The organism is Metaclostridioides mangenotii, assembly GCF_018917235.1.
GTDB lineage: Bacteria > Bacillota > Clostridia > Peptostreptococcales > Peptostreptococcaceae > Metaclostridioides.
In genome coordinates, this window is the sequence record NZ_JAHLOF010000001.1 from 576,717 (window position 1) to 634,387 (window position 57,671).

The window sequence follows — 57,671 nt, forward strand, 5'->3', positions numbered from 1 at the left end:
TAAAAGTGCATTAACTAGTGTATTCTCATAATTTCCAGCACCCGGATGTACCACCATACCTTGATCTTTATTTACGATTAATAAATCATTATCTTCGTAAACTATATTAAGCGGTATATTTTGAGCGACTATTTCTATTTTTGCTGATTTTGGAATTTCTATTTCAATAGTATCACCAATTTTAACTATATATCTAGGTTTTTCTGTCTTTCCATTTACTTTAACCTTTTCGTTTTTTACTATTTTTTGAATTGCACTTCTTGAGAATTTTGGAAATTTATTAGAGATATAAACATCCAATCTCTCTCCATCAAAATCTTCAACAATAAAGCTTTTAAATTCTTCCATCACTTCACCTTCTCTTTGCTTTCAAAAAACAATATATAAATACACACCAAAATAGTTCCAACAACTACAAATACATCAGCTATATTAAATACATACTGCCATATTATTCTAAAATCTAGAAAATCTACAACAAATCCAAGTCTCAATCTATCTATAAGGTTCCCTATAGCTCCCGATATCAAAAGCATTATACCTATTTTACCAACTATATGAATCTTTTTAGTGCATAAGTAGTATATCCCAAAAATTGAGGCTATTGAAGCGATTACCACAAATATCATTTGATTATTTTGCAACATACCAAACGCTGCGCCTCTATTTTCAACATACGTCAGATGAAAAATATTGTTTATTATTGGTATTGTAGCTACATTTTGTAAATGTTTTAATACTAACAACTTCGAAATCTGATCTATACCTAAAAGTACTATTATAATTAACGCATATATCAATACTTCTTCCTCCTACATATTAATTGTCCAAATAACATTATACTATACAAAAAACCATATCGATATGAATTTGTACATGTACATTATTATACTTCATATCATCTAGACTGTCATTAATGAGTATTAAATTTTTATGGTATACTTAAAGTGATAACTTCAATAGAAGTTTCAGAAACTTTTATTTATATAATTATAGAGTAAGGGTGATGTTATGAATAAATGTAAGGAATTAGATATTAAAGCTTGGAGAGATTTTGTAAATTTAGGTAAAATTGATGATACTATTAAAAAAAGTATTAAAGATTCTTGGTTAAGATGTAAAGAATATAACGTTGATTACATGAATGGCGGTGGAATCGAGGAATATAAAGTTCCTGTGGATATTAAAATAAAAGAGAATATTGATTTAGTATCTGCTGCACAACCAATAATGGAAAGTTTATACAAAGCTATATCCGGTTCAGGTTTTGCTCTATTTCTTACTGATAATAAAGGATATATATTAGAAGTAATAGGAGACGATGATATTTTAAAAAAAGCTGAAGTATTAAATTTTACTAAAGGCGCTTTATGGTCGGAAATGGCAGTTGGTACTAATGCAATTGGTACATGCCTGTATTTAAACGAACCTATTCAAACTATTGGTGCTGAGCACTATGGGGTTAAACAGCATTCATGGACATGTTCATCTGCACCAATTCATGATAATGATGGAAATATCTTAGGATGTATTAATATGTCTGGTATATATAAAGATGCTCATTTACATACTCTTGGAATTGTAATTGCAGCTGCAAAATCTATAGAAAAACAATTAGAGCTTGTTATGTCTTATAATTTATTAAATATAACATTTGATTCTATAGTAGAAGGTATGATCGTTATAGATGATAAATTCAAAATTAAAAGAGTTAATAATAGAGCGGAAAGTATACTAAGTATAGACCAAGAAAAAATTTTAAAATTAGATATTAAAAAAGTTTTAAAAAATTTGAACTTTGATTATATTATTGAAAATAGCAAAGAACATTTCAATAGTATAGAGTGTGATTTTCATCTAAAAACAAAGATAATTAGATGTATCTTAAATGTAGTACCTATGAATGTAAACAGTAAGTTTATGGGTTTAGTTATAACTTTTAGAGAAAGTAAATCTGTACATAAGTTTGTAAGTAAGGTAGTCGGTTATAATGCTACTTACAATTTTAAAGATATCATTACCGATAACTATAAAATGAAAGCTATGATAACTTTTGCTAAAAAAGCCTCCTCCAGTGATTGTAATATATTAATTGAAGGAGCTAGTGGAACTGGTAAAGAGTTAATTGCTCAATCAATACATAACTATAGCGATAGATGTAATGGTCCTTTTGTAGCTATAAACTGCGCATCTATTCCAAGAGAATTAATGGAGAGTGAACTTTTTGGTTACAATAAAGGAGCTTTCACTGGAGCTGCTAAAGAAGGTCATCCTGGTAAGTTTGAACTTGCAGATGGTGGAACTATTTTCTTAGATGAACTAGGTGAGCTACCATTAGATATGCAGTCTAAATTATTAAGAGTATTAGACAATAATACTATTGTTAGAGTCGGCGGGAATTATGAAAAAAAATTAGATGTTAGAATAATAGGAGCAACAAATAAAAATTTAAGAGAAGAAATTTCTAATAAAACTTTTAGAGAAGACTTGTATTATAGGTTAAATGTAATGAATATAAAAACGATCCCACTAAAAGATAGAAAAGAAGATATAGAACTTTTAGCAAAATATTTTATAAATAATCTCAATATAAAAAATAAACATGGCTACAAGATTATAAAGAACGATTATATAAATCAATTAAAAAAATACGATTGGCCTGGAAATGTAAGAGAGCTTAGAAATGCTATTGAGAGAGACTATTATTCTAGTGAGAGCGATATAATCTCTTTACTGTCTTTAGATAACGTACCAATTGAAAAAGAAATCATAAAGGATCAAATACATGATACTGAGAAAATAATACCTCTTAATATATTAGAGAAAGAAAATATAATAAAAGCTATTAATTGCTGTGGTGGAAATATTTTAAAATCTGCGGAATTATTAGGTATAAGTAGAGCTACGATTTATAGAAAATTAAAAAAATACAACATTTTTGAAATAAATTCAGAAGAAGTTGATTAATTTTTATGTATCAAAATGAGAATATATTTAATATAATCTCAAAATGAATCACATAATTATGTATTAAAATGAGATTTATCGTTAATTTATAAATTTATCACTTTCTATAAAACTTATTTTTTTATTATATTTTAATAAAATAACTTATAAAATCTGCTAATTTTAGATGTTTGTAATTGACTATCTATAAAAAAATTAAATTAATTAATAAGTAAATTCTAGAAATATGATATTTGGTACAAGATTTGCTCTAATTATATGTTAGAAATTTAACTATATATTTAATCATTATAATTAGGAGGTAATTTTTACTATGAAGGCAGCGCTATGGTACAATAAAAATGATATTAGGGTTGAAGAAATCGATGAACCTAAAGTTACAAAAGGAAATGTAAAAATCAAAGTCAAGTGGTGTGGAATTTGTGGTTCAGACTTACATGAATTTTTAGGTGGTCCAATTTTTATACCAGTTGGTCAACCACATCCTTTAAGTAAAAATGAAGCACCAGTAGTTCTTGGACATGAGTTTTCAGGAGAAGTCGTCGAAATCGGAGATGGTGTAAAAAACTTTAAAGCTGGAGACAGAGTTGTTGTAGAACCTATGGTAGTTTGCGGTGAATGTCCTGCTTGTAAAGAAGGTAAATATAACTTATGCTCTACTCTAGGATTCCATGGGCTATGTGGAAGTGGTGGTGGACTGGCTGAGTACACTGTATTTCCAGAAGAATATGTACATAAGTTACCAGACAGCATGACTTATGAGCAAGGAGCATTAATAGAACCAATGGCTGTAGCTTTGCACTCTATAAGAATTGCTAATTTTAATGTAGGAGATACTGCTATTGTACTTGGTTCAGGTCCAATTGGTCTTGCAACTATTGAATGTTTAAAATCTGCCGGAGCAAAATTAGTAGTAGTTTTACAGAGAAAATCAATAAGACAAGAATATGCAAAAAGAGCTGGTGCAGATGTTGTTCTCGATCCTAATGTTGTTGATATTGCTGAAGAAGTCAAAAAACTTACTGGTGGAGTTGGTGTAGATTTTGCATTTGAAACTACAGGTGCTAAAATCGGTTTTGATACAGGCCTTAATAGTTTGAAATATAATGGAACTATGGTAATAACAAGCATTTGGGAAGGCGATGTAACTTTTAATCCAAATGAGTTAGTATTTACAGAAAAGAAAATAGTTGGAACCTTAGCGTACAGACATGAATTTCCTGCAACGATGGCATTAATGAATGATGGAAGAATTAAAGCAGATGGATATATAACTAAAAAAGTATATCTTGATGATATAGTAGACGAAGGATTTGGAACATTGACAGGTCCTGATAAGAAAAAACAAGTTAAGATACTTGTGACACCAGATAAATCATTACTAAATAAATAATTAATTAGAAATCTATATAAATATATAAAAAAAAAAATTAATCACATCAAAATAACTCAAATTAAAGAGGAATTCCTTATGGAATATCCTCTTATTTTTTTCCAATCCTAAAGAGTACTCTAAATCTAAAGCTATGATATATTTCTCACCGTTTTCCTTACAGAATAATTTTTCACTTTCATACGTTAGTATTAACTAACAGGTTCAAAGGGTCAGGTTTTAACCTTCTTAACTAGTACAGTCCCCCTAGTAATTTTTTTCTATTATTAATTCAATTGTATCATACGAAAAGTCTTTATTCTTCTAAATCGTTAGTTTTATTTAAATCAGTTAAATTCTTCAAGTATTCAGAATAATAATGTTGTTTTTTGTTTATTAAATTTTTATCTAAATCTCTTCTATCATCCGGAAAATTGTCCAGTTCTTTTGCACATTTATTACATAAACTTGTCTCTGGAATAATATCTAATCTTTCTTTTTCAATACTGCTCCTACACTCTTCACAAGTAGCATATGTCCCACTTGCTATACGGTCTAGCGCTTTATCTATCTGATACAACCTTCCCTCTTCGTGGGTTATTAGACTATTTTGCATATCTTGCATAAATATATCTGTACCTAAATCACCTATATGGTTATCGTAACTTGATAATTCACCAGACGAATACTTCTCACTTGTATGTTTAGTCGTATTCCCAAATAATGTGTTGTCTCCCATCTTACCTATTAAATTATTTAATTTCTCTTTTTCTTTTATTAATTCCACTCTATATTTATTGAAATCCATAACACACCTCTAAAAGATTATTTTGTTCAGTCTGTACAATTAAACCTACTAATATAGAGTAGTATGTGGAGAAAACAACTTAAAAATACAATAACTTTTTTACAATTAAAATGAATTACAAACAAAAATCAAGATTTATTATCAAAATAAACTAATATTATAGTGATGTGAAACCTACTTTTTTGTAAACTTTTCTTAAGGTTTTAACTGCTTTTCTTTGAGCTTTCTCAGCCCCCATAGTGTATATTTCTTTAAGGTAGTCTTTATTATCTAAAAGGTATATATACTTTTCTCTTATTGGTCTCAACGATTCAACCACAACTTCAGCTACATCATTTTTAAAGTCTCCATATCCTTTACCTTCATACATGGCTACAATTTCATCAGATGACTTTCCGGCTAAATTTGAATATATATCTATAAGATTTTTAATTCCTGGTTGTTCATTACTGTAGTTTACCAGACCTACAGAATCAGTTACGCTTTTTTTAATTTTTCTTCTTATAGTATCCGCGTCATCAGCTAAAAGTATATATGCATTTTCATCTACATCTGACTTACTCATCTTTTTAGTAGGTTCTTGTAGGCTCATTACTCTAGCTCCTTCTTTAGGTGTATATCCTTCAGGAACAACAAAAGTAGGTGAGTATCTATTGTTAAATCTATTGGCCAGATCACGTGCTAACTCAAGGTGTTGCTTTTGATCCTCTCCTACTGGTACCAAATCTGACTGGTAAAGTAGTATATCCGCCGCCATAAGTACCGGGTAAGTAAACAAACCAGCATTTAAATTAGCTTCATTTTTTTGAGATTTATCTTTAAATTGAGTCATTCTGTTAAGCTCACCCATATAAGTCATTGTATTTAAAACCCACATAAGTTCCAAATGCTCTTTTACATGTGATTGTATAAATATTGTATTCTTCTCAGGATCAAGTCCACAAGCTATATATTGAGCAAGAAGCTCCATAGTATTTGCTCTCAACGTCTTAGCTTCTTGAGGTACTGTAATAGCATGAAGGTCAACAACACTGTAGTAACAATCATACTCATCTTGAAGTAGAGTCCAGTTTTTTATAGCTCCTAAATAATTTCCTAATGTCATCTTTCCAGATGGTTGAGCCCCACTAAATATTACTTTCTTTTCACTCATATTTTCGCCTCCTAATTCTATTATTAAATTATATTGATTTTAACATGTTTAATACTATATCTTTTGAGTTATGTGCTGCTTCTATTACGAATTCGTCATATGTTACATTTGCACTATCATCAGCCTTATCAGACATTGCTCTTATTATTACAAATGGTGTGTTGTTTAAATAACATACATGTGCTATTGCTCCACCTTCCATCTCTCCGCAATAAGCTCCAAAATCTTTTACTATTGAATCTTTTAACTCTCTAGATGCTATAAATATATCCCCTGTTGCAATTCTTCCTTTGAAGACATTATGTTTAGTACTGTTTATAGATGAATTATAAGCTGCCTCAATTAATCTTTCATCAGCTTTAAATACAGAAGTCTCCATACGAGGTATAACCCCCTTTGGATAGTCATACGCTATAGCATCAAAATCGTGTTCTACTGCATCAGTTGATATTACAATGTCATTCACATCTAGCTGTTCATTTAGAGCTCCAGCCACTCCTGTGTTAACAACAGCATCTACTCCAAACTCACTAATAAGTATCTGTGCACATAACGCCGCATTTACTTTACCTATTCCACATTTAACTAATACAACATCTCTTTCTTCTATAACTCCTTGATTGAATTCTAAACTAGCTTTATTTATTGTTTTTTTGACTTCCATAAGTTCCAAAAGTATGCTAACTTCTTCATCCATTGCTCCAATAATTCCTATAGTATTCATATAAATATATCTCCTTTTTTCTTTTATCTTTTGCTTATATTAAAATATTTAAAATTAAAAAATCCGCCCTAAATAAATAGGACGGATATATATCCGTGGTACCACCTAAATTGCATATAACATATATGCCTCTCTAGTTCTGATTTAACGCTCAGCTACGATTTAAGCTAATTTTATACTTACTAATGCAATATAAGTTCACTTAATACCTCTAAGGTCCATTCATTAAATAATTCTTGCGAGCTCTCATCGTTCTCTGCTTTCTGGATTGATACTATATTTAACTACTACTCCTCTTCTCAGGAATTATATATTAATTTTTGATTATATATTTTTATGATATGCTTTCGAGTTTAAATTGTCAACTATATATTAGTTAATATGTAATACTTCCAATATATCCATAAGTTCTTTTACATCGACTTGTCCTGGAGCACTTATAAACTTTGCTGATCCAAATGTCATACAAGACCCAAATACCTCACCAGATAACCTACTTATCACACCTAAACTCCCCATCGACATGGTTATTATAGGTCTTTTAGCAAATTTTTTATTCATAGTATTTGTAGCTGCTAAAAGCGTTAAAACATCGTCTGAGCTATTTGGCATAACAGAAATTTTGGGTAAGTCGGCTCCTAAATTTTGCATTTTACAAAGCCTTGAAATTATTTCTTCTTCAGATGGCGTTTTTTCAAAATCATGGTTAGATATAATTACCTTTACTCCACTTCTATGTGCACTTTTTATTAATTTTTTTAACGAAGCTTCTTCATTAAATAGCTCTATATCAATTATATCCACTTCACCTATTTTTATTATTTCTTCGTATAATTTGAAGTAGAACTCATCTTCTATACATTGTTCACCACCTTCTTTTTCACTTCTAAAGGTAAACAATAACGGTATCTCATCTATTTCTTTCTTTATCACAAATAACGCTTTAATAGCTTCCTCTATATTTGTTACTTCCTCAAAGAAATCGACTCTCCATTCAATAAGATCTGCTTCAAGATTCTTTAGCAATTTTGCCTCTTCTTTTAATGATGGTAAATTTCTTCCGACTATTGGGACACAAACTTTAGGCTTTCCAGCTCCAAAGACTATATTTTTTACTGTCACAGTATTCATATTCTTAATTCCTCCGCTAATCATCTATGTATTATCAACGATAAAAACAATAACTACGATATAATTTGTATAGTTTTATATACTTTATTTTACTATGTTAGTATATATTTTTCACTATTTACTTTAACTTATACTTAAATTATGTATATATTATTTCACTTCTCTAAAATCAAGATTGCTCAATCTTCCATCTCTCTTCTTCCTCTATCCAAAATGAAGTCCTTTTACACTAATATATCATAGTGATTATATTAATATAAATAATTAATTAAGCTGAAATTATATCAGATTATTCGTAATATTACAATTATATTTTATTATAATATTTTTTATAAATATATACTTTTTTCATAATATTAGTGCTAAAATTAAAGTGTGGTTAATTATACTTAGGAGGAATAAATATATGAAAACTCAAAGATTAAACGCAGTTTTAGAACAAATGAAAAAAGACAATCTAACACAAATGCTAGTGAGTGACCCAACATCAATATACTATTTAACAGGTGAATTAGTTCATCCAGGTGAAAGATTACTATCACTTTACTTAAACGTGAATGGAAATCATAAATTATATATAAATGAACTGTTCCCAATACCTCAAGATTTAGGTATAGAAATCGTTTACTTTACTGACAATCAAAATCCTATAGAAATAATTACTAAAGAAGTAGAAAAGAATGCTCCTATGGGTGTTGATAAAAACTGGCCAGCTAGATTCTTATTAAACTTAATGGAATTAGGTGGAGGAAGTAAATTTATAAACACTTCTTACATAATAGACACACTTAGAATGTTCAAAGATGAAGAAGAAAAAGAAGCAATGAGACTTGCATCTAAATTAAACGATCAAAGTATGGCTAAGCTTAAAGAAGCTGTAACAGGTGACCGTACAGAAAAACAATTAGTTGGTATACTATCAAAAATATATGAAGATCTTGGAGCTGATGGATTCTCATTTGATCCAATAATAGGATTTGGTGCAAACGCAGCAAACCCACATGGAGTGCCAGGAAATGATCTTCCTAAACCTGGAGATACTGTAATATTAGATATAGGTTGTGTTAAAGACAACTATTGTGCTGATATGACTAGAACAGTATTCTATAAAGAAATACCAGAAAAAGGTAGAGAGATATTTGAAATAGTTCTTGAAGCTAACAAAAGAGCTGAAGCTATAATCAAACCAGGAGTAAGATTCTGTGATATAGATGCAGCTGCTCGTGACTACATAACAGAAAAAGGTTATGGGGAGTACTTTACTCACAGAACTGGTCACTCTATAGGACTAGAATGTCATGATAAAGGTGACGTTTCTGCTATAAACACTGATGAGGTTAAACCAGGAATGATATTCTCAATAGAACCTGGAATATATCTATCTGGAGATCTTGGTGTTAGAATAGAAGATCTAGTATTAGTTACAGAAGACGGATGTGAAATACTAAATAGTCATCCAAAAGAAATCTGTGTAGTTGGTTAATTAAAGCTAATATATGAGTAACAAATTAAAGTGATGTAAAATAATAAAGTCAGGAAACTTAAGTTTCCTGACTTTTTAAATGATAAATATTTTTTATTTTCTAGTAACCTTTATACCAGTCATATGATCATTAAGATTTTGTTTTTCAATTGACTCATCGTCTACTCTGTTTAACTCTAAAGCAAGAGTTTCAGATTTGATATATTCTTTAAAGTTCTCCACTGCTGCTGCTATTTCATCATCAGCGCAATAGTCAACAGTTATATTGTCAAGTACTTCAAAATCGTTAGACTTTCTAAGTTGTTGTACCTTAGATACAAACTCTCTTGCGAATCCTTCATTCTTTAAATCATCAGTCATCTTAGTATCTAATATAACGAATAGATTATTTTCTAAAACTACATTGAAGCCTTCTTTGGCCGTTATATTTGTAAGAACTGCTTCTTTTCCAAATTCAAAAGCTTCGCCGTCTAAGTCCGCAGTTAATTTATCACCATTTTCTAATTTTGTTACAACTTCATGTCCATCTAATCCATTTAACGCTTTAGTGAAAGCTCCTATTTTGCTTCCAAGCACTGGACCAACTTCTTTAAAGTTTGGTTTTAAACTAAAGTTCATAAATTCTCCAAGATCTTTTTCAAATACTACTTCTTTAACGTTAAGCTCTTCTTTTATTAGATCTACTAGATCTCCTATTAAAGTTTCGTATTTTCCGTCAACTAATACTTTTTGAAGTGGCTGACGAACTTTTATTTTTTCCGATTCTCTTGAAGCTCTTCCTAGAGTTACAAGATCTTTTGCTAAATCCATTTTTTCTTCTAATTTAACATCTATTAAACTATCATTCACTCTTGGATAATTTGCTAGATGAACCGATTCCTCTCCAGTCAAGTTTCTGAATAATTCTTCTGACATGAATGGTGCAAATGGAGCTATCATTTTGCATATACCTGTCAACAACTCGTAAGTTGTATTATAAACAGCTTTTTTATCTTCTGTAAGTTCAGTAGCCCAGAATCTTCTTCTAGATCTTCTGATGTACCAGTTAGAAAGATCATCATTTATAAAGTCTAACATCATTCTTAAAACTTTATTTAATTCAAATATATCTAAATCCTTTTCTACTTGTTTTAACAAGTTGTTGAATTTTGATAGTATCCATCTGTCTAATTCAGGTCTATCTTTGTATTCAACGAAGAATTCACTAGGGTCAACTTCATCCATATTTGCATATAAAGTAAAGAAGTTATACACATTCTTCATTGTTCCTATAAACTTGCTTTGGATTTCTTTTAATCCCTCTTTATCAAATTTAGTTGGTGTCCATGGTGGAGATACATAAAGTAGATAGAATCTTACTGCATCTGCCCCATATTCTTCAAACAGTAGCATTGGATCTACAGTGTTTCCTCTAGACTTACTCATTTTTTTACCATCTTTATCCAATACTAGGTCAGGAACTAGAACTCTCTTGTAAGGTGCTTTACCCATTACAAAAGTTGATATAGCTAATAATGAATAGAACCATCCTCTAGTTTGATCTATACCTTCAGATATAAAGTCCGCTGGGAATAATTCTTCAAATCTCTCTTTATTTTCAAATGGATAATGATGTTGTGCAAATGGCATTGAACCACTATCAAACCAACAATCTATAACATCAGATACCCTTGTCATTGATCCCCCACATTTGTCACATTTAAGATGTACATCATCAACATATGGTCTGTGTAGTTCTATAGTTTTAGCATCCACTTCTTCTACAGCTTTTTCAGCAAGTTCTGCTCTTGATCCAACTGACTCTATATGACCACACTCACATCTCCAGATTGGGAAAGGAGTCCCCCAATATCTACTTCTAGATATTGCCCAGTCATTTAGATTTTCTAACCAGTTACCAAATCTCTTTTCTCCAACGAATGCTGGATACCATTCTACTGTATTGTTGTTTTCTATTAATTTATCTTTTAGTTTTGTCATCTCTATATACCAGCTTGGCTTAGCATAGTATAGTAGTGGAGTTTGACATCTCCAGCAGTGAGGGTAGTTATGCTCAACTTTCTCCTTACTATGAAGTTTATTTTCTTTTGCTAACCACTTAATTATTTCAACGTCTAGCCCATCTTCCATTACAAATTTGCCTTCCCATGGAGTTGATGTAAATTTTCCTGTTTCATCAACTGGTTGTAAAACTGGCAAACCATACTTTCTTCCTACATTGTAGTCATCTTCTCCAAAAGCTGGTGCTGTATGAACTATACCAGTACCATCTTCTGTTGTGACGTAATCACCTAATGTTACAAAGAAAGCTTTTTTGTCTGCTTCTACAAAAGGCATTAATTGTTCATACTCGATGTACTCTAAATCTTTACCTTTCATAGTCTCTAATACTTCATAATCTTCACCTAAAACTTTATCTGCTAATGCTTTAGCTACATAGTATATTTCTTCACTCTTTTTAGCTTTTATATAGTCAACGTCAGGATTAACTGTTAAAGCTACATTTGATGGTAATGTCCAAGGAGTAGTAGTCCATGCTAAGAAATACTCATTTTCAGTATCTTTTCTCTTGAATTTTGCTACTAATGTATTATTTTTTATTTCTTTGTATCCTTGAGCAACCTCATGGGATGCAAGACCTGTTCCACATCTTGGGCAGTATGGAAGTATTTTATGCCCTTCGTATATATAACCCTCTTTATTAAATTTATCTAGTATCCACCATACTGTTTCTATATAATCATTTTCAAGTGTGATATATGGATTATCTAAATCAACTTCAAATGCCATTCTATCACTCATTTTTCTCCATTGCTTCTCAAAAGAGAAAACTGACTCTCTACATTTTTGGTTGAATTCAGCTATTCCATATTCCTCAATTTGTTGTTTACTTGTTAATCCTAATTCTTTCTCAACTTGTATCTCAACAGGTAATCCATGAGTATCCCAACCTGCTTTTCTCTTTACTTGGTATCCACTCATTGTTTTGTATCTACACATTGAGTCTTTTAAAGTTCTCGATAAAACGTGGTGTACACCAGGATTTCCGTTAGCAGTTGGAGGCCCCTCATAGAATACGTAACTTGGATCATTTTCACCCTTTTCTAGTGTTCTATCAAGTAAGTTCATGTTTTGCCAGTAATCAAATACATTTTCTTCTGCCTGACTTACAGTTCCGTCAAATAGTTGCTTAAATTTTGCCATATATATCACCCTTTCTGTTATTTTTAATATAATATTTTGAAACTAAAAAAACTCGTCACCTTATAAAAATATAAGGGACGAGTTGTAGTCGCGTTACCACCCTAATTCTAGACAAAATTGCCTAGCACTCTGGCATCTTTAACGGAATTACCCGGCACAGCTTATTAGATTTAATCGTTCAGCCTGCAACTTAGGAGTGATCTTCAACTTTATTAAACTTATTGGCTCTCAGCTAACCCAATTCTCTGTAAAATCGCTTAAAGTTTACTGTCTCCATCTTTGTCTTTGTTTCTATTGATGTGTATACTACGAAATTATATATCATATTTTTGAAATCGTCAATACATTATTTTAAAATATAAAATTTTCTGGCAATTACTACAGAGTAGTAGCTGCTTCATCATCAATATCTGCAGATTTTTCAATATTAATATTAGATTCAGAATCTGTTGATGCAAATTTATCAATATTCTTCAAACTTGTATTTTCATACTTGTACACTGCTGTACCTTCAAATATATTTCCACAATTATCATCTACATCGTAGAATATTTCATCTATACTCCTAGTCTCTTCTTCAAGTAAAGATTTGAATTTATTTCTAAATATCTTAAATTCCTTTACTAGAGAATCATACTCTTTTCTTATTTCAACAACACGATTATTAGCTTGTTCAATAATTTGTCTAGCTTTTAGATCAGCTTCTTCAACAATTATCTTAGCTTTTTTATTTGCTGCACTGCAAGTGTCTTCTGCAGTACTTTGTGCTGTTATCAAAGTTGCTTTTAGCGTTTCTTCGATGTTCTCGTATTTGTTTATTTGATCTTGATACATCGAAAGCTTATCTTTTAAATTTCTATTTTCATTTGTTATCTGTTCATAGTCTTCTTTAACAATGTCTAAAAATTCATCAACGTCTTCTTCTCTATAGCCCCTTAACCCTTTTTTAAACTCTTTGTTTTCTATATCCATTGGAGTTAACATCGATTTTCCTCCCTGCTACAATAATTATTACTTAAACAAGTAACCTCACTTTTAATTTGAGGCGCCCCTTTTTAGTTTGTTCACCTATATCTTCTATCTCTATCCTGCCTTTTCCTCTAACAGAAATTAAATCTCCACTTTTTATTGTTCTCGTTTTAGAGGATATACACTCAAAGTTTACGTTAACTTTGCTAGAATTTATATATTTTTGACTATCCTGTCTCGATATATCATATACCGCACTTATTACGCAGTCTAGTCTCTCAGACTGAACAGTCATACTTTTTTCTTTATATTTTGGCTCGGACATGACAAGCTCATCTCTTGAAATCTCTGTAACTCTTACAGTATTTCTAGAGACTTTTTCTAAATTTATGATCAAAAAATCACAAATTTCCTTGTCGACTACAACTTGACAAAAATCGTCGTGTATAATTATATCTCCAATTTTCTCTCTTTTAATCCCTAAGTTTAAGATTGCGCCTAGATAATCTTTATGCGAAATACTCTTAAATTTAAAGTTACCCTCTACTTGTAAAAACTTAATTCCAGCTTCTACATCATCATGTTCCATATAGTGAGGATATATAGACACTACGCATCTTTCAGCCCCGTCAAATCCACCATCGAAACTATATTTTAGATCGTTAAACGAGTTTAGTATTGAAATAGCATTATTAACTTCATATGGATTTAAAAATTCTGTATATCTTATATCATAGTTTTTCAAGCATCTATTTGCCTTATCGATAACTTTAAACATCTTATTTTTTAAGTCTATATCTTTTATATGATTTGTTAATGTTAGTTTGTCCATAATTTATTAAATAAAAATAGATATTATTATCCTTTCAATAACAATCAATACCAATATCGCAATCATCGGAGAAAAATCTATAGGCCCATTAGTATATTTATACATTAAATTTCTTATTGGATTTTCTATTGGGTATGTCAATGTATCTAAAAAATCGTATATTTTACTTTGCCTTCCGCCAGGAAACCAAGTCATAAGACTTTTAATAACTATAGCCCAAGTCAATATCTCAATAAGTTTCAATAAAACATTTAAGATAGTAAATTGTATACTTCCCATGTTTCAACCACCTTTTATTATTTATTTTGCCAAGGGAAAAATGCTTTACTCTCTAACTCTTTTTTCATGTTAGCGTCTATATCCACGTTATTCGGAGCTAATATAAATATTGATTTAGAAACCTTTTGTATGCTTCCATCTAACACATAAACAGCACCGTTCATAAAGTTGAAAATAGATTTACGCACTTCTGTACTAGCTAGACCTTCTAGGTTTACTATTACAGCTCTTCTTTGTTTTAAATGATCCGCTATTGTAGCTGCATCATCATATACTTTAGGTTCAACAATTACAACCTTCATTTGATTTGCTGTATGTAAATTCACTATTTTACTTCCCTTAGTTGCGCTGAAAGCACTGCTTAAATCCTCTTCCCCAACAACAGGCTCCACACTTTCATCGTATTCTTCTTCTATAAACTCTTCATCTTCCTCTACTATCCAATTTTTGAATTTTGTTATTATTCCATCTCCCACTGTTTAGACCTCCTTAGTTAATATAATTCTTATTTTTTACCTTTTTTATACTAAATTACTTATTTATACTATAATCTCTTTTCCCAAATATCGAAGTCCCTACTCTTACTATAGTTGCCCCTTCTTCAATGGCTATTTTATAATCATGACTCATACCCATAGATAAAACATCCATATTGACATTTGGTATATTTAGATTCTTTATCTCATTTGATAGTTCTTTTAAACCTTTAAATACGTTTCTTACTTCATGTTCATTCTCTGTAAATGGCGCCATTGTCATCATGCCTTCAATTTTAATATTTTTAAAATTAATAGAAACTTCCTTAACAAAATCTACGACATCTTCTCTATATATACCGTGTTTGGACTCTTCTTTAGATATATTTACCTGAACTAGACATTTAATAGTTCTATCTTGCTTTTCAGCCTGCTTTTGAATTTCTTTTGCTAGAGAAATCCTATCCAAAGAATGTATCATATCTACTTTATCGATTATATACTTTACTTTATTTGTCTGTAAAGAACCTATTAGGTGCCAATTTACTTTATCCCCAATAACATCAAACTTTCTGACAAGCTCCTGTGGCTTATTTTCACCAGCTTCTGTAACTCCATTTGCCACTGCTTCTTCTATAGCATCTATTTCTACAGTTTTAGTAACAGCTAATAGAGTAACTTCTTCTTCTAATCGACCTGCTTTTTCGGCAGCCTTCTTTATAGACTTTCTAATTTCAAACAAATTTTCTTTAATAGACTCCATTTTACCACCTACTTTATTCTTATATTTGTGTTTATACTATTAGGTTTTAAAATGATCCTATTGTGCAAATTTACTGTATCAGATTTTTCTTTTTCATTTTTATAATAATCTACATAAACATAATTATCGTCTTCATGAATTATATTCTCTAGATACTTGAATTTTGCACGTTGGTATTCTTCATCTACAACAAACACACCTTGCTTATTATTTTTTATTCTAACTGAAGTCTTAGGTATCCTAAAACAGTCTATATGCTTATATATTATATCAAATTCTCGGTCGCTTGTATTGTAATTTACAACATTTTCGTCATTTATTTTTAATCTAAGCAAGTTTTTTCCCGCACTAAGGTAAATTTTGTATACATTTGCATCAATATTTACTCCATCATACTCAATTACTACGTTTTGACCTTCTTCATATTTTTTTATAGATTTATCATCTATGTACGTAGTAAAAAAAGTTTTTTCACTGTTAACATCTTTCTCTACTATCCCTTTTACACTACTTTTCAAGTCAAATTCCTTAGCTTCAACTGTCAAAAGATTTATATTTATTCCAATAAAAAATACAACAACATAAAAAAATAAATAAACTATCAGTCCTAAAATTAAAACTCTAGATTTGTTGATTTTTTTCAAGGTCACTCCCCCTATAATCTTATCATCATACCTATATATAAAAAACAATATCAATTATATAGATAAGAATTATCATTATCTAAATATAGTCATTCAATAGAAGATTAATATCCTTCTTACTAATTATTTCTGCTTGTTGACATAATATCCTTTGAAAAATAATTTACTAATTCCATCTTTATTAGACTTTTTATAAGTCTATCTCTGATTATGTATTTAATATCTTTTTATTTTGCGTATTTAATCTAAAAAGTTCCTCTACGCTAAGAACATAATATAGCATAGAGGAAACTTTTTATAACTTATACATTAGCTTTGGATTTATTAGAACTCTTAATAAATACCCCAATTAATCCAAATACAATAGCTGGACATACCCAGTTAAATCCTAAATTCGTTAGTGGAAGGTTGTTTATAAATTCAAAATTTCCAGTCATACTGTATATTACATTCAATGCACTCGTAGTTAACGTTGCATACGCTGCGCCTTTAAATGCATTGTCATTTTTTATATATGCCCCTGCAAGAGTCATTAAAACTAAGACAAGAAGCACTGGATAAACTAACTGTAGTATTGGCACTGAAAAATTTATGATAAAATCGACACCTAAGTTTGCTATAACTGTACTAGCAACGCAAATTCCTATAACATACTGTTCGTAAGTCAATTTAGTTATACCTGCAAAATAATTTGAAATAGCAGAAGTAAGTCCTATAGATGTTGTTAAACACGCTAATGCCACAATAACTCCTAGTATAACTTTACCAGTATACCCAAACAATAGATTTGTTATTTCTACTAATAAAGAAGCTTGGGGTACATCTGTTCCAAACATTGTAGAAACCGTTGAGCCTAAAAATGCTAGACCTCCATATACTAGTCCTAAAAATACACAAGCTACTATGCCTGATTTAATCGTCATTCCTATTTTTTCTTTTTCATCCGTATAACCTTTATGAGCCAAAGACAATAACATGATTGTCGCCATAGATGCGGCACCTAAAGCATCCATCGTCTGATACCCCTGTGTAAATCCAACTGCAAACAAGTTGTCTTCTATCAATTGCCCAGGATTTGCTTCTGCAATCGGTGAAATTACTCCCTTCATTATAAGTAAAAATAATATTAATAATAAGGCTGGTGTTAAAAATTTTCCAATTATATCTATAACCCTTGACCCCTTTATTGTAAGTACTAATGTAAGAGCAAAAAATACAACTGAAGCAATAATTCTAGCTATACTTCCATACTCACCTATGATAGGTGTTATCCCCATCTCATATGTAGTTGCTGCCGTTCTAGGTATAACTAATAATGCAAGACACGATAGAGCCGCAATACTAATTATTCTTGCCAAGGTCTTTCCTGATCTAGATAATATATCATCCAAACTACCAGAACACTTCGCAGATGCAATTATAACTAAAAGTGCAATACCAGCATCTGCAAGTACAAAAGCAAATATTGATACTAGCCAGCTCTGTCCAGACACTAAGCCTAAATACGGCGGAAACAGTAAGTTACCTGCCCCAAAAAACATAGAAAAAAGTGCGAATCCAACGATTATAATATCTTTCATCTGTTTGCTCATGATTGTTCCCCCAATCTTTAAAAAGGTTAATATTTAGTTTCTTTAAATTCCCAATAAGACTCTTCTTTCCTTAATACTCTAAGCACTCCATATGCTAGTGATTCAAGTTCATTCTCACCAGGCATAATTTCAACATGAGATAAAAACTTAACTCTTTCTTCAAGTTCAGACGTGAATTTTTTAGAATAAGCTATTCCTCCTGTAATAATTATTGCATCTACATAACCATTAACTACTGTGGCCATTTCTCCAATTCCTTTGGCTATTTGATATATCATAGCATCATATATTAATTTTGCCCTCGCATCACCATCTTCTATCTTCTTTTCTACATCTCTTACATCTGCAGTATTCAAGTGTGAAACAATACCACCTTTACCCCTTATCATTTTAAGTATTTCTGATTGTGAATACTCTCCAGAAAAACACATTTTTGCTAACTTTGTTCCTGGAATTCTACCAGATCGTTGAGGTGAAAATGGCCCTTCATCATCTGACAACATATCAACCATTTTCCCTTTTTTATGTAGATATATTGTAGCTCCACCACCTACATGAGCTACAATTAAGTTTAAGTTTTTATAATCTTTATGTGAATCTTTAGCATACTTAAGTGCCATTGCCCTTGTATTTAATGCATGTCCTGTGCTAGATCGCTCAACATCCTTAATCCCAGTAACTCTAGCTATATCTTCCATCTCGTCAACTGCCACCGAATCATAAATAAATGCGTCAATTTGTAATGGCTTTGCAATTGAACTAGCTATAACTGCACCCAAGTTTGATGCATGTTCTAAAATTGCTCTATTTTCTAGATAATCAAGCATTTCATCATTTACTTTATAAGCTCCCGATTTTACTGGTGGAAGCGCTCCTCCTCTTCCGACTACAGCATTAATTGTGCTTACATCTATATTATTTTCATCTAACGCTTTTAAAACGGACTCTTTCCTCATTTTAAATTGGTCAAATACCCTTTTATATTTATCTACCTCTTCTGAAGGATACTCTATAGAGCTGGACATTTTCAGAATATCATTGTCATAAACAGCAATTTTTGTAGATGTAGACCCTGGATTTACGGCTAAAATTCTATAAGACATATTTCTACTCCCTTTCCCTATTCTTAGACATTTCTAATTCAAATAGACTGATTAAAGTGTATTTGAATTAGAATATGCCCCTTATTTTGAAATTACTTTCTTATGCTTCACGTTTGTGATAAATCTAGATAATTTTTAGTAAAGCAATACTATATACTTGCTAAATCCTTGCCTAAACCGAAAGCTTTGATATTTATATCTATAAATTTTTCTTTTACATTTTCTCTAATAATCTTTTCCCAATTTATATCCTCTAACTTCATCATCTTAACCAAGCTGCCTAAAAGAATTATATTCATTACCTTAGAGTTTCCAAGTTCTGTTGCTTTTTTACCAGCATCAACGACTTTAGCATTTAATCTCTCTAACTCTTCATCAATATTTTTTTCCAGATACTCTGCAGCCCCTGTTAAAACAGGTATCGAGTTTATTCTAAAATTATTTGAAATTATCTTGCCATTGGGTTTTAGATACTCTACCCATCTAAGTGTTTCCATCTTTTCAAAAGACACTAATATATCAGCTCCACCAATTTCTATTACTGGTGAAAAAACTTCTGCCCCATATCTAACTTGCGAAGAAACAGATCCACCTCTTTGACTCATTCCATGTATTTCACTCATTTTAACATCGTATCCGGCCTCTAATAGACCTGTAGTTAGAAGCTTACTTGCAAGGATTGTACCTTGACCACCAACACCTACTAAAAGTATACTCTTAGTCATATTAATTCTCCTCCTTAACTATTGCGTCTTTTGGACAAACTTGTGCACATACATTACAACCAACACACTGATCTCTATCTATATTTGATTTTTTCTTTTCGTTATCAAATACTACTGCTGGACAGCCAGTCTTAGTACACATTTTACATCCTATACAAAGTTCATGGTCTACTCTATTTTTTGTTGTAAATAACGGTTTAAATTCCGCTTTATCTTCGTCTGAGAATTTTTTAAGTGCACAAGGCCATCTAGTAATTATCACTGACGGTTCGTCCAGTGCTATAGCCCAGTCTAATGTCTGATTTACTTCTTTTAGATTATTTGGATCTATTACTCTAACATTTTTAATTCCACATGCTCTTACTAATGCCTCTATATCAATTTCTGTAGTTGGATCTCCTTGGAGCGTATATCCTGTTCCTGGATTTTCTTGGTGACCAGTCATACCTGTAATCCTATTGTCTAAAATTACTGATATTGAATTTCCTTTATTGTAGACAACATCTAAAAGTGAATTGATTCCTGTATGGAAGAAAGTAGAATCACCTAGTACGCCCACAACTCTCTTCTTGTTGTCCTTATTCATATTAAATACTTTTTGAGCCCCATGCCCAGAACTTAAACTTGCACCCATACAAACAATCCAATCCAGTGCATTATAAGGTCCTGCAAACCCTAGTGAATAACATCCTATATCACCTGAAACTACTACATTTTTTCTCTTTCCTAGTGCGTAGAAGAAACCTCTATGTGGACATCCAGCGCAAAAACTTGGAGGTCTCGGTACTACAAGATCTTTTTTGTATTCTAAAGTATTATTTGATTCACCATAAACAGATTTTCTAATTACGTCAGGAGTCATTTCACCATAAGGTGGGAATAAATCTTTTCCTAGACAATCTATACCATTTGCCTTTAATTGCTCTTCTATAAAAGGATCATTTTCTTCAATTATGTATATTTTTTTAACTTTACCGGCAAACTCTCTTATTTTATCTATAGGCATTGGATTAGTAAATCCTAGCTTCATATATGAAACGCTATCACCAAATACTTCTCTAGCAAAATTGTAACACATACCTGAAGTTATAACTCCTATTTCAGTATTGTTCATCTCAAAAAAGTTTAATTCTGATTTATTTGCGAATTCATATAATTTTTTAGTTCTTTCTTCAACTATAACTCTTCTCTTTTGGGCAATTGCCGGAACTGTGACAGTTTTCTGAACATTCTTTATATATTCTTTTATTTCAACATTTTCTCTATCGTAACAATCTACCATACTCTTAGAATGTGCTAGTCTAGTTGTAGTTCTAAATAAAACTGGAGTATCAAACTCTTCGCTAATTTCATAGGCAAGTTTTACCATATCTTTTGCCTCTTGACTATTTGAAGGCTCAAGTAAAGGAATTTTTGCAAATTTAGCATAGTTCCTGTTATCTTGCTCATTTTGAGAAGAATACATCCCCGGCTCATCTGCAGATAGTAAAACCAACCCACCATTTACACCTATATAAGAGTATGTGAATAGAGGATCTGCAGCTACGTTAACACCTACGTGTTTCATAGACGAAAACGTTCTAGCTCCAGCTAGAGAACCTCCTACAGCAGCCTCAAGCGCTACTTTTTCATTTGGAGCCCATTCAGCTACTATATCGTCTTTATATAATGCTATATTCTCTAATATTTCAGTACTAGGAGTACCTGGATAAGCCGAAGCATATTTTACTCCTGCTTCATATACGCCTCGAGCTATAGCTTCATTTCCCGTCATTAATTTCTTCATAATAAATTCCTCCATCACCTTATAAATTAATTACATATTTCCACTTGGTACCATCTCTTCAAGTACACTCTTTATAATCTTAGGAGATGCTTTACATTTATCTTCAGCAACAGAACAAATTGCAAACCTAACTCCCATCTCCAATGGGACTGCAAATAAGTTATGTTTTGTCAACTCTTCTACAACCCCCATCGGATCATCACAAGGTATACTTATAAAGAATCCAACCCTGTAAGGTAGTATTTCAAGTCCTATTTTTTCAGATTCATCTACAAAAGCTTTAGCGCGAACTTCTAATAACTTTTTATACTTTTCTTTTTCAGCCTCATATTCAACCATTTTTTCTGGATTGTTAATTATATTCGACAATAATGTCATCGCACTTCTATTGCAGTTTGACCAAGTAGCTCTACAAGTGTGAGTACATGAATAGTAGAATTCTTCAACTACTTCAGAATTTGAACTGATTCCAATTATCGCCCCCATCCTCATTCCATATGCTGTAAATCCTTTTGACATACTATAGGCAACAATTGTAAAAATATTGTCAGGCAAGTTTGAAAATTTCTTAAAGAACCCTCTACTTTGTTTATCATCACCTGCATAATCAATATATGCTACATCAACTAAAAATATTATCTTCTTATTTTCATCTTTAGAAACTTCTTTTGCTAGTTTTAAAATTTTATCCCACTCATCTTCAGTAACATTATAGCCAGTTGGATTGTGAGCTGGTGTATTTATGATAGTAAATATTCTATCTTGTTTTTTTGATAAATCGAGAAATCGTTCTTTAAAAGATGGGAAGTTAAATCCACCATTTTCATCAAAAAGTTTATAAGTTACAACACTTCTTCCCCCTTCTTCTGCAATACTATCGTAAGATCCCCAGTACCAATCTGATGTTATAACACTATCCCCATAATCAGTATAATTCCAAAGAGCTAGCTTAATAGCTCCACTTCCTCCAGGTGATGCAACTGCTTTTATATACCCCTCTGGAGCGTAGCCTTTAAAGCAAGCCTTCTTTACTGCTTCAAGATAATCAGGCTGTCCTTCAATAGATGCGTATGCGCAAAATTCAGCATTGTCAAGCGACTTATATTCATCATACACAGTTTTTAAGGCAACTATCTTACCATCATCGTCTACAATCGACCCAAGGGTTGCGTTGATAACGTTTTCCCTGCCAAAATTACTCTCAGCCTCCTGTGCTCTTCCCGCTAAACCAAATATAATATCTTTATTTCTAGGCCATATTGCATGTTTTGCAGCCATACTTGAATTCATATAATCACTCCTTTATATAGTATATTCAATATACATTGAGCAATTAATATGCCATCTATAAATTTCATAATTGAAACATTAATTATTTAATTATATTTTTATTTAGGTATTAATATCATTAGGGAAAGGTGCAATTTTCTGAATTTTCTATTTTAATTGTTAACTAATTTTTTCTATAGAAAGAAATAATGTTAAGATAAATTAACATATGTTAATTTATCTTAACATTAAAATATTGAAACTATATAATTAATAATTTAACTTTATATTCTCTCTACAAATTAAATTAGTTAATGCATATTATAATTATTAATATACAACATTTATTTGTAATACTTTTAAATATTAAACATGTTGATTGTATTTTTTCCATAGAGATGTTCTGCTTATACCCAAAATTTTTGCAACATCATTTTTTGATAACCCCTGGTCTAACATCATATCAATTATTTTGACTTCGACAGATTTTTGTATTTCCTTAATATCTAAATTTAAATTATTTATTTCTCCAATGTTGTATGTAAGTTTCCCACTCTTGGAATCATCTGTATTTTTCACTACATAAAGTGAACTATTTTTGAATTTTCCTATATCAATCTTGCCTGTAATTACATACTTTCTAGCTATATTTTTTAATTCTCTAACATTTCCTGGCCAGTTATAATCTTTTAGTAGTTTTATATACTTATCTGAAAGTTTTATTACATCTTGTTTTTCCAAGTTATCCATATTATTCTCTTTCATTGTTTCAAAAGCAAAATTATTAAACAGCAAAACTATGTCTTCTTTTCTTTCTCTTAAAGGGGGTATATTTAGTTCCAAACTACTCAATCGGTAGAATAGATCTGCTCTAAAATCACCTTTTTCAATTTTATCAATCAGTGGCTCATTTGTTGCAGCAATAATTCTAATATTAAGAGGAGTTATATGATCTGAGCCAATCCTCATAATTTGCCTTTCTTCAATTACTCTGAGTAATTTAGTCTGTATACTTAATGGAAGAGTATTTATTTCATCTAAAAATAAAGTTCCATTATTAGCCAATTCAAACAACCCTCTTTTTCCACCTTTTTTCGCTCCAGTAAATGCCCCTTCCTCATACCCAAATAATTCACTTTCTAATAAACTTTCAGAAATTGCAGAACAATTTATTGGCACAAAATTATTTGAACTTCTTTTACTTATATTATGTATACTATGAGCTATAATCTCTTTTCCAGATCCACTTTCACCATAAAGAAGAATTGTATAGTCAGTTTGTCCGACTATTTTTGCTTCACTTATAAAATTTTTAGTTACCGTATCTCTGTATTTAAAATCCTTAAAAGTATATCTGGAATTTAGTCCATCTTTACTCTGTTCGATTCCAGTTGTACTCCTTGTACCTTGAAGTTTTGCCATATCTAAAATAACATTAACAGTATCTTTTATAGAATTTTCTGAAATTTCAACAGCTATACTATCCATACCATATTTTTCAGCAAAAATACATACATTAGATTCACCAACTATAACTATTTCATTTTTTCTGTCTAAATACTTCAATATGCTATCTTTTACTTCTGATTCAGAATTAAAGAATTCTTCTTCAAAATCGATGTCTAAAAGTTCTTTAAACAACTTATACTCAGAGTTTATTTTTTTATTGTCTACTGTTAAGATAGCTGTCTTTGAGTATTTTTTTGACATATAAAGTGCCCTAAAAATATCAGCTGTCTTTATATCTAAATTGATTATAGGCACACCTATTTTTTCGAAAATTAGGTTCTCACCTCCGGCTATAACAACAATTACATCTACGCCCTTATCCACAAACTTAATAAAAATCTCTTCTAATTTAACATTATTAAAAACTTCAATAAGTACAATCTGTTGCTTTACATAACTTTTAAATATCTTTTCTAATCTTAATCTTGACTCATTGCTACAGACTATTATTCCTACACTATTATTGAAAATAATCTACCTCCTAAATCAATTGTCATATAGTTTCAAAGCTTTTCTAATAAATGATATTAAAATAAGTCAAGGGAATAATTGTCTAATCTATATATATAAAATGAATTTTTTAGATAAAAACAACCTCCCAATTAGTATAATTACATTTTACACCAATTAGGAGGTTTACACAAAAAATCAAGGTATGTCATTTCTACAACAATCGACAATTAAAGTATTATAGTTATAATATTTGAACTACCTTCATTAACAATTTTTTGTAGAGTTTTTTGCATTTTAAATCTAATCTCTTCAGGCATTGTATAAAGCTTGCTCTGTAACTGTTCTTTGACAAGATCATTTAGGGATTTACCAAACATATTTGACTCCCATAAATCACTTGGATTTTGCTCAAATACATCAAGTAAGTATTTAATCATTTCTTCACCTTGATTTTGGTTTCCTACTATAGGAGAAACCTCTGTAGAAATATCTGCTTTAATAATGTGAAGAGATGGAGCGTTCGCCTTAAGTTTTATACCGTATTGTTTACCCTGTTTCATGATCTCTGGTTCCTCTAAACTAAGTTCATCTAGAGACGGAGCAACAACACCATAACCGCCAACCTTAGCATCTATAAGGGCACTCTCGATTTTATCGTATTCGTTTTTAATTTTAGAAAGTTTACTAATAAGACTCAATAGCTGATAATCTCCATCAATTTTAAATCCACTCTTTTCTTCAAGAACATTGTAAAATAAATCTTGTTTAGCCTCTAAATCTATATTTACAACACCCTCACCAAGCTTGACATTATCTACCCCAGGACTATTTAAAAAGTCTAACTCTCCAAAACCATTCATAATTCCATTTATATCTCTTATCTTATTTATATCATCTATATTTTGTTTTAGCGAACTGATGATCTCACTTTTTACCCAATGATCTTTTTCTAATCCTTCAATCCATTTAGGAAGATTTATTCTTATTTCAGTTATAGGGAAATCATTTAAAACTGCTTCCATAACATTTTCAATTTCCTTATCTTCCATTTCTATAACATTAAGTGGCATAATTGGTACTTTGTATTTTTCTTCAAGTTCTTTTCTAAGCATATCTGTCTCGTCGCTATTAGGATTGAGTGTATTTAAAACTACAGCAAAAGGCTTATCAAGTGATCTTAATTCTTTAATAACTCTCTCCTCAGCTTCAAGATAATTATCTCTTTCAATGCCAGTAACAGATCCATCAGTCAGAACGACTATTCCAATAGTCGAGTGATCTTTTATTACTTTTCTTGTTCCAATCTCAGCTGCTTTTTCAAAACTCATAGCTTCTTGTGACCAAGGAGTAGATACAAGTCTCTGTTTTCCACCCTCCTCATGACCAAGAGCACCATCTACTATGTAACCAACACAATCAACCATTCTAACATTAAAAGACATTGTATCTCTAATCTTTATTTCCACACCATCTGCAGGAATAAACTTAGGCTCAACAGTCATTATAGTCTTACCTGATCCACTTTGAGGAATTTCATCTCTAGTACGTTCTCTTTTAAACTCATTATCGATATTTGGAAGAACCAGCTTTTCCATAAACTTTCTAATAAACGTAGATTTCCCTGTTCTAACAGGGCCGACAACACCTATGTAGATATCACCTTGTGTTCTTTTAGCAATGTCTTCGTATATATTATTATTCATATTATCTCCTCCATGCATTTAATCTTATTAAAGTATATTTGTATGTAAGATTTAATATTACAGTTTTTTTAATATATTGTGACTCTGATATTATGTATTTTACTAACTCCATCTAAAGTGTGCAGCACAACAAAAATGGTTGCTTAAATTTCAAAGCAACCATTTTATCCTGAATATATATTTCTAACTTTATTTCATTTTAAATTGTAATATATCTCCAAAAAACATTTTTATAAACTCCAATAGTTAAGGGATCTATATTTACTAATAAACTAGTATAAATCTTATATTGATTCATATTTTATAATTTTTGTATACTGTATTAAAAATACTGTATACAATCTTAAATTCATTGAATCTAAGATTCCCAGTTATTCGATAATATAGTTTTATATACTACTATATTAATATACGCCAACTGAACTCCATGCTTGTTTAACAATTGACGCTTCATTTGTCCCATAAAGATCTTTTGCAGATTGAATTAATGCTTGACTAGCTTCAGAGAAATCTGACTGTTTTGTTAAATATTTTGTTAGAGCTCTGTAATATATTTGTTCTGATTTTTCTTTTCCTAATTTAGTTATAGTATTATAAGCAGCTTTATTAGGAATACCACTATTAATGTGAACTCCACCATGATCAGTATTTATATTTAGATTTAGATAATTTCTCATATGGTCTGGTTGATTATACTTTCTAGGCTCTTTTAAACTTCTCATAGCCGTATTAGGTGCTTTATATAAATCCTCGCCCATTGTCCAATCTTCATGGTCTACAAAGTAGCCAAACACATCTGAAAAAGATTCATTCAACGCTCCTGGCTGGAATTCATAAACTAAGTCAGCTGTAGAAGATGTAACTCCATGTGTAATTTCATGAGCTACAACATCATTAGCAGCTGTAAAAGGATATTCTGTTTTTGGATTACCATCACCATAAATCATTTCTGCTCCAGTCCATGCAGCATTACTCCAATTTCCACCAGTTTCTGGGTTAGGTACGTTTACATAAGAATATATATCTGCTCCTTTTCCATCATAACTTTCCCTATTATGCACATCTTTATAATATTTATATACTTGATTTGTATAATAATGAGCATCTACTCCTGCATTAAAATTCTTATCGTTAAATGTATTTAATGTATTAGAAATAATACTACCCACTATACTATTTTCTCCAAAATATTTAAAGCCTATAGTACCTATAGCACCTTTTTGAGTTTTATCTAATAAATAGAAGTTACCACTCTCTTCTGTCAAGTTTAAAGGAGACTTTACCTTCCCATTTGAACCTATTCCAGAACCAGTTGCTATCGTAGCTTCTTCTAAGCGATTTTGTTTATCTACTATCTTACCATTTTCTGCGTCTACTTTAATTATCCAATGAGCCGGTTCAGGTAAACTATAAATTATTTCCAAACTATAAACTGCTCTGTTACTTTCTTCATCAACAACAACTTCGGCTCCCTTTATAACATCCGTACCTGATAAGTTTTTGACCTCATCACGTGATTTTTCTATTGATTTAAAGGCCAAGTCAATGGCTTTATTCTTATCTATTAAAGTCTTGTTTTTGACTTCAAGTTTACCCTGTTCTAGATCTCCATTTATGAAAACAACCTTTCCGGATTCATTTGTATGTATTTTAACTTCCGACTTTTCAGCGAAATATCCATCAACCTTAGGTCTTAAAGTATAATGAGTAAATCCTAAATCATCTTTTTCTTTTTTAACTAATTCGTATTGATCAGAGTTGTGTTTTACACTATACTCGTCTGAAACACCTTTTAATACGTTTTTTAAATCTGCATCTGAGGTAATACTATATGTTTTTTGTAAGTCTGTGTTTGTTTGACTATCTGCATAACTTATTGTTGGTGCTAAAAAATTAAAAGTTAAACCTGTTAATGTTAAAATAGCTAAATTTTTTTTAATCATTTAAACTTCATCTCCTTTAAAATTTTTAATTTTGTTATGTCCTTGATGTCAAATTTGTACTTTTAATAATATTCGCTACACATTTTCACCTCCATATGTTCACAAATATTAATTTAGTTCTAATGTCTTTATTTTAAGGTTTTCTTTTATTGAAAATTTTATAAGGTCGGAGAAAAATATCTAGAATATTGTCAAAAAATCAACTAAATTAATACAAGTATAATATCGTCTATAAAAGTTTATAAACGTAATTTCTTACACTTGTATATTTTATACTTCATGACAGAATTAAAAGATTAGTATTTATGTAGAATGTAAAATAAAATATACTAGCAATCCAATTATACTTTACATTTTCTATATTTTGTTTTATTTTGTAAAACTGGTCATTTAACAAGCATAACAGGTCATTTAATTTAACTACTCGGCTATTTATTAGTTTAAATAAAAAAGTCTAACTAACAAATGATAGAACTATTTATTGATATAATTAATTTTGACCTTATATTTATACCTTTACTACTATTAGAAACTAATTTGAGTCGATTGCCGATATATAAAAATATCATTCAGTTGATGGTTATAAAAATAGCGGTATTTAATTTGACAATGTTGACTACAGTTACAGCCTTTTTCATAAGCTGTGGTAGTGAATTGTCAATTAAATACCGCTATTTTTATTTACCACCTATCAAACCTCAATTATTTCTCATATATCCTATATAGTATTCCAGCCGCCATCTACATTTAAAAGCTGTCCTGTTGTATAACTTGAAGCATCAGAAGCAAAGTAAATAAGTGCTCCATTTAATTCACCTGGCTTTCCGATTCTACCCATTGGACTTCTAAATTTAACGAACTCATTAAAAGCATTATTTTCAACTGCTTGCTTAGTCATTTCTGACTCAAAATAAGCTGGACCTATAGCATTGACCGTTATATTATGTTTAGCCCATTCAGATGCTAATGATTTTGTAAGCATTTGAACTGCACCTTTAGTTGCACAATAAGAAGATATTGTATTAGTACCTATCGCTAAATTACTGTGAATAGAACCTAAATTTATTATCTTACCATATTTATTTTCTATCATAACTTTTCCTACTTCTCTAGCCATCAAATAGACACCAGTAAGATTCGCATCCACTACTCTATTCCACTCCTCTAAAGTCTGCTCTTCAGCTTTCTTTGCATTTGCAACACCAGCATTATTTACTAGTATATCTATTTTTCCATAATAATCTTTAATTTCTTTAACAGCATTAATCACTTCTACTTCATTAGTAATATCACACTTAATAGCTAGACACTTTCTACCAGTTGAAACTATTTCCTTCGATAATTCATCTAATTTTTCTTTTCTCCTTGCAAGTATTGCTACATCTGCACCTTGCCCTGCAAGGGCTTTAGTAAATTGAACCCCAAGACCTGAAGATGCTCCAGTTATAACAGCTACTTTTCCACTAAGATCAAATATATTATTCATAATTAATTCTCCTTTTCATATAACTTAAATTTTCATTTTATAACAATGTATATACCCTTGTAAAATTCACATAAACTAAATTTATTAAAAGAATGCAAAAGTAATATAAGCTAAAATTATAATTGTTAATTATTCTAATCTTATTATTTATAAAACTAAAATATTAACACTAAATTCAAATTAAAATATTTATTTTATTTAATAGATTTGAGATTTTAATTATTTGATGTATATGAATAGGTAAAGCTTAGATTTATTATAACCAGAAAATATCCCATAATTCTGTTAGGGGCTATATTTATTTCCAAAATTAGTTATAATTAAAGTATAGGAGGACAAATAGTATGCTTAGAAGAATTATTTCTGTGTTAGTGTTAGCTAATTTTGCAATACTAACATTGAATATAATGCAGTATTTATTACCAGAACTTTATAGCTATAATCAACTATTTTTCACTTTGTACGGAGTTGTATTCGGACTATTTACTCATCAGTATTATAGATTTATAGATAGGTTTATTAGAAAATAGCTGATTGCGTTTGCATTGAAAATTAAGAATAACGAGGTGATAACCATATGCAGAAATACGAAAAACCTGTATCCCTGGACCTTCAGGAATTAAAAGATAGACAATGTCTATACATAGATAATATCAATGATGGTTTTGAAAACTATAACTTTTATTATAAAGAAGGTAGCGAAAAAGATTTAAAAGAATTTTTACTAAATAAGATAGCTGAAAATACTATGGAAAATAGTTATGTTGATTTTTATTATAGTAAGTTAAACGCTGAAGAAAAGAAAAAAGTAAATTCAATTTTAACAGTTGAAGATATAAATTACTTGGAAAGTGTAACTTGGGAAAATAATGAGTTATTTTTTAAAATGAATAATACTCTCTTTGAAATAACATTTAAACTTTCTATTACTGATATGCTATTTAGTACCTTTTATTTTAGCAAATTCCCGTGCACTATTTGGAGTAATTACAATAGAAAATTTGTCGTATTTTATGTATAATATATATACAGTAGTTTATAAAATGTAGTACAGAACTTAATATACGCTCGTAGATCAGTTGGAAAAAGCAATCGATTACTAGCTGAGTGTAGCAATATATTTAACTAAATATTATATTTGTCTCAGTAGCTCAGCTGGATAGAGCACCGCCCTCCTAAGGCGGGTGTCGGAGGTTCAAATCCTCTCTGGGGCACCAGATGTTTACGCTGAAATCCTTTGTCAAGGTTTTCGGCTTTTTTTTATTGTTTTTATAAGTTATTCTTTAATAATAATACAATCAAGTTTTATAACAACCAATAAAAACCATGACAAACTCCTTTACACCATTTATTTTCTCTATTAAAATAAGATACTAGGAGGTGTTATTATGAATTATAAACTGCTTGCGAATCAGGCTATTGCGTTATTAGAAAATGAACAAGATTTAATTGCAAATACTGCAAATATATCTGCTTTACTATATGAATTGATTGAAGACATTAATTGGATTGGCTTTTATTTTGTAAAAAATAATAAATTAGTACTTGGACCTTTCCAAGGGAAAGTTGCATGTACAAAAATAGAAATTGGAAAAGGCGTATGTGGCACTTGTGTACAGACAAAACAAACACAGCGTATAAATGATGTCCACGCTTTTCCTGGGCATATCGCATGCGACAGTGCAAGTAATGCTGAACTAGTAATTCCATTAGTTTTTAATGGCGAAGTAAAAGGTGTTTTAGATATTGATTCTACAAGATTTTCTAGATTTACTGAAGAAGATCAAATTGGATTAGAAAACTTGGTATCTGTAATAATGCCTTTTTTATATGAAAATATATAAAATAAATATTATTGAGTTATAAAATAAATAAAAATATAAAATAAGCTAGTGCTTTATAATCTAAAAAATGGAATGTATCTTTTAATTTTAAAGTGTCAAAATACTATATAGTCTTTGATACATTAAAACTAAATGATAAACATTCCATCTTTTTTAATTAATTATATACTTATAATCTCTTCCATTTCATGTTTCTTTTGTCTGACCATAAGCTCGATCCCAACTTCTTTTGGGTCTTTACCTTCATCTAATACAGCATAAATCGCATTAGTAATCGGTACATCTACTCCTAGCTTTTTAGCTACTTCGTAGGCTACTTCAGTAGCAGTTATTCCTTCTACTACCATCTTAACTTCGTCTAATGTCTCCTGAAGGCTATTTCCTTGACCGATTAAAATTCCTGCTCTTCTATTCCTACTGTGCATACTTGTACATGTAACTATAAGGTCTCCAATTCCAGAAAGGCCTGCAAATGTAGTCATATTTGCACCCATAGCTACTCCTAGTCTGCTCATTTCGCTTATGCCTCTAGTCATAAGTGCTGCTTTAGCGTTATCACCATAGCCAATACCATCACATATTCCAGCGCCAAAAGCTATTATATTTTTAAATGCCCCTCCAAGTTCAACACCTACTATATCAGGATTTGTATATACTCTAAATGCCTGAGCCATAAATAGATCCTGAACTCTTTCAGCTATCTTTATATCTTCAGATGCAACCACTACTGTAGTTGGTATATCTTTTGCAACTTCTTCAGCATGAGAAGGTCCAGATAATACTACATAATGGTTATTTGGAAGCTCTTCTTTGAATACTTCAGAAAGTCTTAGTCCTGTTCCTTTTTCTAATCCTTTGGCCACATTGATGACAATTTGATCTTCGCTCAATATACCCTTTAAACTCTTACAAATTCCTCTAAAAGCTTGAGATGGAACTGCTGACACGATCATATTACAACCATGTATTGCTTCTTTTATATTTGCTGTCATGTTTAAATTTTCAGGAAATATTATCCCTGGAAGATAAGCAGTGTTCTCTCTAGTACTGTTAATCTCTTCAGCCTGATCTGAGTTTCTAGTCCACATACATACTTTATAACCTTTATTTGCAAGAACTAGAGCTAATGCACTTCCCCAGCTACCTGCACCTAATACACATACCTTTTCCACATCAAACACCCCTAATTTTAACTATTCTTTTTTACTTCCAACTTTATTTTCTTCACCTTTAATAAGTCTTTTTAGATTCGCTCTATGCGTATAAATTACAGAGACAGTTAAGAATAATGCAACAACTGCACCCACCCTATTCTTACTTAACAGCATAAATGGTACAGAAAAAGCAATACCAACAACTGATCCTAGAGAAACATATTTAGTAACTGCAACAACAATTATAAATATCCCTAGACAAGAAAGTGCGATTACTGGGTTGATAGCCATCATTGCACCAAGAGAAGTAGCAACACCTTTCCCCCCTTTAAAACCAAGAAAGGCTGGCCAATTGTGGCCTACTACTACAAATATGACTGCAACATAACCAGCAATAGTTCTGTCAATACCTATAAAGTTAGCAATAAGCTGTCCAATTAGAACAGATATTGTTCCCTTTAGCAAATCTCCAATAAATGTAGCGGCTCCAGCTCTTTTTCCCATAGTTCTTAGTACATTTGTAGAACCTGCATTTCCTGAACCTTGTGTCCTTATATCAACTCCCGAAATCCTCTTTGCAATTATATAAGAAGTTGAAATATTTCCTAAAAGATATGCAATTATTGCAATTGCAATATAACTAATTGTAACCACTTTTGTACCTCCTTAGGCTATACTAAACATTATTTTTTAGCCTTTTGCTTATACTCAAATCTTATTGTCGTTCCTTCAAAACCAAAGTTTTCTCTTATTTTATTTTCAAGATATCTCTGGTAAGAGAAGTGAGTTAAGTCCTTATCGTTTATAAACAGTGTTATCTTTGGAGGTCTAACATCGGTCTGAGTCCCATAGTAAATCTTTAGTCTTTTACCTTTGTCTGATGGTGGCTGATTTAACATTACAGCTTCGCCTATAACATCGTTAAGAGCTGATGTAGACATTCTCTTTGAATGTTCATTAGATACATATATTACTGTATCTAGTATTTTATTCATTCTTTGATTCGTTTTTGCTGATACAAATACTATCGGCGCATACATCATAAATGGGAATTTTTGTCTTATATCTATTTGATAGTTACTCATTGTTTTATTGTCTTTTTCTAGTAGATCCCATTTATTTATTACAAATATACAAGCTTTTCCTTCATCGTGCGCTATTCCTGCAACCTTTGTATCTTGCTCAGTAGGACCTTCAATAGCATCTATGACAATTAATACTACATCTGCTCTGTCAACAGCACTCATTGCCCTTATAACGCTGTATTTTTCTATTTTTTCATATATTTTACTCTTTCTTCTGATCCCAGCTGTATCGATAAGTAAAAATTTCTGATCATTTTTTTCAAAGTAAGTGTCTACTGCATCTCTAGTTGTCCCTGCTATTGAACTAACTATAACACGATCTTCTCCAAGTATGTTGTTAAGGATTGAACTCTTTCCTGCATTTGGCTTACCAGTTATGGCAACCTTTATAATATCTTCGTCGTACTCCGTATCAAGTCCTGCTGGGAAATTTTCAACTACTTCATCTAATAAGTCTCCAAGTCCCATACTATTTGCTCCAGAAACCGAAAACGGATTACCAAATCCTAACTCGTAGAAATCGTATATATTGTTGATTTGACTCTGGCTATCTATTTTATTTACTACCAATATAACTGGTTTTTTAGTTTTTCTAAGAATTTGTGCAATTTCTTTGTCTGCTGGAGTAAGCCCTGTTTTTCCATCAACTATGAATAAAATAACGTGTGCCATATCCATAGCAAGCATTGCTTGATCTCTCATCTGTGATAATATGATATCTTCACTCTCAGGCTCTATACCTCCTGTATCAATAAGAGTAAAGTATTTATCAAGCCACTCTACCTCTGCAAAAATTCTATCTCTAGTTACACCTGGTGTATTTTCAACTATTGAAATTCTTTTGCCCGCAAACTTGTTGAATATCGTCGATTTACCAACATTTGGCCTACCAACTATTGCGACAATCGGTCTACTTACGTTCATATGTTTATCTCCTTTGTTCATATTTAAATAGGATTATATAAGAATTTTATCTACAAAATCTTTACCCTCGTTTAAACATGGAATAATTTTTATTTTCATAATGTCTTGTAATTCTTCTAATGTAATATTATCTAAAAATATTTCTTCATCAGCTTTTAACATACTTCTAGTAATATATAAAGCCTCACCTAGATTTTCGTCACCTAACTGCTCAACTATATCTTTTGCAGTTATTAGACCTGATACAGTAATAGTTTCACCCCAAAACTTGTTTTTTATTTCTAAGACGTGAATATCTATACTCGGATACTTCTCCATAACCAACTCAGCTAAATCCTTCATAAATTCATAAGCAGAATGGCCGGTTGCTATTGAGACTTTTTTCTCTTTTACTGTTTTATTAGAAGGCAGTGCATTTAGGTATTCTTTAACTTCTGTACCCATTTTTCTGATCATACCAACTCCATCTTCAAATTGTAAAAATCCCTCGTAGTCATCATAGTCTAACATGTCTCTATCAGCAACTATATAAAACTCATCTGATAAGAATACAAACCTTGTCCCTAATTTCTCTAACAATTCTTCCTGAATTTTATGTATTTGATTTATTGTACTATTTGCCCTCTCTTTATCGAATATTTCAAGATTTGGTAGATTGTCTCTGTATCTAGTAACACCTACTGGTACAACTGCTATGCTGTTTACATATGGGTATAATTTTATCAAATCGTATACAGTCCTTCTTAATTCCTCACCATCGTTTATACCCGGACATAAAACAACTTGGCAGTTCATCGTAATCTCCGCCTCTGCCAATCTTTTCATTATGCTATATACCTTACCAGCAAACTTATTACTTATCATTTTTTGTCTTAGTTCTGGATTCGTTGTATGAACAGAGATATTTATAGGACTAATCCTGTATTTAATGATATTGTCTATATCATCTTCGCTCATATTTGTTAGAGTAACAAAATTTCCCTGTAAAAATGAAAGTCTCGAATCATCATCTTTAAAATACAAAGTCTCCCTCATCCCATCAGGCAATTGATCCACGAAGCAGAACATACATTTATTTCTGCAACTCTTTGCCATATCAATGATTGGATTGGAAAATTCTATACCTAAATCTTCATCGTAGTCTTTTTCTATCTCATATAAATACATTTCTCCATATTTATTTTCAATCTCGACCTCTAAATATTCCTCACTTAATAGAAATCTATATTCTATTATATCACGTATTGGTTGGTCGTTTATAGATACAAGTAAATCTCCAATTTCAATACCTAATTCTTCTGCTATACTGCCGTCATACACCTTATTTATAATATTATTAGCGTTTTTTACGTTTACTTCCATCTTATTCACCACTCTTTTTATACATATCTTTTAATGTTATCATACTTCATTATTTTACGTCAACTAGAGCTAAGTATTGAAAACAACATTTTTATAATAGTTTGATATAAATAAAATTAGGCTGTATATTAAACGTAATACCCACTAATATACAACCTAATTATTATAACTAATGTTTTACAACAATCAAAGTCCCATTTGTCATATCGTGAACCATTCCTCCAACACATTTTGAAATTAACATCGCTTTGTTTTGAAGTTCATTTTCATCCTTTGCATAGAAAATAGGACAACCTCCACTAACTTTCATTTCTTTATCAGTAGTTATTATAGCGAGTGTGTATTCATTAAAACCTACATTTTCGGCCATCTAATTTACCTCCTTATCCAAAGTCCCTATTTTGTAATTTTTTAGAGATAGATTTTTTCCTTTAGCTGTTTCTAGTATTGGGCAGGATTTCACTGCTTGAATTACCTCTTCTAAACCTCCATAATCAGGAATATAAGCGAGAACTAAACTCTCTTTTTTGGGGTTTCTTCTAAGTAGAGGTGTAAATGCAGGGTCATCAGTGTCTCCATACCTCCCAAGCCTTGAATAAAGATTGAATGCAATAGCTTGACGTTGGCCTAAATTATAAATTATACCTGCATTTGAATAATCACTGTCTTTAGGAATAATTTCTATTCCTATACCTTTATTAATATACACATCTCGATCTTGTTTTAGACCTACATTTGTTATACCTTTTACATCTCCAACACACAAAATCGATTCATCTTTAAATGTTATTGGAACAGGAACAACATCTGCGACATCACCAATACTCTCTCTAGTTAATAGTTTTTTCAGACCAAATGCTAATACTAATCCAGCAATAGTGCTTATTATAAGACTAACCATATCATTAATCCCAGTTTCTACCGTTATAAGTCTATTAAGCCCGACAGTTAAAAAAGATGTAATTATACACATGTAGTTTCTAACTTCAAAGGCTCTTGCTATTTCTTCAATTAAAGCTTCTCCGCGTTTTACTAACTGGTTAGCTTCAATATTTTGTAGTGTATTTCGTCTATTTGCCCTTACTTGTCTAAATTGTTCTGCAGCTAGAGATAAAAACGTAATTGATGTATATGATCTAGCAACTAGAGCCGGAACAAGTAATGCTCCAAGTGATGAAGCTACAAAAGCCAGTATCAATTGTGAGATCAATATATTCGGATAAGTTGGATACTGGTTTTGATCTGTATTGAGCATTATAATTCTAGATATTATACCTACACATACGCCTACATAAAATGCTAAATCCATTTAATCACTCCTAATTATTATTTTTAACATTAACCTTTCAAATCAAGTTTAATACTGTTTTATCTGTTTCTTTAGATATCCTTGTTTTGCTTTAGATATTTCTAAAATAGGAGTACTTTTCGCTGAATTTATCATTACGTCAATATCTTTTAAAATTGGAACATAAGGAATAACTATCGTCTTATTCTTAGTATCCACTTTTGACAATGCTACAATATCAAATTCATCGGTATCTTTATCAATGCCTAGGTGAATATACATATTATGTATTATAGCTTGTCTCTGACCAAGATCATTTATAATTCCAAACATCTCTTTACTTATCGGTTTAATTTCTATTGCAAGTCCTTTTTCAATATATTTTTTTTTCGAGTCATCAAGACCTAAATTGGTAATGACTGTATCATTTACTTTAAGAAGTGGACCATCTAATACAATATTAGCTGGAACTACATTAGCTATATCTCCAACACTCTTTCTCTTTAGATATTTTCTAAATATTAAACCTACTATTACTCCTGCAATTATCGCTGAAACAGTACAAACTAAAAATCCAGCATCAAACCTTCTAAAAACTCCTATATATGCAACAGATGCAGCTAGTGCAGAGAATAAACTTATATAACTCCTAGACTCATATGTCGATGCAATTTCTTCTACATATGCATCGCCTTTTGGAACTACCTCTTCACTATCAGTATTTTTTAGAGTGATTCTTTCTTGATCTGCAAGTCCTTGAAACTGTTGAATCGCTATAGCAAAAAAAGTAAGTGCTGCGTATTCTTTGTCTAAAATAGCTGGTAGTACAATTGCTCCAAGTGCTGCCGATAGCCCAGAAGATATAATTTGTTCTAAATAGTCCTGAGGTCTAGATGGATATTGCTTGTTTTTTACCACCAAAACTAATCCTCTACATAAAATACCTATTACTACTGAAACCAGTAACGATTGTCTAAATACCGTGGAACTAAGTAAACTTTCTTCCATTATCTCAACTCCTTTGTATATAGTGTGTTCAAAAAACAAAAAAAATTTCCTTTTTATTAAGGAAATTTTAAAAATTATGAATATACTTTATTTTTATTTGTAATTTATCTATTTTTATTCTTATAATCATAGAAATGTATTATCTATTTAAATGATTTAGTTTGTTATTCATTTTCTTAGGAATATTGAACACAAATTCACTGCCTTCACCAAGCTTACTATTTACAAGAACACTTCCCTGTAGTGATTTAGCTATATGTTTAGTAATTGCAAGTCCAAGTCCAGTACCCCCGACGTCCCTGCTTCTAGCCTTATCTACTCTGTAAAATCTCTCAAATATACGATCAACTTCGTCTTCAGGTATACCTACACCATTGTCTTTGACTTTTATAGATATTGAATCAATCTCATCTATGATTTTAACTCTAACATATCCATTGTTTTGAGTATACTTTATCGCATTATCTATCAAATTTAGGAAGACTTGCTTTAAGTAATCTTTATTAGTGGTTATAGTAAGTTTTTTATCATCACACTCACACTTAACATCTATATTTTTATTTTCAGCTGCATGGGATGTAATTTGTTCAATTTCACTATATACGTCGTAAAGTACCACTTCTTCAGCTGGTACTCCATCCTTTCCTTCTAGGAAAGAAATAAACAGTATATCATCTATAAGTCTTGTAAGCCTATCTGATTCGCCTTCTATAATTGTCAAAAATCTATTTCTGGTATCTTTGTCAATATTCTCATTTGATTTTAAGGTTTCTACAAAACCGCTAATAGAAGTAAGCGGAGTCTTTAATTCATGGCTTACATTTGCTGCAAAATCTGTACGCATATTCTCTAGCCTTACTCTTTCTGTTATATCTTCAATATTTACGATAGAACCTATCATGACGTTACTCGAATTCTGCAAATAAATTGGATCTTGTTTGATTTTGTAAACAATACCTTGTTTAGTAGTTGTCTGTACTTTTTCACTCTTATTAGAACCCATAAAGCTAAGTATTGACTTTAGGATTTGCTTTTCTCTAATAACTATATTTATATTGTAATCTTCAACAGGACTATCTATGTTACTTTTTATCATTCTCTTGGCTTCATCATTAATAAGCATGATATTACCATTTATATCTATAGCTAGTATTCCATGAGAAATACTTTGCAGTATAGATATTAGTTGAAGATGTTTGCTCTTTACTTCTTCAAATGCATTATCCATATTTTTTATCATGTAGTTAAAGTTTCTCGTCAATTCGCCAAGTTCACCTTTTGCTGAGATATTAAGCCTAGCGTTGAATTCTTGATTACTTACTTTTTTTGAAACTATAGTAAATTCTCTCAAATAATTTCTTAGTAATAAAGTGTATCTCAATGATAGAATTGCAACTACTACAGAAAGCATCATTACAAGAATATATATATTACTAAATTCTTCCATTTAATACACCTCTAAATCTGCTTATAGCCTATATTGGAATCAATATTCTCCTAACTTATTAACTAGCTAGAAATTTCAAGTTTTAGTCTATTTTATATCCGACTCCTCTTATTGTCTCTATATATCTTTCTGATTTATTCTCATCTTCTATTTTTTTTCTTAAATACCTTATGTGTACGTCTACTGTACGAGTTTCACCATAATACTCATATCCCCAAATTTTATCTAATAGATAGTTTCTTGATAAAACTTTTCCTCTATTTTGGATAAGAAGTTTAAGTAACTCAAACTCTTTAAGTGTTAGTTCAATTTTTTCTGCACCTTTTGTTACCTGATGCTTATTTAAATCTAACTCTAAATCACCCACAGTAAGCACATCTTGATCATCACTATTAGTAGTATTGTATCTTCTTAGTACTGAGTTTATTCTAGCCATTAATTCTTTTATACTAAAAGGTTTTGTTATATAATCATCTGCACCTATATCTAGTCCCTCAACTTTATCATTTTCCATGTTTTTAGCTGTAAGCATAATAACAGGCACATCTTTTAAATCTTTATCACTTCTGATTTTTTTAAGAACTTCTATTCCACTGATATTAGGTAGCATCCAATCTAGAAGAATAAGATCCGGTTTGTTTTCCTTTGCCTTAATAAATCCATCAAATCCATCGTATGAGTAGCTTACCTCGTAGTTATCTACTTCTAAATTAAATTTTAGTAGCTCAACTATATACTTCTCATCGTCTATTACAAGGACTTTATTATTTTTCATTCGTTTTGCTCCTCCTATTTTATCTCTAGTATAGTACCAATTCTTCCTAAAGTTTTATTGTCTTTTCTATAAGAATAAAATTCATTAGATCTGCAGCTAGTGCAAAGATTCATATTATGAATATTTTTCTCCTTGACACCAACATTTTTTAGAATAGATTCATTTACAGACCACAAATTTAAAAATACATTGCCATTTCGCTTTTCATATATATTGTTGTTTAAATCTCCAAATTTATTTATAAATTTGTCTATTAAATCTACTGATACTTCGTAACAGCATGGACCTATAGATGGACCTATTATACATATAAGCTCTTCAGGATTTGAATTATAAAGCTCCTGCATCTTTTCAATAGTCTTCTTAGATATATCACCATACGTACCTCTCCAACCCGCATGAGCAAGCCCTATGGCCTTATTTTCCCTATCTATGATCGATATAGGTACACAATCCGCTGTAAATATTAAAAGAGGCACATTTTTTAAATTTGTAACCAGCGCATCACCTTCTACTTTATCGCAAATATTAGTTTTGTCCACTACATTAACTATATCAGAATGTATTTGAATATTACTAGTCATATTTTCTAATGTAAAACCACTTTCATCACATACCTTTTTCATGTCAGACTTTAATTTTGCATCTAGGCTTTTATAAGTTACGGCTAAATTAAAAGAATCACTCAATTCATCAATATAGTTTATATTTATATAATCTTTCATTTTAGTCACCCTTTTCTGTTAGTATTGTTTCCAGTTCATTGACAAAGGTATTAATATCTTTAAACTGTCTATAAACTGATGCAAATCTTACATAGGCTACTTCATCCAAATTTTTAAGTTGATCCATTACCATCTCACCTATTTCTGTAGCTTCAATTTCTTCAACAAATCCTTTGTTAAGCTCATTTTCAATATTTTTAACTACACCTTCTATACTATCTATAGATATAGGCCTTTTTTCACACGCTCTTAAGATACCATATTTTATCTTATCTCTATCGAAGGGCTGCCTACTTTTGTCCTTCTTTATAACCATAAGAGGTGTAAGTTCTATTTTTTCATAAGTTGTAAATCTTTTTTTACAACTTTCACATTCTCTTCTTCGTCTTATCGACTTAGGATCTGTATGTCTAGAATCTATAACTTTTGATTCTTTAAAATTACAGTAAGGACATTGCATTATTTTCCTCCTCAGTTATCAAATTTCTAATTCATCGAGACTAAGTTCAGAACCTATATTTACTATTATTGTATCACATCCTATTTTAAGTATGTCATGCCAGAATATAACTTCTTCAGCTCCACCTCTTGAAAAAAAACTTCTGCTATCATCGCCATAAATAGTGAATGATACTATCTTCCCTTCATACACATCCATATCTATGTCTGTAATAAATCCTAGTCTTTTTCCATTCTTAACATTAATTACTTCTTTCTCCATTATATCAGATACTCTAATCATATTAAACTCACCCTTTCTATAAAAATAAATATGTACTAGCACAAAAAAAAATGACCTTTACAGGTCATTTCTTGTTTAGTAATTTTTTTTCTACATATTTTTTCTAGTTTTAAATATCTGTATATTAATTTTTTAGACGTATTTTCTCATGTTTTTTAATGCATTTTTCTCAATTCGAGATACTTGTGCCTGAGATATTCCAATCTCATCTGCAACTTCAATTTGAGTTCGTCCTTTATAAAACCTTAAATCTAGAACTAGTTTTTCTCTACTATTTAATTTTTTTATAGCTTCTTTTAATGATATCTCTTGTAGCCAATTTTCGTCGGTATCTTTTTTATCTTGAACTTGATCCATAACATAAATTGCATCTCCATTATCTTGATATACTGGATCAAATAAAGATATTGGATCTTGAATAGCGTCTAACGCCATTACAACATGTTCTACTTCCATCTCAAGCTCTTTTGCAATTTCCGTAACAGTCGGTTCTTTTGAGTTTTCTCGTATTAATCTCTCTCTAACTTGAAGTGCTTTATATGCTGTGTCCTTTAAAGATCTACTAACTCTTATAGGATTGTTATCTCTTAGATATCGTCTTATCTCACCTATAATCATAGGTACCGCATAAGTGGAAAATCTAACGTTTTGGCTTAAATCAAAATTATCTATGGATTTTATTAATCCTATACATCCAATTTGAAATAGATCATCTATATTTTCGCCTCGATTGTTGAATTTTTTTATAACGCTTAGAACTAAACGCAAATTTCCCCTTACAAAGACTCTTCTTGCCTCTTTATCTCCATTTTTTATTTTTACAAGAAGTTCGTTCATTTCCTTATTTTTAAGAACTGGAAGTTCGGATGTGTTGACACCACAGATTTCAACTTTGTTAACTTTCATTTATTTCAGTCCTCTCTTAAAAGTATTGCTTAATGAAATTATTTACATTTCCCAATTTTTTATACTTTTAAAAGATATTTATTTCTTTTTATACAAATTTTTTCATCTCTTTCTGAAGTCTGGAGATTATTTTCTTTTCAAGTCTAGATATGTAGGATTGAGATATACCAAGCATTCCAGCCACCTCTTTTTGAGTTTTTTCATTACCTTTATCTATGAGTCCAAACCTTAATTCCATAATTTGTTTTTCTCTGTCGCTTAGACGGTCAAGTGCCATAAGAAGCAAATCTCTGTCGATTTCTTCTTCTATAATTTTATATATCTCATCATTGTCGGTTCCTAACACATCTGATAAAAGCAGTTCATTTCCATCTAAATCTATATTTAACGGCTCATCAAAAGAAACCTCTGTTTTTTTCTTGTTGTTTTTTCTTAGATACATTAGTATTTCATTTTCTATACATCTAGATGCATATGTGGCTAGTTTTATATTTTTGTTTAACTTAAAAGTGTTTACAGCCTTAATTAATCCAATAGTACCTATAGAAATCAAATCTTCTACATCAATTCCCGTATTCTCAAATTTTCTAGAGATATACACAACAAGTCTCAAGTTTCTTTCAATTAATACCGATTTGACACTTTCATCGGTCTCTAATTTTTTTAATAATTCAATTTCTTCGTGGGCTTTTAGAGGTGGAGGGAGTATGTTTGCTCCACCCATATAGTAAATTCCTTTTGGCTTGATTATTTTCAGTTTTATTCCAATCTTTAGTATCGCTCTTATTAGTTTTTCTTTTAATCTAAACATCTCTTTCCCCCTGCAATTAAATATTTGGTAGTAAATTTGGGCTCATTATAGCTTTGTAATCAGATTCTTCTAAGTCGGCAATTCCAAGCACTATATCTCCAATCTTCTGATTATCGATTTCAATATACTCTGCCTTAAATCCAAGTACTATCTTTGACTCTGAGCTTCCTGCATGTTTGTACGGTATTAACCTAACTTTTTTTGAGATTTTTTTATCTAAATCCCTTACCACTTCTTCTGCTCTTATAATATCCAGGTCAGAATAGTCTACACCGAAAAAAATACTTGGCATAGCACTTTTTACAACACTTGCATCAACCATTACAACCTCACTCTTACTAAAAGGATCCTTAAGCATATTTCCGCTGTCTACTAGAGCTCTACAATCAAATTCATTGTCAAATAATTTTATCTTAACATTTTTTGTCAAGTTATCAATGTACTTGATCATCTTTATATCCTTGTAAATATGTTTAAGGAGTTCACAGCTTGTATAAGCACACACTATTAAAAAAGATATCTTCATATGGCTTATACCAGTAAAATAAATAATAAAATATGTAGTCCCAGAGATAAATACATTCACTAAATAAAATACTAAAGATGTCTTCAAAAAGTCCATTTTACTGTAGTGTTTAAATGAAATAAAAATAATAAATGTCATTAGTAAAATTTTAAGTGGTATAGTAAATAGAATACTCAGCGATGGATACAAGTACGCAACTGCATATACAGCACCTAAAACTGCCCCCAGTATTTTATTTATTAGAGAATTATATTTTTTAGTAAGAATAGATGTACAACTTATAATAATATAATTTACTATAAGGTTTTCTAAAACGTAGTACTCATAATACATAGTTTCATCCCCTTTTTCCATAAATATATTATAGAATAGTAACATAAAATTTTATGTCACTTTTGATGGTCGAATTCAAAACAATTTCTTTATTTATATGTCATTAAGTACCACCAAAACCTATATCACTCAATTTTCACAATAAAAAATGACACATCTAGTTTTATTGACTAGTTGCGTCATTTTTTATTTGTGATTATATAAATAATTTTATCCATAAATGATGTACCTCTAATACGTCATATTTATTATTTTTTCTTGCAAATCTTTTGAGTTTTTCATATTGAAAGGTATTTTTTCACCATTAATTAATTCAATCGTATTTTCTTTAGCTGCACAAATATATTTTAAATTTATAATATAGTTTTTTTTACATTTTATAAAACTGTGTTTCAACAACTCTTTCTCTATATTACTGATTTTGCTCTTAATCTTAAAATCTCTTTTTAAAGTATGTATTATCATATCATTTCTTATTATTTTAGTATACAATATTGAGTTAATGCTAATTTTGTATACATTATCCTCTTCAAAGACTACTAAATCCGTATTCTTAGATTCTATTATCTTTTCAATACAGCTAATCAAATGTTTCTTTAGCTCTATAATACTAACAGGCTTTAGCAAATAACGGGATGCTCTAACTTTATATCCCTCTCTGACGTGATCATTTAAAAAAGTAATAAATATAATCTCACAATTTTGGTCTATTTTTCTAATGTTTTTTGCTACCTCAATACCCGTTATTTTGTCCATATAAATATCTAACAGAAAAATGTCTATATCTTGTGGATAATTTTCCATGAGTTCTTCCCCTGAGTTAAAACTACATACTTCATACTCATAATCTAACTCATTAAAAATTTTTTTTAAGTGACTTTTTAGTATATTCTGTTGTTCTTCTTCATCCTCACATAAAGCAATACGAATAACGATACACTTCACCTCCTATTCACTCTTACATATGATTATATAAAATTTGTCATAACTTTTCACTATTAAATAAGATTTAATTTTCTACTAAAAATGCAGATTACCGTTTCTCGAAACAGTAATCTGCATTAGTTATGTAATGTATATATGCTATTTTTTATAAGATAAGCCTTCAAAAATATACCAAAAACTATCTTCTTCTTCTCAAAAATGTTGGTATTTCCATACTATCATCATCTTCAACTACACTTGTATTTTTTGCTTCTTCTAATTTTTCTGATATTTCTTCCTCTTCATCTATATCTCTTATTGAAGTTTTTATTGTAGTGTCTAAAGATGATCTTACACTAGATTTAGGTCTAGATTCTATTATCTCTTCTCTAATACCTTCAAAACCTGTTGCAATAACTGTTATCATTATTTCGTCACCTAAATCTTCTTTGATAGATGCTCCAAATATAACGTTAGCTTCTGGATCGCAAGACTCCATGACTAAAGTTGAAGCTTCATTAACCTCAAATAAACCAAGGTTTGGTCCACCAGTAACGTTTAATAGTACACCTTTTGCGCCTTTTATTGAAGTTTCTAGTAGTGGAGATTGGATAGCTTGTCTTGCTGCATCTACTGCTCTTGTCTCACCGCTTGCATTTCCTATACCCATATGAGCAAGTCCTTTGTCTTTCATAATTGTAGTAACATCGGCGAAGTCAAGGTTTATAAGACCTTCAACAGCGATAAGGTCAGAAATTGACTGGATACCTTGTTTTAAAACATCATCAGCAATAGAGAACGCATCTAACATAGATGTGCTTTTTTGAACTATTTGTAAAAGTCTATCATTTGGTATAGTTATAAGGGTATCAACTTTTGCTTTTAAAGCTTCAATTCCACCCTCTGCATTTTTCATTCTTATTTTACCCTCAAATGCGAATGGCTTAGTAACAACCCCTACAGTAAGTATTCCCATCTCTTTGGCTAGCTCTGCTACTACTGGAGCTGCTCCAGTACCAGTTCCACCACCCATTCCAGCGGTTACGAAAACCATATCAGATCCTTGAAGTAAATTAACTATTTCATCTTTACTTTCTTCAGCTGCTCTTTTACCAACTTCTGGATTAGCACCTGCTCCAAGTCCTCTAGTTAATTTTTCTCCTACTTGTATTTTATATTCAGCTTTAGATGTAACCAAAGCTTGTTTATCTGTATTTACAGCTATAAACTCTACTCCTTTTAGTTGGGCGTCAACCATTCTGTTTACAGCATTATTACCACCGCCACCTACACCTATTACCTTGATTTTTGCACTTTCATCTAATTCTACGTCAAAGTTTAGCATCTATAAACCTCCTTATATCATGATTCAAAATAATCGTATGAAATGATTATACCATTTTTTTGAGTTTTTTGTTGTTCTATAATTTCTCATATTCCACAAAAATACAAATTTTCCTCTTATTTTGTAACTTTATTTAATAAATACTAAATCGATAACTTTATTTAATAAATAAAATTATTTATTATTAGTCATAGTTTTTATAATATATCTTCTTATTACTGAAAAGTTATTAAATATTCTCATTCCAAAAACTAAGACTGCTACATAGTATATTGGTACCCCTAATTTTTCACCTATATATGTCATTATTACCGCTAAGAGAGTATTACCTAAAAATCCTGTTATAAAGATAATATTCTCAAACTTATCTTCGAAACTAGATTTTACTGCTCCAAAGACTGAGTCCATTATTGCAAGTATAGCAACAGAAACATATATCGTGTAATCAATTGGATATGTAAATGGAACGAAATATCCTACTGCTACTCCAAGTGCTAGACTTGATAATATCCAAATCATAATAGTCTCCCTCTTTATTCTACTTAAACTAGTAAAATTATACAATGGTTTTGTAAAATTTTCTAGAAAAATTTAAGTATTTTATATAAATAGATTTTAATTTGTTAACTGATTCTTTTAATCTTCATATTATTAATGCTTTCAACCTCAATATTTATACCATAAACTTCTTTTAATGAATATGTATAAGATTCAGGAGATAAAACTGCTGCATTTAATGAATCTATATCCCCTATTGCCCTAATTACAAAAGGTTGTCCATAAGTAGTATCATTTACAGTTATAGTAGATCCTGAACATTTGATCTGCGTTTTACCTAATACTCTTTCGCCATTTATAGAAATAGCCGTTGCTCCTGATTTTCTGAGGTCATTTAATAGCCTAAGAATATCGATATCGTGGATTATTAAATCATTTGGATCTTCTCCGTTGTCAGCATCTCTATCGCTATCAGTCATAGTTATCATTATCCCCAATCCCTCTATATCTGTTCGGCCACTTATATCTTTTAGGTTAGTAAGTTCTTCTTCCATTACATCTTTAATTTGTTTAGATCTTTTGCTATCTTCATACTTTTTTAGATCTTCTTTGTATCTATTCAGCTTCTTATCTAGCAAGTTAATTTTTTCTTTTTTGATATCAATCTCAGACTCAATTTTACCTATTTGGTCTAAAGTCATATAAACATTATCTGGATCAAAAGATTTTATAAATATAGAGATCAGTATTCCAAGTATAAATGTGCCCATTATAACAAATACGTTTTTCATATTTATTTACCAGCCATATTTATTTTTTCACTATACGAATTTACTTTTATATTTTCACTCTTCTCTATATCGACTTTTGCACTATAATGTTGTTCTATTTCCCAGACAATACCGTACTTAATATTAAGTGCCGACGATAGAGTATCTGGTTCTCCAATAGCTTTTATTACTAGTGGACTCTTTAACTGATTGTCATTTATGTATAGTTGATCACCTTTTAAATGTAAATATGTATCAGATACTATTCTATTACCATTTATTGAAATTGCACTTGCCTGAGCTGAATTTAATTTGTTTATCATAGATAATATTAAATCATAATTATACATTATATTTTTATTATCCGCCAGTCTACCGCTTTGATTAATAGGTTTTATCGTAACTTCAATGCCTTTACCTTGTACATCAGTTAGACCTGATAACCTCTCATACTTATCTATTTCTTGCTTTAAAGCGCCCTTATCCCCACTTTTTTTATATGTATCTATTTTATTCTTAGTTTCAGTAATCTCTTTTTCTAATTTATCTTCTTTTGTTTTAAGTGTTTTTAACTCACTTGTTAATTCTTCGCCCTTTTTATTTATTGAGACCCCTTTATTTTCTAAATTTATAGATTTCACCTGAGTAATAGCTAGAAAACCTAAAACCACACAGGCTATAGCTATAACTATATATTTATTAGAAAACTTCATTTTCAAATCCTACCACGTCCTTATACATCCTTTATTCTGGACTATAAACTGCATATTTATTTTGTGTTAAGTCTACAGAACCACTACTAATTTTTTTATTGTTCAAGTCTACAACGACTTTACTAACTCTATGTATATTATAATCCAAATTTTCGTCATTAGGTAGTAAGATTTTTATATTCCCTCTTGTCAACATGTCTATATTGCTGTCTCCCTGCATATTTACTAGCTTTGTCTCACCAAACATACCATATTTTTCTAGAGCAGACATTAGTAAATAAAATTTATTTTTTGTTTTGTTGTCTCTAAACTTAATTTTATTGTATTTTTCAATAGCATAATCTATCTCAACAATTTTGTCATTTTTACTTTCATTGGTTCCTTTCAATTCCTCTAACAAATTTCCATCTCTGTCTATGTAGCAATAGTTATCGCCATTTTTCAGAGTCACAAATATTTCTTTTTCTTGAATTTTTACAACTATCTTATTTGGAAGTTTTCTGTCTACTTCCACAACATCTATATATGGATTCTTTTTTATTTTTTCTTCAACATCCTTTTTACTAAACATAAATATATTTTTATTTCTAAGTAGATCTCCATTTTTATCGACAGTATTTAATATACTTGATTTAGTCACTCTATCATTTCCAGTTACTTCAATATATTTTACGTTAAATAAATCGCTTACAAGGACAGCACTCATAGAAAATGCGAACATAAGAACAAATAATAAAACTATCATAACCTTATTAGGATTAACTTTCTTTTTAACTCTATGTTTTTTCTTAACGTTTTTATCCATTTCGTCATCTCCCTTCTGTAAATAAATACAACTTTACTAATTGTTTCTCCTACAAAATTAGAATGTTAATTTTAGTCATATTATGATACAACTATGGCAAAAATACTTAAAAGTACAAAAATACCCTTCAAATTTACATTTATAATAGTCTTATCCGACTAAATAATGTAAATTTGAAGGGTATTATATCGTAATATTTTTAATTTTTATATTTATATTATTATATTACTTTTTCTTAATTCCAATAACTTTAGGCTCTGACTCAGCATTATTATAAGTTTCTTGAACCTTATCTTCTTTATTTTTACTTTTCTTTTCACTCTTTGGAGTAGTGCTTTGTTTTTTATTTTCATTTACAACCTTCATCACTTCATCGTAGATTAAGTCAATAGCCTCTGGTTTACCGATATCTTTACTCGCTCTAGACATATCCATTAGAGCTTCCCTGTCTCCTAGCAATTTAAGTACTGTATCATTTAAACGCTCTGGTGTAAGCTGTTTTTCAAGTATACAAACGCCTCCACCCTGCTTCTCTATACTCTTAGCATTGTACTCTTGATGATTTTCCGCTGTATATGCCTTTGGTATAATCACTGAAGGTTTTCCAAGAGCAGTAATCTCAGCAAGTGAAATCGCACCTGCACTTCCTATTACCAAATCACTAGCAGCGAGAGCATTTGCCATATCTTCTAAGTATGGTACAATCCTTTGATAAGGCTTTAGATTTATATTTCCTATTTCTTCAATAAATTCATCGTAAAATCTAGTACCTGTAGCGAATATAAAAGCTATATCATCATCAAGCATACTTTTTATAAGTAATTTCATTGCATTATTTATTTTTCTAGATCCTCCACTACCACCGTAGCATAAAACCATTTTTTTATCTTCACTGATTCCAAGATTTCTTCTAGCTACATTTTTTCTAGCTACGAGGATCTCTTTTCTAACTGGATTACCTGTAAAAACCAATTTTTCTCTTGTTGATTCTGGAAATCTTTTATGAGAGTCTTCAAAACTAGTTAAAACTTTAGTAACAGTTTTTGCAAGTATTTTATTTGTTACTCCCGGAAAGGAATTCTGCTCATGAACTATAGTTGGAATCTTTTTCATTGATGCATTAAAAAGCACAGGCCCACTTACATAACCACCAGTACCTATAACTACATCTGGCTTAAATTTTTTTATAACTCTTCTAGCTTGTTCCATACCTTTAAAAAGTCTAAATACTCTCTTTATATTTTCAAAATCTATTTTTCTATTAAATCCTTGAACGGTAACTGTCTTAAGTTCAAAACCATTCTTAGGCACTATTTCAGATTCTATACCTTGTTCTGTTCCTACAAACAGTATTTCAACATCTGGATGTTCTTCCTTTATTCTATTGGCTATAGATATCGCTGGATATATATGGCCTCCAGTACCGCCTCCAGATAACATAACTTTCATTCTTTAATCATCCCCTGTTAATTATTAATTTTGACATGCTTTGAGATGTTTAGTACTATACCGACTGCCCCCATAAATATGGTGAGCGATGTACCACCATAACTTATAAAAGGAAGTGCAACACCTGTTGCCGGCATAGATGAAGTTGCAACTGCAATATTCAGTGCAGCTTGTATACCGATCTGGGCACCAATTCCTATAACAACCATGCATGCGAACACATTGGTTGTTTTAAGTGCTACTCTTACACATCGATATACTAATATTATAAATAACATAATTACTACTATACATCCTATTAAGCCTAGTTCTTCTCCTATTATAGCAAATATAAAGTCATTTTGTGGCTCAGGAATATAAAAATATTTTTGTTTACTCTGTCCAAGACCAAGACCAAAAATTCCACCTGATCCCAAAGCGTACAATCCCTGTATTACTTGATATCCACTTCCTAAAGGATCTTGAAATGGATCTAAAAACGAAGTAACACGGCTAAGTCTATACGGCTCTGCAATTACTAAAACAACAAACAGCGCTGCTCCAAGTCCAATCATAGTAAATATTATCTTCATATCCATACCTGCAGCAAATATCATTACAAAGGTAACAAGGATTACTGTCCCTGCTGTAGAAAGGTTTGGTTGAAGTATAATAAGGCCAAAGAACACACTTGGCACTATTAGAAGTGGGAAAACTCCTTTTGTCAGAGATTTTATATCTTCATACTTTTTTTCTATGAGTTTTGCAGTTAGTAATATAGTAGCGAACTTTGCGATTTCAGCAGGTTGAAACGTAAGTGCTCCAACACCAATCCATCTTTTTGCTCCATTAGCCTCAATTCCAAGAGGCGTTAAAACTAATATTAAAAGCAATACAGCAATAATCCCAATATAGTTAGCGTTCTTCTTCCAAAATCTATAGTCTATCTTAGATGTTATCATCATAGCTATAAAACCAAGTGCAGCATATACAATATTTTTCTTTAGAAAGAAGTAAGAATCATTGTGCTTAAAAGAGGACTGAATATAGCTCGCACTAAACACCATGATTATTCCTATAAATACTAATATCATCGTAGTATAAAATATAACTCCATCGAACTCAGGATCTTTTCCTATTCCAATTTGCTTTTTTAACTTTTCTCTAGGCAACTAAAAACCTACCTCCATTCTTGCATTTAAGTAAGTTTCGAGATAAGAGATTATTTTAATTTGTGAACATTATCTTTGAAGTCTTGACCTCTTACTTCAAAATTCTCATACATACCCCAACTTGCACAAGCTGGAGAAAGAAGCACTATATCTCCTTCTTTAGATATCTGATGAGAAATCCTTACTGCTTCTTCCATATCTTTTACGATATATGTATCATTAATCCCTTTATTTTTAGCAGATTTTTCTATTTTAAAAGCTGTTTCTCCCATTAGAATTATGGCTTTAACATTAGCTTTAGCTACTTCCAGCATATCATCAAAGCTACTTCCTTTGTCCATTCCACCTGCTATTAATACTATTGGATTTTTATATGACTCTAATGCTTTTATACTTGAATCCGGATTAGTTCCTTTTGAATCATTTATATAAGTTACTCCATGTAGAGTCTTTACAAACTCCTGTCGATGCTCAACGCCTCCAAATGTTTTTAAAGTCTCACTTATAACATCTAGATCTATACCACATACATAAGACATAGCAATTGCTGCCATACAGTTTTCTAAATTGTGATTCCCCGGTAAACTAATCTCATCTTTATTTAATAATACAATTTTCTCATCTATATCTATAATTATATTATTATCTTCATCTAAATATACTCCATCAGAAACTTTTTCTTTATGAGAGAAGAATATCACCTTTGCATTACATATTTTTTCTAAGCTTCTAGAATAATCATCATCGTAATTTAAGACGCAGTAATCTTCTTTAGTTTGATTCATAAAAATTTTTGATTTTGCTGCTATGTAATTTTCCATAGTTTTATGTCTGTTAAGATGATCTTCAGTTATATTTAGAACAGCACTGACTCTAGGTCTAAATTTTACTGTACTTTCAAGCTGAAAACTACTAAGTTCTGTAACAACAAATGAGTTTTCATTTGTATTTTCAACAGTATCAATAACTGGTGCGCCTATATTACCGGTTACATAAGTATCTTTATTTGCTTTTTTAAATATTTCACCTACTAAAGTTGTAGTCGTTGTCTTTCCATTAGTACCTGTTATTCCTATAAAAGTGGGGTTTTTTGAAAGTCTATAAGCAAGTTCAACTTCCCCAATAATTTCTTTATTAAGCTCATACAGTTTTTCTATAAAAGGTAGATCAAGCGGGACTCCTGGTGACACTACAACCATATCAATGTTTTCAACATCTTGTGGGTGACTGCCTAATATGTATTCTACGTTATTTAAAGTTTCTAATTCTTTAAGTATATCTTTTAAGTCTTTTTCTGTTTTTATATCGTTAACTACAACATGTGATCCTAATTTATTTAGACACTTAATTACAGATACACCTGTTTTAGCAAGTCCTACCAATAATATTTTTTTGTCTGCCAAGTCCATTTTTACTCCCCCTAAATCTAAAATACTGATAGTATTCCTATCCAAGCTAGTATTACAGTAACAATCCAGAATACAAAAACAACTCTTGTTTCTGGCCATCCACATTGTTCAAAATGGTGATGAATTGGAGCCATTTTAAAAATTCTCTTTCCTGTCATTTTAAAAGACCCAACTTGAAGTATTACTGATATAGCTTCAGCAAAGTATATCCCACCTACAATTGGAATTAGTAATGCTGAATTAGTAAGTACAGCAAATGCCACTACTGCTCCACCTAGTCCCATAGAACCAGTATCACCCATAAATACTTTTGCCGGATATGAATTGAATCCTAAAAATCCTAGACAGGCTCCAACCGTAGCAGCAGCAAGTACTGCTACTTCTGTATTTCCTGAAATTGTTACAGCAAAAAGCATAAAAAATGCAGATACTACAAGAGTAATTCCTGATGCTAGTCCGTCCAATCCATCAGTTAAATTAACTGCATTTACAGTACCTATTATAACGAACATCATTACAGGTATATATAATACACCCAAATTTATAAACATATCTGTAAAAGGAACAATTAACTGAGTTGCCCCTGGTGAAGATGTATACTGATAGTATGCAATATAAAATGCTAATGCAACTTGAAGTATTATCTTCTGATAAGCTTTCAGCCCTAAAGATCTCTTCATTTTTATTTTTATAAAATCGTCCAAAAATCCTACAAAACCAAATCCAGTGATACAAAGTAGTCCAATAGCCATATCGCTACTCACTCTACTTCTTGTAAGTCCTGTAATTAGTATTGCTAAAATCATAATTATTCCACCCATTGTAGGTGTTCCATTTTTAGCTAAATGTGTTTGAGGACCATCATCCCTTACTGTTTGACCAAATTTAAATTTTGACAGCATAGGTATAAATATTGGTCCTAATATTATCACTATTAAAAATGATATAATCGCCGTATACGTAAGCTCTGTTATTCCTAACATAGTTAACTCCTCTCCCTTGTCATAACTTCGTATATTTTAAGTTAAAGTTAATTGTCGATATTATTTATTTTGATACATGTTAATTCTTACTAGTGGTTTGTCAACTAAGAGTTGGCAAATCTTATTTGTTATTAATATATTCTACCACAGTTTCAAGCTTCATTCCTCTAGAAGCCTTTACTAAAACTACATCATTTATTTTAAGCAAATTGTCCATGCTTTCAATCGCCTCATCTCTAGATAAGAAGTGGTATACATTTTTTTTATCGAAGCCTAACTTTATTGCTTCTTTTCCAATAAAATCTGAATCTTTTCCTATTGTGATAAGAACATCAGCATTTTCAAATACTGGTTTACCTACTGATCTATGCCCGCTTTCTGCAAATTCTCCCATTTCAAGCATATCTCCTAATATAGCTATTCTTCTATTGTTATACCTTCCAAGTATCTTAAGCGCCGCTGACATTGAGTCTGGGCTAGCATTATATGAGTCATTAATAACTATATAACTTCCATCTTCATTAATGTCTAGTCTCATCTTTGTTCCTTCAAAGTTTATTAACCCTTCTTTTATATCTTCTATAGTCAGATTTAGGCTAAGTCCAACTAGAATTGCAGCCATAGCGTTATATATATTATGTTCTCCCATTATTGGTATAAATATTTCATGTTTTTCACCATTTATTATACAAGTAAATGTTGTACTTTTTTCATTTAAAGTAAACTCTTCACAATATATATCATTGTCCTTTTTAAAACCAAATGTTTTCAATATATACGGTAACTTTTTATTTTTTAAAGTGGATAAATATTGATCATCACCGTTTACTACCAGTATATTATTCTCATTGAAATTTAATGAAATCTCCATTTTAGCTTTTAGAATTCCTTCTTGAGATCCTAAATTTTCTATGTGAGATAATCCAATATTGGATATGACACCAATCTTTGGCTTTACTATATCTGCTAGGTATTTAATTTCATCATAATGAGACATACCCATCTCTATAACTGCACAATCATGACTATCATTTAGCTTAAACAAAGTAATAGGTACTCCAAAATGGTTATTTAAATTCTTTTGATTTTTCAATACATTTAATTTTGAAGATAGTGCTGAGTATATCATATCCCTAGTCGTAGTTTTACCAACACTACCTGTAACTCCAACGAAATCTATATCAAATTTTTCTTTATAGTACTTTGATATAGTTCCAAGTGCCAGAGTAGTATCATCTACTTCTATTATATTTAAATTTTTGTTAATTATATCCATTATGTAATTTTTGTTTTTTATAATAGTTTTACAACCTTGTTTGATTGCAGAACTTATAAAAGTATGTGCATCTAAATTCTCACCTACAATCGCTACAAAAGCATTATTGTATTTTGCTTCTCTGCTATCTATGACAATATTAGCAATAGTATCTGTTGGTTCTCCACATACTAGTTTACCATCGCTTGCGATTACTAACTCTTCTATGGTCAACACATTCACGATTCAAGTTCCTCCTTACAATTTCTATATTCTCTAGCAATAAAAGGCAATGTATACCGATATATACATTGCCCTACGATAAACTCTTAACTTTTTAATTATATACCATATTTATCTTTTTTTGAAGGTATTTATAGTGATATGTTAATTATCTGTTACTTTTTTATTAAATTTAAGCAAAGTTTTCTATAATATTACACTAATGATTTACAAAGTTTGAATATTTAATAAAATCTAATTTAAAATTTAGATGGTTATTTAAGTGTATATTGTTATATTCGACCCCTCATAGACTTTTACGCCTGGTTTTGGGAAGATATCTTTTACCTTTGCTCCCTTTGGTATACTTATATCAGTATCTAAATTAGCTTTTAACTTTGAATCCTCTAGTACTTTTACTGCATCTTCAATAGCAAGACCTCTTATATCAGGTATAGTTGTGTCAGACTTTTCAAATTCCTTTTTTTCTTCACCTTCGTATACAGGTTTTACACCAAAATACTCAAGAGATTCTCCTAAAACTTCTTTAACTATTGGACCTGCAGTCGTACTACCAAATGCACTTACTCCATTAGGCTCGTCGACTATTGCAATGACAGCTATCTTCGGATCATCAGCTGGTGCTATACCGACAAAAGAACAAATGTATTTACCTTGTGCATAAGTTCCATCTATTACTTTTTGAGCTGTTCCTGTTTTTCCACCTATTTTGTAACCTGGAATATATGCTGCCTTACCAGAACCTTGGCTTACAACAGATTCTGCTATATCCATCATCTTATTTGCCGATTCTTTAGAAATAACTTGCTTTACCTCCTTAGG

General features: G+C 30.7%; 55 protein-coding genes, 1 tRNA gene, 1 riboswitch and 2 other annotated features (2 of these 59 cut by a window edge). Of the genes, 7 read left to right on the forward strand and 49 right to left on the reverse strand.

The annotated features are described in order from the left end of the window. Both KQI18_RS02735 and lspA read right to left on the reverse strand, forming a co-directional pair. Positions 1 to 348, reverse strand: partial view of an RluA family pseudouridine synthase gene (locus tag KQI18_RS02735; RefSeq protein WP_216466105.1) — the start only. 570 nt of this gene lie to the left of the window's left edge; the window shows 348 of its 918 coding nt (coding positions 1–348); it begins with the start codon at positions 346 to 348; its stop codon lies beyond the left edge, outside the window. After that, a complete protein-coding gene (gene lspA / locus KQI18_RS02740; RefSeq protein WP_216466106.1) occupies positions 348 to 800 on the reverse strand; it encodes a signal peptidase II in 453 nt (150 codons plus the stop codon). Before lspA ends, KQI18_RS02735 begins: the two co-directional genes overlap by 1 nt. Positions 801 to 1,011: 211 nt before the next feature. On the opposite strand from lspA, the gene KQI18_RS02745 reads away from it, so the two are divergent. Together KQI18_RS02745 and KQI18_RS02750 are read left to right on the forward strand one after the other, a co-directional pair. Beyond that, on the forward strand, positions 1,012 to 2,967 hold the full coding sequence (locus tag KQI18_RS02745; RefSeq protein WP_216466107.1) for a sigma-54-dependent Fis family transcriptional regulator: 1,956 nt from the start codon (positions 1,012 to 1,014) through the stop codon (positions 2,965 to 2,967). 313 nt (positions 2,968 to 3,280) lie between these two features. Next, positions 3,281 to 4,360: a 2,3-butanediol dehydrogenase gene (locus KQI18_RS02750; protein WP_216466108.1), complete on the forward strand. Its 1,080-nt coding sequence runs from the start codon at positions 3,281 to 3,283 to the stop codon at positions 4,358 to 4,360. 160 nt (positions 4,361 to 4,520) lie between these two features. Beyond that, positions 4,521 to 4,618, reverse strand: a riboswitch (TPP riboswitch). Positions 4,619 to 4,655: 37 nt separating this feature from the next. Here the strand turns inward: KQI18_RS02750 and KQI18_RS02755 are convergent. From KQI18_RS02755 to aroD, 4 genes are all read right to left on the reverse strand, one after another. Then, entirely contained in the window at positions 4,656 to 5,147 is a 492-nt protein-coding gene (locus tag KQI18_RS02755) for a TraR/DksA C4-type zinc finger protein (RefSeq protein WP_216466109.1), read from the reverse strand. A 157-nt stretch (positions 5,148 to 5,304) separates the two neighbouring features. Next, positions 5,305 to 6,300: a tryptophan--tRNA ligase gene (gene trpS / locus KQI18_RS02760; protein WP_216466110.1), complete on the reverse strand. Its 996-nt coding sequence runs from the start codon at positions 6,298 to 6,300 to the stop codon at positions 5,305 to 5,307. 28 nt (positions 6,301 to 6,328) lie between these two features. Then, complete coding sequence (locus tag KQI18_RS02765; protein WP_216466111.1) at positions 6,329 to 7,024, reverse strand: 5'-methylthioadenosine/adenosylhomocysteine nucleosidase; 696 nt, start codon at positions 7,022 to 7,024, stop codon at positions 6,329 to 6,331. Between the two features lie 74 nt (positions 7,025 to 7,098). Continuing rightward, positions 7,099 to 7,334 (reverse strand) — a binding site (T-box leader). A 62-nt stretch (positions 7,335 to 7,396) separates the two neighbouring features. Further along, positions 7,397 to 8,155, reverse strand: a complete 759-nt coding sequence (gene aroD, locus KQI18_RS02770) for a type I 3-dehydroquinate dehydratase (RefSeq protein ID WP_216466112.1) — start codon at positions 8,153 to 8,155, stop codon at positions 7,397 to 7,399. A gap of 406 nt (positions 8,156 to 8,561) precedes the next feature. Between aroD and KQI18_RS02775 the strand changes: the two genes are divergently transcribed. Further along, positions 8,562 to 9,638 carry a M24 family metallopeptidase gene (locus KQI18_RS02775; RefSeq protein ID WP_216466113.1) on the forward strand — a complete coding sequence of 359 codons (1,077 nt, stop codon included), beginning with the start codon at positions 8,562 to 8,564 and terminating at the stop codon, positions 9,636 to 9,638. A 93-nt stretch (positions 9,639 to 9,731) separates the two neighbouring features. Here the strand turns inward: KQI18_RS02775 and ileS are convergent, their stop codons facing one another. The 16 genes from ileS to KQI18_RS02855 all read right to left on the reverse strand — a co-directional run bounded on the left by ileS (position 9,732) and on the right by KQI18_RS02855 (position 30,374). Further along, positions 9,732 to 12,842, reverse strand: coding sequence for an isoleucine--tRNA ligase (gene ileS / locus KQI18_RS02780; protein WP_216466114.1), 3,111 nt, complete (start codon positions 12,840 to 12,842; stop codon positions 9,732 to 9,734). Between the two features lie 70 nt (positions 12,843 to 12,912). Then, positions 12,913 to 13,131: a binding site (T-box leader), on the reverse strand. 89 nt (positions 13,132 to 13,220) lie between these two features. After that, complete coding sequence (locus KQI18_RS02785; protein WP_216466115.1) at positions 13,221 to 13,826, reverse strand: DivIVA domain-containing protein; 606 nt, start codon at positions 13,824 to 13,826, stop codon at positions 13,221 to 13,223. A gap of 31 nt (positions 13,827 to 13,857) precedes the next feature. After that, positions 13,858 to 14,643: an RNA-binding protein gene (locus KQI18_RS02790; RefSeq protein ID WP_216466116.1), complete on the reverse strand. Its 786-nt coding sequence runs from the start codon at positions 14,641 to 14,643 to the stop codon at positions 13,858 to 13,860. A gap of 6 nt (positions 14,644 to 14,649) precedes the next feature. Beyond that, on the reverse strand, positions 14,650 to 14,922 hold the full coding sequence (locus KQI18_RS02795; RefSeq protein ID WP_216466117.1) for a YggT family protein: 273 nt from the start codon (positions 14,920 to 14,922) through the stop codon (positions 14,650 to 14,652). A gap of 17 nt (positions 14,923 to 14,939) precedes the next feature. Further along, positions 14,940 to 15,398 carry a cell division protein SepF gene (locus tag KQI18_RS02800; RefSeq protein WP_216466118.1) on the reverse strand — a complete coding sequence of 153 codons (459 nt, stop codon included), beginning with the start codon at positions 15,396 to 15,398 and terminating at the stop codon, positions 14,940 to 14,942. A 55-nt stretch (positions 15,399 to 15,453) separates the two neighbouring features. Further along, complete coding sequence (locus KQI18_RS02805) at positions 15,454 to 16,161, reverse strand: YggS family pyridoxal phosphate-dependent enzyme (protein WP_216466119.1); 708 nt, start codon at positions 16,159 to 16,161, stop codon at positions 15,454 to 15,456. A gap of 8 nt (positions 16,162 to 16,169) precedes the next feature. Continuing rightward, complete coding sequence (locus KQI18_RS02810) at positions 16,170 to 16,805, reverse strand: HlyD family efflux transporter periplasmic adaptor subunit (RefSeq protein ID WP_216466120.1); 636 nt, start codon at positions 16,803 to 16,805, stop codon at positions 16,170 to 16,172. 302 nt (positions 16,806 to 17,107) lie between these two features. Further along, on the reverse strand, positions 17,108 to 18,397 hold the full coding sequence (brnQ, locus tag KQI18_RS02815) for a branched-chain amino acid transport system II carrier protein (protein ID WP_216466121.1): 1,290 nt from the start codon (positions 18,395 to 18,397) through the stop codon (positions 17,108 to 17,110). Between the two features lie 26 nt (positions 18,398 to 18,423). Continuing rightward, entirely contained in the window at positions 18,424 to 19,500 is a 1,077-nt protein-coding gene (gene buk / locus KQI18_RS02820) for a butyrate kinase (protein ID WP_216466122.1), read from the reverse strand. A 149-nt stretch (positions 19,501 to 19,649) separates the two neighbouring features. Continuing rightward, positions 19,650 to 20,225 (reverse strand): indolepyruvate oxidoreductase subunit beta, encoded by a 576-nt coding sequence (locus tag KQI18_RS02825; RefSeq protein WP_216466123.1) that lies wholly within the window; start codon positions 20,223 to 20,225, stop codon positions 19,650 to 19,652. 1 nt (position 20,226) lies between these two features. Beyond that, positions 20,227 to 22,011 carry an indolepyruvate ferredoxin oxidoreductase subunit alpha gene (gene iorA / locus KQI18_RS02830; RefSeq protein ID WP_216466124.1) on the reverse strand — a complete coding sequence of 595 codons (1,785 nt, stop codon included), beginning with the start codon at positions 22,009 to 22,011 and terminating at the stop codon, positions 20,227 to 20,229. Between the two features lie 30 nt (positions 22,012 to 22,041). Then, positions 22,042 to 23,301: a pyridoxal phosphate-dependent aminotransferase gene (locus KQI18_RS02835; protein WP_216466125.1), complete on the reverse strand. Its 1,260-nt coding sequence runs from the start codon at positions 23,299 to 23,301 to the stop codon at positions 22,042 to 22,044. 345 nt (positions 23,302 to 23,646) lie between these two features. Beyond that, the gene (locus KQI18_RS02840) at positions 23,647 to 25,113 is read right to left on the reverse strand and encodes a sigma 54-interacting transcriptional regulator (RefSeq protein ID WP_330654347.1); all 1,467 of its coding nucleotides are present in this window, start codon (positions 25,111 to 25,113) and stop codon (positions 23,647 to 23,649) included. A 356-nt stretch (positions 25,114 to 25,469) separates the two neighbouring features. Continuing rightward, positions 25,470 to 26,945 (reverse strand): stage IV sporulation protein A, encoded by a 1,476-nt coding sequence (gene spoIVA / locus KQI18_RS02845; RefSeq protein WP_216466126.1) that lies wholly within the window; start codon positions 26,943 to 26,945, stop codon positions 25,470 to 25,472. Positions 26,946 to 27,349: 404 nt separating this feature from the next. After that, positions 27,350 to 28,888 carry a M4 family metallopeptidase gene (locus KQI18_RS02850; RefSeq protein ID WP_216466127.1) on the reverse strand — a complete coding sequence of 513 codons (1,539 nt, stop codon included), beginning with the start codon at positions 28,886 to 28,888 and terminating at the stop codon, positions 27,350 to 27,352. A 718-nt stretch (positions 28,889 to 29,606) separates the two neighbouring features. After that, positions 29,607 to 30,374, reverse strand: a complete 768-nt coding sequence (locus KQI18_RS02855; RefSeq protein WP_216466128.1) for an SDR family oxidoreductase — start codon at positions 30,372 to 30,374, stop codon at positions 29,607 to 29,609. A gap of 344 nt (positions 30,375 to 30,718) precedes the next feature. Between KQI18_RS02855 and KQI18_RS02860 the strand changes: the two genes are divergently transcribed. From KQI18_RS02860 to KQI18_RS02875, 4 genes are all read left to right on the forward strand, one after another. After that, complete coding sequence (locus tag KQI18_RS02860) at positions 30,719 to 30,904, forward strand: hypothetical protein (RefSeq protein ID WP_216466129.1); 186 nt, start codon at positions 30,719 to 30,721, stop codon at positions 30,902 to 30,904. A 47-nt stretch (positions 30,905 to 30,951) separates the two neighbouring features. After that, the gene (locus KQI18_RS02865; RefSeq protein ID WP_216466130.1) at positions 30,952 to 31,395 is read left to right on the forward strand and encodes a hypothetical protein; all 444 of its coding nucleotides are present in this window, start codon (positions 30,952 to 30,954) and stop codon (positions 31,393 to 31,395) included. Positions 31,396 to 31,514: 119 nt separating this feature from the next. Then, positions 31,515 to 31,591 (forward strand) — tRNA-Arg (locus tag KQI18_RS02870). A gap of 171 nt (positions 31,592 to 31,762) precedes the next feature. Continuing rightward, a complete protein-coding gene (locus KQI18_RS02875; protein WP_216466131.1) occupies positions 31,763 to 32,218 on the forward strand; it encodes a GAF domain-containing protein in 456 nt (151 codons plus the stop codon). A 161-nt stretch (positions 32,219 to 32,379) separates the two neighbouring features. On the opposite strand, the gene KQI18_RS02880 is transcribed toward KQI18_RS02875, so the two are convergent. From KQI18_RS02880 to KQI18_RS03010, 27 genes are all read right to left on the reverse strand, one after another. Next, a complete protein-coding gene (locus tag KQI18_RS02880) occupies positions 32,380 to 33,390 on the reverse strand; it encodes an NAD(P)H-dependent glycerol-3-phosphate dehydrogenase (RefSeq protein WP_216466132.1) in 1,011 nt (336 codons plus the stop codon). 21 nt (positions 33,391 to 33,411) lie between these two features. Continuing rightward, positions 33,412 to 34,026 (reverse strand): glycerol-3-phosphate 1-O-acyltransferase PlsY, encoded by a 615-nt coding sequence (gene plsY, locus KQI18_RS02885; RefSeq protein WP_216466133.1) that lies wholly within the window; start codon positions 34,024 to 34,026, stop codon positions 33,412 to 33,414. A gap of 29 nt (positions 34,027 to 34,055) precedes the next feature. Next, entirely contained in the window at positions 34,056 to 35,381 is a 1,326-nt protein-coding gene (der, locus tag KQI18_RS02890) for a ribosome biogenesis GTPase Der (RefSeq protein ID WP_216466134.1), read from the reverse strand. A 33-nt stretch (positions 35,382 to 35,414) separates the two neighbouring features. After that, the gene (locus KQI18_RS02895) at positions 35,415 to 36,743 is read right to left on the reverse strand and encodes a DUF512 domain-containing protein (protein WP_216466135.1); all 1,329 of its coding nucleotides are present in this window, start codon (positions 36,741 to 36,743) and stop codon (positions 35,415 to 35,417) included. A 169-nt stretch (positions 36,744 to 36,912) separates the two neighbouring features. Continuing rightward, the gene (locus tag KQI18_RS02900; RefSeq protein ID WP_216466136.1) at positions 36,913 to 37,113 is read right to left on the reverse strand and encodes a capping complex subunit for YIEGIA; all 201 of its coding nucleotides are present in this window, start codon (positions 37,111 to 37,113) and stop codon (positions 36,913 to 36,915) included. Then, positions 37,114 to 38,052 (reverse strand): YIEGIA domain-containing protein, encoded by a 939-nt coding sequence (locus KQI18_RS02905; RefSeq protein ID WP_216466137.1) that lies wholly within the window; start codon positions 38,050 to 38,052, stop codon positions 37,114 to 37,116. Positions 38,053 to 38,100: 48 nt separating this feature from the next. Further along, positions 38,101 to 39,039, reverse strand: a complete 939-nt coding sequence (locus KQI18_RS02910) for a YIEGIA domain-containing protein (RefSeq protein ID WP_216466138.1) — start codon at positions 39,037 to 39,039, stop codon at positions 38,101 to 38,103. Between the two features lie 139 nt (positions 39,040 to 39,178). Beyond that, positions 39,179 to 40,486: a HAMP domain-containing sensor histidine kinase gene (locus tag KQI18_RS02915; protein ID WP_216466139.1), complete on the reverse strand. Its 1,308-nt coding sequence runs from the start codon at positions 40,484 to 40,486 to the stop codon at positions 39,179 to 39,181. An 82-nt stretch (positions 40,487 to 40,568) separates the two neighbouring features. Beyond that, positions 40,569 to 41,261 carry a winged helix-turn-helix domain-containing protein gene (locus tag KQI18_RS02920; protein WP_216466140.1) on the reverse strand — a complete coding sequence of 231 codons (693 nt, stop codon included), beginning with the start codon at positions 41,259 to 41,261 and terminating at the stop codon, positions 40,569 to 40,571. Positions 41,262 to 41,275: 14 nt separating this feature from the next. Beyond that, entirely contained in the window at positions 41,276 to 41,986 is a 711-nt protein-coding gene (gene pgeF, locus KQI18_RS02925; RefSeq protein WP_216466141.1) for a peptidoglycan editing factor PgeF, read from the reverse strand. A gap of 1 nt (position 41,987) precedes the next feature. Continuing rightward, entirely contained in the window at positions 41,988 to 42,446 is a 459-nt protein-coding gene (nrdR, locus tag KQI18_RS02930; RefSeq protein WP_216466142.1) for a transcriptional regulator NrdR, read from the reverse strand. A gap of 18 nt (positions 42,447 to 42,464) precedes the next feature. Beyond that, a complete protein-coding gene (locus KQI18_RS02935) occupies positions 42,465 to 42,728 on the reverse strand; it encodes a YlmC/YmxH family sporulation protein (RefSeq protein ID WP_216466143.1) in 264 nt (87 codons plus the stop codon). Positions 42,729 to 42,860: 132 nt separating this feature from the next. Next, the gene (gene sigG, locus KQI18_RS02940; protein WP_216466144.1) at positions 42,861 to 43,634 is read right to left on the reverse strand and encodes an RNA polymerase sporulation sigma factor SigG; all 774 of its coding nucleotides are present in this window, start codon (positions 43,632 to 43,634) and stop codon (positions 42,861 to 42,863) included. An 88-nt stretch (positions 43,635 to 43,722) separates the two neighbouring features. After that, positions 43,723 to 44,445 (reverse strand): RNA polymerase sporulation sigma factor SigE, encoded by a 723-nt coding sequence (sigE, locus tag KQI18_RS02945; RefSeq protein WP_216466145.1) that lies wholly within the window; start codon positions 44,443 to 44,445, stop codon positions 43,723 to 43,725. A gap of 16 nt (positions 44,446 to 44,461) precedes the next feature. Continuing rightward, a complete protein-coding gene (locus tag KQI18_RS02950; protein ID WP_216466146.1) occupies positions 44,462 to 45,304 on the reverse strand; it encodes a sigma-E processing peptidase SpoIIGA in 843 nt (280 codons plus the stop codon). A gap of 231 nt (positions 45,305 to 45,535) precedes the next feature. After that, positions 45,536 to 46,249 (reverse strand): LytR/AlgR family response regulator transcription factor, encoded by a 714-nt coding sequence (locus tag KQI18_RS14420; RefSeq protein WP_216466147.1) that lies wholly within the window; start codon positions 46,247 to 46,249, stop codon positions 45,536 to 45,538. Positions 46,250 to 46,427: 178 nt separating this feature from the next. Continuing rightward, a complete protein-coding gene (ftsZ, locus tag KQI18_RS02960; protein WP_216466148.1) occupies positions 46,428 to 47,573 on the reverse strand; it encodes a cell division protein FtsZ in 1,146 nt (381 codons plus the stop codon). Positions 47,574 to 47,747: 174 nt separating this feature from the next. Next, positions 47,748 to 48,092, reverse strand: a complete 345-nt coding sequence (locus tag KQI18_RS02965) for a small basic family protein (protein WP_216466149.1) — start codon at positions 48,090 to 48,092, stop codon at positions 47,748 to 47,750. Positions 48,093 to 48,196: 104 nt separating this feature from the next. Beyond that, a complete protein-coding gene (locus KQI18_RS02970; RefSeq protein WP_216466150.1) occupies positions 48,197 to 48,862 on the reverse strand; it encodes a DUF881 domain-containing protein in 666 nt (221 codons plus the stop codon). A gap of 2 nt (positions 48,863 to 48,864) precedes the next feature. Further along, the gene (locus tag KQI18_RS02975) at positions 48,865 to 49,554 is read right to left on the reverse strand and encodes a DUF881 domain-containing protein (RefSeq protein WP_236887602.1); all 690 of its coding nucleotides are present in this window, start codon (positions 49,552 to 49,554) and stop codon (positions 48,865 to 48,867) included. A 31-nt stretch (positions 49,555 to 49,585) separates the two neighbouring features. Further along, positions 49,586 to 50,359, reverse strand: a complete 774-nt coding sequence (locus KQI18_RS02980) for a cell division protein FtsQ/DivIB (RefSeq protein WP_236887603.1) — start codon at positions 50,357 to 50,359, stop codon at positions 49,586 to 49,588. 225 nt (positions 50,360 to 50,584) lie between these two features. Then, positions 50,585 to 51,808: an undecaprenyldiphospho-muramoylpentapeptide beta-N-acetylglucosaminyltransferase gene (murG, locus tag KQI18_RS02985; RefSeq protein WP_216466152.1), complete on the reverse strand. Its 1,224-nt coding sequence runs from the start codon at positions 51,806 to 51,808 to the stop codon at positions 50,585 to 50,587. Positions 51,809 to 51,825: 17 nt separating this feature from the next. Beyond that, entirely contained in the window at positions 51,826 to 52,959 is a 1,134-nt protein-coding gene (spoVE, locus tag KQI18_RS02990) for a stage V sporulation protein E (RefSeq protein ID WP_216466153.1), read from the reverse strand. 50 nt (positions 52,960 to 53,009) lie between these two features. Further along, a complete protein-coding gene (gene murD, locus KQI18_RS02995; RefSeq protein ID WP_216466154.1) occupies positions 53,010 to 54,368 on the reverse strand; it encodes a UDP-N-acetylmuramoyl-L-alanine--D-glutamate ligase in 1,359 nt (452 codons plus the stop codon). A 17-nt stretch (positions 54,369 to 54,385) separates the two neighbouring features. Further along, entirely contained in the window at positions 54,386 to 55,351 is a 966-nt protein-coding gene (gene mraY, locus KQI18_RS03000; protein WP_216466155.1) for a phospho-N-acetylmuramoyl-pentapeptide-transferase, read from the reverse strand. 121 nt (positions 55,352 to 55,472) lie between these two features. After that, a complete protein-coding gene (locus KQI18_RS03005; RefSeq protein WP_216466156.1) occupies positions 55,473 to 56,849 on the reverse strand; it encodes a UDP-N-acetylmuramoyl-tripeptide--D-alanyl-D-alanine ligase in 1,377 nt (458 codons plus the stop codon). A gap of 258 nt (positions 56,850 to 57,107) precedes the next feature. Beyond that, positions 57,108 to 57,671, reverse strand: the 3' end of a protein-coding gene (locus tag KQI18_RS03010; protein ID WP_216466157.1) for a stage V sporulation protein D. Its footprint extends 1,410 nt past the window's final position; the window shows 564 of its 1,974 coding nt (coding positions 1,411–1,974); its start codon lies off the right edge, out of view — the gene reads right to left on this strand; it ends in the stop codon at positions 57,108 to 57,110.

What these genes read in the sequence shown, in the direction of transcription:
- KQI18_RS02975 (WP_236887602.1), bottom strand. Translation starts at nt 49,554, where the DNA reads ATGAAGTTTTCTAATAAATATATAGTTATAGCTATAGCCTGTGTGGTT.
- KQI18_RS02855 (WP_216466128.1), bottom strand. Translation starts at nt 30,374, where the DNA reads ATGAATAATATATTTGATCTTAGTGGAAAAGTAGCTGTTATAACTGGA.
- sigE (WP_216466145.1), bottom strand. Translation starts at nt 44,445, where the DNA reads ATGTTTAGATTAAAAGAAAAACTAATAAGAGCGATACTAAAGATTGGA.
- KQI18_RS02765 (WP_216466111.1), bottom strand. Translation starts at nt 7,024, where the DNA reads ATGAATACTATAGGAATTATTGGAGCAATGGATGAAGAAGTTAGCATA.
- murG (WP_216466152.1), bottom strand. Translation starts at nt 51,808, where the DNA reads ATGAAAGTTATGTTATCTGGAGGCGGTACTGGAGGCCATATATATCCA.
- KQI18_RS02950 (WP_216466146.1), bottom strand. Translation starts at nt 45,304, where the DNA reads ATGTATTATGAGTACTACGTTTTAGAAAACCTTATAGTAAATTATATT.
- KQI18_RS02745 (WP_216466107.1), top strand. Translation starts at nt 1,012, where the DNA reads ATGAATAAATGTAAGGAATTAGATATTAAAGCTTGGAGAGATTTTGTA.
- ileS (WP_216466114.1), bottom strand. Translation starts at nt 12,842, where the DNA reads ATGGCAAAATTTAAGCAACTATTTGACGGAACTGTAAGTCAGGCAGAA.
- der (WP_216466134.1), bottom strand. Translation starts at nt 35,381, where the DNA reads ATGAACGTAAGTAGACCGATTGTCGCAATAGTTGGTAGGCCAAATGTT.
- KQI18_RS02750 (WP_216466108.1), top strand. Translation starts at nt 3,281, where the DNA reads ATGAAGGCAGCGCTATGGTACAATAAAAATGATATTAGGGTTGAAGAA.
- KQI18_RS02910 (WP_216466138.1), bottom strand. Translation starts at nt 39,039, where the DNA reads ATGGAAGAAAGTTTACTTAGTTCCACGGTATTTAGACAATCGTTACTG.
- murD (WP_216466154.1), bottom strand. Translation starts at nt 54,368, where the DNA reads ATGGACTTGGCAGACAAAAAAATATTATTGGTAGGACTTGCTAAAACA.
- aroD (WP_216466112.1), bottom strand. Translation starts at nt 8,155, where the DNA reads ATGAATACTGTGACAGTAAAAAATATAGTCTTTGGAGCTGGAAAGCCT.
- KQI18_RS02785 (WP_216466115.1), bottom strand. Translation starts at nt 13,826, where the DNA reads ATGTTAACTCCAATGGATATAGAAAACAAAGAGTTTAAAAAAGGGTTA.
- iorA (WP_216466124.1), bottom strand. Translation starts at nt 22,011, where the DNA reads ATGAAGAAATTAATGACGGGAAATGAAGCTATAGCTCGAGGCGTATAT.
- KQI18_RS02965 (WP_216466149.1), bottom strand. Translation starts at nt 48,092, where the DNA reads ATGATTTGGATATTATCAAGTCTAGCACTTGGAGTAGCAGTAGGATAT.
- KQI18_RS02935 (WP_216466143.1), bottom strand. Translation starts at nt 42,728, where the DNA reads ATGATTAGAGTATCTGATATAATGGAGAAAGAAGTAATTAATGTTAAG.
- spoIVA (WP_216466126.1), bottom strand. Translation starts at nt 26,945, where the DNA reads ATGAATAATAATATATACGAAGACATTGCTAAAAGAACACAAGGTGAT.
- mraY (WP_216466155.1), bottom strand. Translation starts at nt 55,351, where the DNA reads ATGTTAGGAATAACAGAGCTTACGTATACGGCGATTATATCATTTTTA.
- KQI18_RS02900 (WP_216466136.1), bottom strand. Translation starts at nt 37,113, where the DNA reads ATGGCCGAAAATGTAGGTTTTAATGAATACACACTCGCTATAATAACT.
- KQI18_RS02970 (WP_216466150.1), bottom strand. Translation starts at nt 48,862, where the DNA reads ATGAAAAACGTATTTGTTATAATGGGCACATTTATACTTGGAATACTG.
- KQI18_RS02860 (WP_216466129.1), top strand. Translation starts at nt 30,719, where the DNA reads ATGCTTAGAAGAATTATTTCTGTGTTAGTGTTAGCTAATTTTGCAATA.
- KQI18_RS02865 (WP_216466130.1), top strand. Translation starts at nt 30,952, where the DNA reads ATGCAGAAATACGAAAAACCTGTATCCCTGGACCTTCAGGAATTAAAA.
- KQI18_RS02875 (WP_216466131.1), top strand. Translation starts at nt 31,763, where the DNA reads ATGAATTATAAACTGCTTGCGAATCAGGCTATTGCGTTATTAGAAAAT.
- KQI18_RS02850 (WP_216466127.1), bottom strand. Translation starts at nt 28,888, where the DNA reads ATGATTAAAAAAAATTTAGCTATTTTAACATTAACAGGTTTAACTTTT.
- pgeF (WP_216466141.1), bottom strand. Translation starts at nt 41,986, where the DNA reads ATGAAAGATTATATAAATATAAACTATATTGATGAATTGAGTGATTCT.
- KQI18_RS02775 (WP_216466113.1), top strand. Translation starts at nt 8,562, where the DNA reads ATGAAAACTCAAAGATTAAACGCAGTTTTAGAACAAATGAAAAAAGAC.
- KQI18_RS02980 (WP_236887603.1), bottom strand. Translation starts at nt 50,359, where the DNA reads ATGGATAAAAACGTTAAGAAAAAACATAGAGTTAAAAAGAAAGTTAAT.
- KQI18_RS02895 (WP_216466135.1), bottom strand. Translation starts at nt 36,743, where the DNA reads ATGGAAGTAAACGTAAAAAACGCTAATAATATTATAAATAAGGTGTAT.
- KQI18_RS02825 (WP_216466123.1), bottom strand. Translation starts at nt 20,225, where the DNA reads ATGACTAAGAGTATACTTTTAGTAGGTGTTGGTGGTCAAGGTACAATC.
- ftsZ (WP_216466148.1), bottom strand. Translation starts at nt 47,573, where the DNA reads ATGCTAAACTTTGACGTAGAATTAGATGAAAGTGCAAAAATCAAGGTA.
- KQI18_RS02920 (WP_216466140.1), bottom strand. Translation starts at nt 41,261, where the DNA reads ATGAAAAATAATAAAGTCCTTGTAATAGACGATGAGAAGTATATAGTT.
- KQI18_RS02905 (WP_216466137.1), bottom strand. Translation starts at nt 38,052, where the DNA reads ATGGATTTAGCATTTTATGTAGGCGTATGTGTAGGTATAATATCTAGA.
- KQI18_RS02805 (WP_216466119.1), bottom strand. Translation starts at nt 16,161, where the DNA reads ATGGAGTCTATTAAAGAAAATTTGTTTGAAATTAGAAAGTCTATAAAG.
- KQI18_RS02790 (WP_216466116.1), bottom strand. Translation starts at nt 14,643, where the DNA reads ATGGACAAACTAACATTAACAAATCATATAAAAGATATAGACTTAAAA.
- nrdR (WP_216466142.1), bottom strand. Translation starts at nt 42,446, where the DNA reads ATGCAATGTCCTTACTGTAATTTTAAAGAATCAAAAGTTATAGATTCT.
- trpS (WP_216466110.1), bottom strand. Translation starts at nt 6,300, where the DNA reads ATGAGTGAAAAGAAAGTAATATTTAGTGGGGCTCAACCATCTGGAAAG.
- sigG (WP_216466144.1), bottom strand. Translation starts at nt 43,634, where the DNA reads ATGAAAGTTAACAAAGTTGAAATCTGTGGTGTCAACACATCCGAACTT.
- KQI18_RS02755 (WP_216466109.1), bottom strand. Translation starts at nt 5,147, where the DNA reads ATGGATTTCAATAAATATAGAGTGGAATTAATAAAAGAAAAAGAGAAA.
- brnQ (WP_216466121.1), bottom strand. Translation starts at nt 18,397, where the DNA reads ATGAGCAAACAGATGAAAGATATTATAATCGTTGGATTCGCACTTTTT.
- buk (WP_216466122.1), bottom strand. Translation starts at nt 19,500, where the DNA reads ATGTCTTATAGAATTTTAGCCGTAAATCCAGGGTCTACATCTACAAAA.
- KQI18_RS02795 (WP_216466117.1), bottom strand. Translation starts at nt 14,922, where the DNA reads ATGGGAAGTATACAATTTACTATCTTAAATGTTTTATTGAAACTTATT.
- KQI18_RS02835 (WP_216466125.1), bottom strand. Translation starts at nt 23,301, where the DNA reads ATGAATTCAAGTATGGCTGCAAAACATGCAATATGGCCTAGAAATAAA.
- KQI18_RS02915 (WP_216466139.1), bottom strand. Translation starts at nt 40,486, where the DNA reads ATGGAAGAATTTAGTAATATATATATTCTTGTAATGATGCTTTCTGTA.